This is a genomic window from Pseudoalteromonas sp. CO348 (assembly GCF_004208845.1).
Classification (GTDB): Bacteria; Pseudomonadota; Gammaproteobacteria; order Enterobacterales; family Alteromonadaceae; genus Pseudoalteromonas; species Pseudoalteromonas maricaloris.
Map to the genome: position 1 here is coordinate 1 of NZ_SGPI01000010.1, position 57671 is coordinate 57671.

The 57671-nt window shown below is 43.4% G+C and carries 48 protein-coding genes, 5 tRNA genes and 1 other RNA gene (1 of these 54 running past the window's edge); 29 read left to right on the top strand and 25 right to left on the bottom strand.

What is annotated here, in order from left to right:
* Positions 1-380 precede the first annotated feature (380 nt).
* Positions 381-746, top strand: a complete 366-nt coding sequence (locus tag EXT48_RS02655) for a hypothetical protein (RefSeq protein ID WP_130163504.1) — start codon at positions 381-383, stop codon at positions 744-746.
* Positions 747-975: 229 nt separating this feature from the next.
* Here EXT48_RS02655 and yghU read toward each other — a convergent pair whose 3' ends face one another.
* From yghU to EXT48_RS02670, 3 genes are all read right to left on the bottom strand, one after another.
* Positions 976-1848, bottom strand: coding sequence for a glutathione-dependent disulfide-bond oxidoreductase (gene yghU, locus EXT48_RS02660; RefSeq protein WP_130163505.1), 873 nt, complete (start codon positions 1846-1848; stop codon positions 976-978).
* Positions 1849-2056: 208 nt separating this feature from the next.
* Positions 2057-3895, bottom strand: coding sequence for a S8 family serine peptidase (locus tag EXT48_RS02665; RefSeq protein ID WP_130163506.1), 1839 nt, complete (start codon positions 3893-3895; stop codon positions 2057-2059).
* Positions 3896-4136: 241 nt separating this feature from the next.
* A complete protein-coding gene (locus tag EXT48_RS02670; RefSeq protein ID WP_130163507.1) occupies positions 4137-5315 on the bottom strand; it encodes a multidrug effflux MFS transporter in 1179 nt (392 codons plus the stop codon).
* A 163-nt stretch (positions 5316-5478) separates the two neighbouring features.
* On the opposite strand from EXT48_RS02670, the gene EXT48_RS02675 reads away from it, so the two are divergent.
* A complete protein-coding gene (locus EXT48_RS02675) occupies positions 5479-5949 on the top strand; it encodes a hotdog fold domain-containing protein (RefSeq protein ID WP_130163508.1) in 471 nt (156 codons plus the stop codon).
* On the opposite strand, the gene EXT48_RS02680 is transcribed toward EXT48_RS02675, so the two are convergent.
* From EXT48_RS02680 to EXT48_RS02705, 6 genes are all read right to left on the bottom strand, one after another.
* Positions 5946-6341, bottom strand: coding sequence for a polymer-forming cytoskeletal protein (locus EXT48_RS02680; RefSeq protein ID WP_130163509.1), 396 nt, complete (start codon positions 6339-6341; stop codon positions 5946-5948). The two genes, EXT48_RS02675 and EXT48_RS02680, sit on opposite strands and share 4 nt — an antisense overlap.
* Before the next feature lie 37 nt (positions 6342-6378).
* Positions 6379-7461 (bottom strand): M23 family metallopeptidase, encoded by a 1083-nt coding sequence (locus tag EXT48_RS02685; RefSeq protein ID WP_130163510.1) that lies wholly within the window; start codon positions 7459-7461, stop codon positions 6379-6381.
* A gap of 142 nt (positions 7462-7603) precedes the next feature.
* On the bottom strand, positions 7604-8917 hold the full coding sequence (gene fahA / locus EXT48_RS02690) for a fumarylacetoacetase (RefSeq protein ID WP_130163511.1): 1314 nt from the start codon (positions 8915-8917) through the stop codon (positions 7604-7606).
* A 132-nt stretch (positions 8918-9049) separates the two neighbouring features.
* Positions 9050-10096 (bottom strand): 4-hydroxyphenylpyruvate dioxygenase, encoded by a 1047-nt coding sequence (gene hppD / locus EXT48_RS02695; RefSeq protein ID WP_069023073.1) that lies wholly within the window; start codon positions 10094-10096, stop codon positions 9050-9052.
* Between the two features lie 419 nt (positions 10097-10515).
* Positions 10516-11952, bottom strand: a complete 1437-nt coding sequence (locus EXT48_RS02700; RefSeq protein ID WP_017216449.1) for a peptide MFS transporter — start codon at positions 11950-11952, stop codon at positions 10516-10518.
* Between the two features lie 577 nt (positions 11953-12529).
* Positions 12530-15412, bottom strand: coding sequence for an ATP-binding protein (locus tag EXT48_RS02705; RefSeq protein WP_130163512.1), 2883 nt, complete (start codon positions 15410-15412; stop codon positions 12530-12532).
* Between the two features lie 266 nt (positions 15413-15678).
* Between EXT48_RS02705 and EXT48_RS02710 the strand changes: the two genes are divergently transcribed.
* From EXT48_RS02710 to EXT48_RS02740, 7 genes are all read left to right on the top strand, one after another.
* The gene (locus tag EXT48_RS02710; RefSeq protein WP_039493830.1) at positions 15679-16215 is read left to right on the top strand and encodes a serine hydrolase domain-containing protein; all 537 of its coding nucleotides are present in this window, start codon (positions 15679-15681) and stop codon (positions 16213-16215) included.
* 90 nt (positions 16216-16305) lie between these two features.
* Complete coding sequence (locus EXT48_RS02715; RefSeq protein ID WP_130163513.1) at positions 16306-17202, top strand: serine hydrolase; 897 nt, start codon at positions 16306-16308, stop codon at positions 17200-17202.
* A gap of 306 nt (positions 17203-17508) precedes the next feature.
* Positions 17509-17584 (top strand) — tRNA-Phe (locus EXT48_RS02720).
* 63 nt (positions 17585-17647) lie between these two features.
* A tRNA-Thr gene (locus EXT48_RS02725) sits at positions 17648-17723 on the top strand.
* Positions 17724-17796: 73 nt separating this feature from the next.
* Positions 17797-17872 (top strand) — tRNA-Phe (locus EXT48_RS02730).
* Between the two features lie 12 nt (positions 17873-17884).
* Positions 17885-17960: transfer RNA gene (locus tag EXT48_RS02735), tRNA-Thr, on the top strand.
* A gap of 141 nt (positions 17961-18101) precedes the next feature.
* A tRNA-Phe gene (locus EXT48_RS02740) sits at positions 18102-18177 on the top strand.
* A gap of 107 nt (positions 18178-18284) precedes the next feature.
* Here the strand turns inward: EXT48_RS02740 and EXT48_RS02745 are convergent.
* Both EXT48_RS02745 and cysZ read right to left on the bottom strand, forming a co-directional pair.
* Positions 18285-19502 (bottom strand): glycerophosphodiester phosphodiesterase family protein, encoded by a 1218-nt coding sequence (locus EXT48_RS02745; RefSeq protein ID WP_130163514.1) that lies wholly within the window; start codon positions 19500-19502, stop codon positions 18285-18287.
* A gap of 78 nt (positions 19503-19580) precedes the next feature.
* Positions 19581-20306 carry a sulfate transporter CysZ gene (gene cysZ, locus EXT48_RS02750; protein ID WP_039493825.1) on the bottom strand — a complete coding sequence of 242 codons (726 nt, stop codon included), beginning with the start codon at positions 20304-20306 and terminating at the stop codon, positions 19581-19583.
* Positions 20307-20723: 417 nt separating this feature from the next.
* On the opposite strand from cysZ, the gene EXT48_RS02760 reads away from it, so the two are divergent.
* Complete coding sequence (locus tag EXT48_RS02760; protein ID WP_130163516.1) at positions 20724-20999, top strand: hypothetical protein; 276 nt, start codon at positions 20724-20726, stop codon at positions 20997-20999.
* A 47-nt stretch (positions 21000-21046) separates the two neighbouring features.
* Complete coding sequence (locus tag EXT48_RS02765) at positions 21047-21640, top strand: CBS domain-containing protein (RefSeq protein WP_045987717.1); 594 nt, start codon at positions 21047-21049, stop codon at positions 21638-21640.
* 203 nt (positions 21641-21843) lie between these two features.
* Here EXT48_RS02765 and trmL read toward each other — a convergent pair whose 3' ends face one another.
* Positions 21844-22308 (bottom strand): tRNA (uridine(34)/cytosine(34)/5-carboxymethylaminomethyluridine(34)-2'-O)-methyltransferase TrmL, encoded by a 465-nt coding sequence (gene trmL / locus EXT48_RS02770; protein WP_017216443.1) that lies wholly within the window; start codon positions 22306-22308, stop codon positions 21844-21846.
* A 323-nt stretch (positions 22309-22631) separates the two neighbouring features.
* Between trmL and EXT48_RS02775 the strand changes: the two genes are divergently transcribed.
* Positions 22632-23477, top strand: a complete 846-nt coding sequence (locus EXT48_RS02775; protein WP_082086207.1) for a cation diffusion facilitator family transporter — start codon at positions 22632-22634, stop codon at positions 23475-23477.
* Here EXT48_RS02775 and EXT48_RS02780 read toward each other — a convergent pair.
* The 3 genes from EXT48_RS02780 to EXT48_RS02790 are packed head-to-tail and all read right to left on the bottom strand — an operon-like array spanning position 23429 to position 26445.
* Positions 23429-24391: an alpha/beta fold hydrolase gene (locus EXT48_RS02780; RefSeq protein WP_130163517.1), complete on the bottom strand. Its 963-nt coding sequence runs from the start codon at positions 24389-24391 to the stop codon at positions 23429-23431. The genes EXT48_RS02775 and EXT48_RS02780 overlap by 49 nt on opposite strands.
* Before the next feature lie 2 nt (positions 24392-24393).
* Positions 24394-25755, bottom strand: coding sequence for an ATP-binding protein (locus tag EXT48_RS02785; RefSeq protein WP_130163518.1), 1362 nt, complete (start codon positions 25753-25755; stop codon positions 24394-24396).
* Between the two features lie 3 nt (positions 25756-25758).
* Positions 25759-26445: a response regulator gene (locus EXT48_RS02790; protein ID WP_130163519.1), complete on the bottom strand. Its 687-nt coding sequence runs from the start codon at positions 26443-26445 to the stop codon at positions 25759-25761.
* Between the two features lie 207 nt (positions 26446-26652).
* Here EXT48_RS02790 and EXT48_RS02795 point away from each other — a divergent pair, with 207 nt between their 5' ends.
* On the top strand, positions 26653-27114 hold the full coding sequence (locus EXT48_RS02795) for a Spy/CpxP family protein refolding chaperone (protein WP_130163520.1): 462 nt from the start codon (positions 26653-26655) through the stop codon (positions 27112-27114).
* Between the two features lie 371 nt (positions 27115-27485).
* Positions 27486-27794 carry a helix-turn-helix transcriptional regulator gene (locus tag EXT48_RS02800; RefSeq protein ID WP_017216438.1) on the top strand — a complete coding sequence of 103 codons (309 nt, stop codon included), beginning with the start codon at positions 27486-27488 and terminating at the stop codon, positions 27792-27794.
* Between the two features lie 82 nt (positions 27795-27876).
* On the opposite strand, the gene yacG is transcribed toward EXT48_RS02800, so the two are convergent.
* Positions 27877-28119, bottom strand: a complete 243-nt coding sequence (gene yacG, locus EXT48_RS02805; RefSeq protein WP_026000869.1) for a DNA gyrase inhibitor YacG — start codon at positions 28117-28119, stop codon at positions 27877-27879.
* Between the two features lie 157 nt (positions 28120-28276).
* On the opposite strand from yacG, the gene EXT48_RS02810 reads away from it, so the two are divergent.
* A complete protein-coding gene (locus EXT48_RS02810) occupies positions 28277-30607 on the top strand; it encodes an ATP-binding protein (RefSeq protein ID WP_130163521.1) in 2331 nt (776 codons plus the stop codon).
* Positions 30608-30686: 79 nt separating this feature from the next.
* Positions 30687-31136, top strand: coding sequence for a response regulator (locus tag EXT48_RS02815; RefSeq protein WP_130163522.1), 450 nt, complete (start codon positions 30687-30689; stop codon positions 31134-31136).
* 46 nt (positions 31137-31182) lie between these two features.
* On the opposite strand, the gene EXT48_RS02820 is transcribed toward EXT48_RS02815, so the two are convergent.
* The 4 genes from EXT48_RS02820 to rapA form a co-directional block, all read right to left on the bottom strand.
* Positions 31183-32541, bottom strand: a complete 1359-nt coding sequence (locus tag EXT48_RS02820; RefSeq protein WP_130163523.1) for an L-cystine transporter — start codon at positions 32539-32541, stop codon at positions 31183-31185.
* A gap of 392 nt (positions 32542-32933) precedes the next feature.
* A non-coding RNA gene (ssrS, locus tag EXT48_RS02825) (6S RNA) lies at positions 32934-33116 on the bottom strand.
* A 197-nt stretch (positions 33117-33313) separates the two neighbouring features.
* A complete protein-coding gene (gene rluA / locus EXT48_RS02830) occupies positions 33314-33967 on the bottom strand; it encodes a bifunctional tRNA pseudouridine(32) synthase/23S rRNA pseudouridine(746) synthase RluA (protein ID WP_175401308.1) in 654 nt (217 codons plus the stop codon).
* 103 nt (positions 33968-34070) lie between these two features.
* Positions 34071-36968, bottom strand: coding sequence for an RNA polymerase-associated protein RapA (gene rapA / locus EXT48_RS02835; protein ID WP_130163524.1), 2898 nt, complete (start codon positions 36966-36968; stop codon positions 34071-34073).
* Here rapA and EXT48_RS02840 point away from each other — a divergent pair.
* The 5 genes from EXT48_RS02840 to EXT48_RS02860 all read left to right on the top strand — a co-directional run bounded on the left by EXT48_RS02840 (position 36967) and on the right by EXT48_RS02860 (position 43869).
* Positions 36967-37173, top strand: coding sequence for a hypothetical protein (locus tag EXT48_RS02840; protein ID WP_039493807.1), 207 nt, complete (start codon positions 36967-36969; stop codon positions 37171-37173). The two genes, rapA and EXT48_RS02840, sit on opposite strands and share 2 nt — an antisense overlap.
* Before the next feature lie 89 nt (positions 37174-37262).
* Positions 37263-38663 carry a PhoH family protein gene (locus EXT48_RS02845; protein WP_010372335.1) on the top strand — a complete coding sequence of 467 codons (1401 nt, stop codon included), beginning with the start codon at positions 37263-37265 and terminating at the stop codon, positions 38661-38663.
* Positions 38664-38785: 122 nt separating this feature from the next.
* On the top strand, positions 38786-42427 hold the full coding sequence (locus EXT48_RS02850) for a response regulator (protein ID WP_239356925.1): 3642 nt from the start codon (positions 38786-38788) through the stop codon (positions 42425-42427).
* Positions 42428-42436: 9 nt separating this feature from the next.
* A complete protein-coding gene (locus tag EXT48_RS02855) occupies positions 42437-43339 on the top strand; it encodes a diguanylate cyclase (protein WP_039493801.1) in 903 nt (300 codons plus the stop codon).
* Between the two features lie 191 nt (positions 43340-43530).
* Entirely contained in the window at positions 43531-43869 is a 339-nt protein-coding gene (locus EXT48_RS02860; protein WP_130163526.1) for a hypothetical protein, read from the top strand.
* A gap of 132 nt (positions 43870-44001) precedes the next feature.
* Here EXT48_RS02860 and EXT48_RS02865 read toward each other — a convergent pair whose 3' ends face one another.
* Both EXT48_RS02865 and EXT48_RS02870 read right to left on the bottom strand, forming a co-directional pair.
* On the bottom strand, positions 44002-44382 hold the full coding sequence (locus tag EXT48_RS02865) for a DUF3192 domain-containing protein (RefSeq protein ID WP_130163527.1): 381 nt from the start codon (positions 44380-44382) through the stop codon (positions 44002-44004).
* A 197-nt stretch (positions 44383-44579) separates the two neighbouring features.
* Positions 44580-45527 (bottom strand): D-2-hydroxyacid dehydrogenase, encoded by a 948-nt coding sequence (locus EXT48_RS02870; RefSeq protein WP_130163528.1) that lies wholly within the window; start codon positions 45525-45527, stop codon positions 44580-44582.
* 91 nt (positions 45528-45618) lie between these two features.
* Between EXT48_RS02870 and zntR the strand changes: the two genes are divergently transcribed.
* The 3 genes from zntR (at position 45619) to EXT48_RS02885 (ending at position 48555) form a co-directional block, all read left to right on the top strand.
* Positions 45619-46026 carry a Zn(2+)-responsive transcriptional regulator gene (gene zntR, locus EXT48_RS02875; RefSeq protein ID WP_010606066.1) on the top strand — a complete coding sequence of 136 codons (408 nt, stop codon included), beginning with the start codon at positions 45619-45621 and terminating at the stop codon, positions 46024-46026.
* Positions 46019-47293, top strand: a complete 1275-nt coding sequence (locus EXT48_RS02880) for an SO_0444 family Cu/Zn efflux transporter (protein ID WP_130163529.1) — start codon at positions 46019-46021, stop codon at positions 47291-47293. The genes zntR and EXT48_RS02880 overlap by 8 nt, the downstream gene beginning before the upstream one ends.
* A gap of 167 nt (positions 47294-47460) precedes the next feature.
* On the top strand, positions 47461-48555 hold the full coding sequence (locus tag EXT48_RS02885; protein ID WP_039493796.1) for a 1-acyl-sn-glycerol-3-phosphate acyltransferase: 1095 nt from the start codon (positions 47461-47463) through the stop codon (positions 48553-48555).
* Between the two features lie 51 nt (positions 48556-48606).
* Here the strand turns inward: EXT48_RS02885 and EXT48_RS02890 are convergent, their stop codons facing one another.
* The gene (locus EXT48_RS02890; RefSeq protein ID WP_130163530.1) at positions 48607-49149 is read right to left on the bottom strand and encodes a GNAT family N-acetyltransferase; all 543 of its coding nucleotides are present in this window, start codon (positions 49147-49149) and stop codon (positions 48607-48609) included.
* Between the two features lie 137 nt (positions 49150-49286).
* Here EXT48_RS02890 and EXT48_RS02895 point away from each other — a divergent pair, with 137 nt between their 5' ends.
* Positions 49287-49952, top strand: a complete 666-nt coding sequence (locus EXT48_RS02895; protein WP_069023039.1) for a tRNA-uridine aminocarboxypropyltransferase — start codon at positions 49287-49289, stop codon at positions 49950-49952.
* Between the two features lie 385 nt (positions 49953-50337).
* Here the strand turns inward: EXT48_RS02895 and EXT48_RS23680 are convergent, their stop codons facing one another.
* The gene (locus tag EXT48_RS23680) at positions 50338-50514 is read right to left on the bottom strand and encodes a hypothetical protein (protein ID WP_165383789.1); all 177 of its coding nucleotides are present in this window, start codon (positions 50512-50514) and stop codon (positions 50338-50340) included.
* Between the two features lie 828 nt (positions 50515-51342).
* On the opposite strand from EXT48_RS23680, the gene EXT48_RS02900 reads away from it, so the two are divergent.
* From EXT48_RS02900 to EXT48_RS02915, 4 genes are read left to right on the top strand one after another with little or no spacing between them, the layout of a single operon-like run.
* Positions 51343-52296, top strand: coding sequence for a Fe(3+) ABC transporter substrate-binding protein (locus EXT48_RS02900; protein ID WP_239357698.1), 954 nt, complete (start codon positions 51343-51345; stop codon positions 52294-52296).
* Complete coding sequence (locus tag EXT48_RS02905; protein WP_130163532.1) at positions 52296-53927, top strand: iron ABC transporter permease; 1632 nt, start codon at positions 52296-52298, stop codon at positions 53925-53927. Before EXT48_RS02900 ends, EXT48_RS02905 begins: the two co-directional genes overlap by 1 nt.
* Positions 53927-54958 (top strand): ABC transporter ATP-binding protein, encoded by a 1032-nt coding sequence (locus EXT48_RS02910; protein WP_130163533.1) that lies wholly within the window; start codon positions 53927-53929, stop codon positions 54956-54958. Before EXT48_RS02905 ends, EXT48_RS02910 begins: the two co-directional genes overlap by 1 nt.
* 30 nt (positions 54959-54988) lie before the next feature.
* Entirely contained in the window at positions 54989-55903 is a 915-nt protein-coding gene (locus EXT48_RS02915; protein ID WP_130163534.1) for a Dyp-type peroxidase, read from the top strand.
* A gap of 74 nt (positions 55904-55977) precedes the next feature.
* On the opposite strand, the gene EXT48_RS02920 is transcribed toward EXT48_RS02915, so the two are convergent.
* Positions 55978-57671: the final stretch of a DNA repair ATPase gene (locus tag EXT48_RS02920; RefSeq protein WP_130163535.1), read on the bottom strand. The gene runs 3805 nt beyond the window's last position; 1694 of the gene's 5499 nt are visible here — the last part of the coding sequence; the start codon falls outside the window, past its right edge; it ends in the stop codon at positions 55978-55980.

Consider the following 57671-nt stretch of genomic DNA (forward strand, 5'->3'; position numbering starts at 1 on the left):
TGAGCTTTCTCCTTTGGGTTTCGTCGCCTAGAAGTTTAGCTGTTCGCTAAACTTCGGGGAGAAGGTTCAATAAGTATCAAGTTGCTTAAACGGACAAAAAACAGTTGGCTTTTGCTCGTTCCTCGCTATTTTAGCCAACAATTTTATTGCCGGTTAAGCGAGGCGTTAATTCAAAAAGAATTTAGGTGAAATTTCCAGAATTAGAAACATCTCGGTTAATTCTTAATAAGCTATCAAGAGATAACAGTCTTGCTTTGTTAGCTATTTTTCCGACGAAAACGTTGTTAAGTTTTACGATATTGAAGCATATAAAACTGAACATCAATCATTGGCGCTGATAGACTATTTTCAATAGTCGTTTTGCCGAAAGTAGGTAATCAATGACACGCATGCTGATAATCTATCTATTTGTCTCGTGGGGTTGTACTGGTTTAGCTTGGATCAACGGGGCTATTCTTTTATGGGATGGTTTTGATAATGCAGAGTATCGGGTTATTACTTTCGCGGTCGCACTGCTTTTTGGCTTGATCGGTGGCACTGTTTTTGGGGTGGAAAGAAGCCTGCGTAGAATCTACCGATGTTCCTACAATACTTCAGAGGAGCAGGCGAGGTCAAAATCTTCCTGTGCTTGGACATTACTCTATGTATGTCTTATTTTCGGAACGCTTCTTATAGGTGTGATAATGGGAAGCGGTTTAGTCGCGATCGTCGGAAGATTACAAAGTGGATTTCATATCTTTGGGTAAACACTAATGCAGATGTGTTCGACGCTCTAATAAGAAAGTGCTGACTAAAGTGCTACAAACCCGTTGAAGAATACCACCAAAGCGTTTTACGCTTCTAGCAAAATGCTAACACCATTCCTTTCTGACAAACAGACAATCGGGTTTGATTAAATCTGATTAATCAAACCCGATAGATAAAGCTAACCCTTGTTAAACTAAGAATTAAACCAAGAGTTAAACCAAGGTAAGGTTATGGCGCTAATTTGTCTTGGGTGCTGGTATCAAAGTCGCTGGCATCGTGTCTTTCATGAAGCTGCTCATGAGGTTCTCCCCATGTTTTATTTACCATTTTTCCGCGTTTGACCGCTTCTCTTGAAGCGATGAGTCCAGCCCAGCGGATCACGTGTTCATAGCCATTGACGTCTAAAAACTCTGCCGCATCATATAGGTGTCCTTGGGCTAGCACGCCATACCACGGCCAGATTGCCATATCTGCGATAGTGTATTCATCACCACAAATATATTCTCTTGTGGCTAGGTGTTGATTTAGTAAGTCCAGTTGGCGCTTCACTTCCATCGTGTAGCGGTTGATTGGATATTCGTAGTGCTCGGGTGCGTAGGCATAGAAGTGACCAAATCCACCACCAAGTAGTGGTGCAGCCCCCATTTGCCAAAATAACCAGTTGAGGCACTCGGTGCGTTTTGTGGGATCTTGAGGAATGAACTTTTGGAACTTTTCAGCTAAATAAAGCAAAATTGAGCCAGATTCAAAGATTTTGGTAGGTTCCTTGGTGCTGGTATCTAATAACGCGGGGATCTTAGAATTTGGATTAAGTGCAACAAACCCTGAGCTAAATTGCTCACCTTCCATGATATTAATTAAAAAGGCATCATATTCTGCTTCTTTTACCCCGGCTGCTAAAAGCTCTTCTAGCAAGATAGTCACTTTCACGCCGTTTGGGGTCGCGAGGGAGTAGAGTTGTAACGGGTGTTTGCCTTGCGGTAGGGATTTTTCGAATCGTGCGCCTGCAGTAGGGCGGTTGATATTTGCGAATTTACTACCATCGCCACTTTGCCATGGCCACTGCCAAACTTTAGGTGGGGTATAACCCGATGTACTCATTTCATGAACTCCTTCTGTGACTGTCCAAATCCATTATAGAGTGTAGAAGTGAAATGGAAATGAACAAATCTTTGTGGATACAGGCTTACTCGTTGTGTCCAGATCTTAAGAGAGGGATATGAATAAGCTATCAACAAAAGATGGGGGGAGTAGTAGAATAAAAAATGCCGATCAAAAGACCGGCATTCTTGAATTGGTTGGTTGGGAGTTAAAACACAACAGTTTGTGTTGCTGAACAGGCCGCAGTGCTACCTTGTTCGCACACTTGGTAGCCGTATGTACCGCCGCCTTTAACACTGATGCTGTCTGTATGACTATTATCATTGCTAGTTGTGACAATTTTACTACCGTTACGATAAATATCGACTTGTGACGTGCTTGCACCGTTCCAGCTTAAGTCAACATAACTGTTACCTTTTTGCTTATAACCCGAAGCTGAAAGCTCAACGCTTGTCGTGTTATCACCGTCACCTGAACCTGTACCACCGCCAGCACAACCGTTAGCGGTTAAGTAAGCGCTCGCATCTGCTGCTTTAACGATACCGTAACCAAAGTACACGTCTTTACCTGCAGCGCCAGCATCTGCTGCGGTTGCTTTTAATGCACTACGGATTTCTTCACCAGTACACTCTGGGTGGTTAGACCATACCAGTGCTGCAAGACCTGCAACAGCAGGAGTTGCCATTGACGTGCCGCTCATTAAGCCATAATCACTCGTACCAATGCTGATGTTCGCGTTTGTAGCTGCCATCAACGCAGTGCGATCTTCAAATGCAGCGCCAACCGCTGGGATTGATGTGCTGTTAGTATCACCTAAAGTGCCGTATAGCATGCCAGCTTCATTATTTACGATAATCGCACCGATACCACCAGATGCTTCACAGTTTGCTACTTTATCGTGGAATGAAATATTACCACGGTCAATTAAGCACACCTTACCGTTTGCAGCGCCATCAGTTGCTTCAGCGGTGCCCATAAAGTAAAGCGAGCCTGAAGCGTTACCACTGTTTTCCATTGCTGAACTTGCAAACGCCGCACCGTCAGCTGTCATGCTTGAAGAAGTCGCCATGTCTGCTGGGTAAGTTGAAAGTGTATCAACACCGCCTGCAGTTACCTCTACACAAATATGCTCGTCGTTAGTCGCGCGTTTTCCACGGCCAGAAGTACAGCTTGGATACTGAGAAAAGTCTGCAATTTGATTATCTGCATCGTTTGCACCGATCATCATTACTGAAGGATAGCCTGCAGGATATGAACGAACATTGTTGCCATCGTTACCAGCTGCCGCAACCACTAAGCCACCAGCATTACGGAAGTTTTCAAATGCGTTTGATTCTGTATTGTTTGAGCCACCGCCGCCCAAACTCATATTGATGATGTTTGCACCTGCTTGTGAGCATAGGTTTGCTGCGTGAGCAAGATCAGAAGAGTAGCCCCAGCCTTCTGCGTTAAATACTTTAATAATGTGCATTGGCACGCCAGGTGCCATGCCGATAACACCAATATTATTGTCAGCAGCACCGATAGTACCGGCTACGTGCGTGCCGTGTGGACCACCATTTTCATACCAATTACCTGTGCCGCTGTCATTATCACCGGTGATATTACCCCAAATGAAATCAGGGTTTGATTGGTCAAGACCTGAGTCAATCACACATACTTTCATGCCTGCATTCGCATCGAAAGTAAGTTGATCAGCTTGTGATTGGTACACAGCATAAGGCGTAACCTGTTGCTGCATTGGGTTACCTGCGTCGTCGTTATAAATCCCCAGTGGGTAACGCTTTTGGTCTGCTTCAACGAGTTTGATGTGTGGGTTGTTTAATAAGCCTTTTACTTGACTAAGATCTTTGCCAGTAAAAGTTGCAGCGAAGAAGCCATCGCCATCAACGTGCAGCTCAGCGCCAAGCTTTTTAGCAAGTGCTTTTACGACGCCTTTTTTCGAATTATCGACCTGAATGATGTATCGATCGTCAGATGCCTGTGCTTGTGCCATAGCGCAAGCGCCAGCGATGATTAGTGCCCCAGTTAACTTGTTTAATTTCATTGTTATTTTCTCAGTTACATTGCGTGAATATTGTTGTTAATAAAAACTAACAACTTCTTAACGGTGGTTAGCATATAACCAATAACAAGAACTCGTAAAGAGTAAATTATGCAGATTTGTGGAATTAATAAGAATATTTAATTACTTTAATATAATGTATGGTTATGACAGGACGTCTAACCATACATCATAGTTATTAATAAAGGAACTGTACTGATAATTGCTATTATATCAATTCTAATTAAGCAGCACTGTGAAGCTGATGACGGTGCTTTGTAGCCAGTAATAGCAGGAAAGGTAGTGCGAGTAGTAAGTGCAACGCGAGTTGAATAGGGGCATCCAATGCTAGTGGTTGTGTCATGGTTGCAAGCACCCCTGCGCCACTCATCTGTAGTACCCCAATCAACGCTGAAGCCGTCCCAGCTTGTTTCGCAAACCCAGATAACGCTTTACCAGCCGCTGCTCCAATCGTAAATGCAAAGCCGACTGATGCCATATACATAGGCAGTACAAAATGCGCTATTTCAGTTTGTGGCAAAGCCAGTAATAACAGGCCGCTAAAGCTAAAAACGGCAAGGCCAAAGGTGAGTGACTTCTGGCTATTGCGCTTGATGAAGTGGGGAGCAATAAAACTTGCGACAATACTCAGCGCCGCATTGCCAGTAAACCAAAACGTGAAGTCGGAAACACTGCCGCCCATTTTTGCCATGATCCACCCCGGAGCCGAAATCACAAATACCAGCATTGCAGCCATACCAAGCATCGCTAAGGCGGCATTGTAAATGAAAGTCGTACTACTGAGCATCGGCTTAAAACGTCTCAAATCTAGGATATGACCGCTGTAATGTGTATCTTCGGGGCGAGTCTCTTTATAGATAAGAGAAACCAAGATGAGGCCAACAACGGCAAAGCCAAACAAAAAGCTAAAATTACTTTGCCAGCCAAATTTGACGGTGAGCCATGCACCTAAAATAGGCGCTAATGCTGGGATAAAACATACAATACCGTTGAGGTAAGTGATCATTTGGCCACTGCCTTTGTGTCCAAAGCTATCACGGACAATAGCAAAAGCGCTGACGAAAGTGGCGCAAGCGCCCAGGCCTTGTAACACTCGAGCTACCATCATAAGTGGCCAAGTGGAGACTGTGCTTGCCATCACGGCGCCAAGCGCAAACAACACGATTCCAACCAGTGCGACTGGCTTACGGCCATATTTATCCGCAAGCGGACCTGCAATCAATTGTCCAAGACCCACAGCTAACATATAAATACTCACAGTTTGCTGAATTTGGCTTTCTGATACTTGAAGGCTGGACTGCATGTCCACAAACGCAGGTAGATAGAGATCGATACCTAAAGGGCAAAAGATAACAAGTAAAGCGAGAATAAAAATCAGTGCTTTTGAATTTGATTGGGTCATGGCGTCTCCTTTTGGCCGTTATTGTATTGTGGAGAATGAGAAAAGACAGGACAAAGCGCCGATTTAGCAAATTTTTAAGATATTTTATTCGCTGATAATTGTAGACGGTTGATTAACTGGTCAGATGTGTTAATTTTAAGCAAAATCATTTTAGAAAAATCTTATGTCTGCACCACTTTTAAAAATTTATAAAAGGATGAGTTGGTTGCCATTTGGTAAATGGATGTTCAGTAAGGCGGTATGTCGTAAGGCACCTTACTTTGGCACCATTAAGCCTAAAATCACACAATTGAAGCCCGGCGTTTGTAGGGCCACAATTCGTAACCGTAAAGCCATTCATAACCACATAGGTACGGTTCACGCTATTGCTCAGTGTAATCTTGCGGAGTTGTGTGCAGGAGTCATGACAGACGCAACCATCAACCATAAAACCCATCGCTGGATCCCAAAGGGGATGTCAGTGCAATATTTAGCGAAAGCTGAGACCGATCTGCATGCTGTGGCGCAAATAGAATATCCGCGAACATGGCAAGATAAAGAAGAGCTAGTTGTACCGGTGGAAGTTTTTAATACTGCGGGAGAGAAAGTATTTCACGCCGACATTAACATGTATATCAGCGCGAAAAGATCTTAATTGTTTATGATTTGATCGTCAGTAGAGTCAATTGCCGTGACGTTATTGGCCCGCTCGTTACGGTGCGTCAGTTTACCATCGACATGCGCACCGGCTTCAATCGTTAAGGTCTCGTGTTCGATATTGCCAAATACTTGAGCGCTAGGAAGCAGCGTAACTTGTTTGGCCTGAATATCACCTTCGACCTTACCTAATATCGTCAGTTCATTGGCTTGGATATTACCTTGTACTAAACCTTTATTGCCGATGATTAGTTTTTCGATGTCGAGGTTACCATGGACGGTACCATCTAATTGCAGTTCACCTTCGCAGACAATATCGCCCGTGACTTTAGTGCTTTGAGCAATAATGGCCGGGACGTCGTTTCGTTGGTTTTTAAAAGAGTTAAACACGAGTGCCTCGCTACCGCAGCGCAATTGCAATTATATGTTACTTATTGAATGCGCGAGCGATTTTAATTGGGTTTAGGTGTTTTTTACCTTGAATCACTTCATAGTGCAAGTGCGTCGCTGTACTTCTTCCTGTGCTACCCATTAATGCAATTACATCACCTTTATTGATTTGTTGACCCGCTTTTACTTTGATGGTGTGAAGATGACCATAGCGTGTGGTGATATCGTTGGCGTGCTCAATTTCGATAAAGTTGCCATAGCCGCCATTTTTCCCCGCTCGTTTAACGGTGCCAGAAGCTGGAGCTACGATCTGTGTCTTGTGCCAACCTGCGAGATCGATACCTTTATGATAGGCACGGCGACCAGTGATCGGGTCTTTACGAAAACCAAAAGCACTGGAGACATAATATTTTTCCTGAGCGACAGGCAATGTATCTGGCAGTTGACCAATCATCGTCGCTAACTGCGCATAAACAGCGTATTGGTCAATGGCATTAATAAAGCTGGCTTCTACCAATTCTAAGTCGGCTTGGAAGTAGGGACCACCTTGTGCTTCTGAGAAGTCAGATGATAATTGTAACCCTGCACTGTCGATGGATTCTTGCATCGCTGCAATTTCAGCGCTGAACGATTGCCCAAGTTGTTCGCTGAGCTGTCGTTGCTGGATGAGTAGGTGACTGGCTTGGGGAGCAAATTCGGTTGTGGTACTTGGTTGTGAGCTGTTAAGGTCTGTCGGTGTTTCTTCTAGCTCGCCTTCCACTACGTTGTCGTCAGTTGTTTGAGTCGAATCAACCAATGATTCAAGCACACTGTGCTGCTGTGACAGTTGGTCAAGCATGCCTTTTTGCTGTGCTAATTGTGCTTGAAGCTGTGATTTTTCTTTTTGCCACTTGGCTTGCAGCTGCGCTAAGTTTTGTTGCTCTTTAGTGAGCTGGTCACCGTTTTCTTGTAATTTGAGTGAGGCATTGGCTATCCAAATAGCGACAGCAAGCAAAATCAAAATCGAGCAAGCTTGAACCCAAGATGGCAGTTTCAGCATCTTGACAGTTGCGTCTTGACGAACAATTAATTGAGTCGGCTTAAACAGCTTTAGATATAGGCGCTTGAGTACTTGCAACATTCAACCTCGGATTTAAATCAGCGCTACACTCTAACAATTTTTAGTCAAATTTCCAGTTTTTAGAACTAAAAAAAGGCATGAAATCATCATGCCTTTGATTTAAAAGTAAATAAAATTGCGATTAACGCACGAATAATTGCGATTATTTTGCTGGAAGTATAGTGCCTTCAACACAGCCAAAACCAATACGGTTGTAGCCTTGGGCTTCACACCAACCGCGCATAATTACTTTATCGCCATCTTCTAGGAACTTACGCTCTTCTCCGTTTGCAAGCGTGATAGTTTCTTTACCGCCGCGTGATAGTTCGAGTAATGAACCCGCTTCTACATGCTCAGGGCCTGATTGCGTGCCTGAACCTAGCATATCACCCGGTAAGAAGTTACAGCCATTCACAGTGTGGTGTGTAACCATTTGCGCAACCGTCCAATAGCTGTGCTTGAAGCTGGATTCAGACAGTTTGCTTGGTTTAGCGCCTTCGCTACGCATTTTTTCAGTCTCTAGTAAGACATCCATGCGAATATCAATAGCACCAGACTCGCGGTTTTGCGTTGATTCTAAGTATTCTAGCGGTTGTGGATCGTTTTCATCACGGTGCCATTGAGTACGGTATGGTGCAAGTGCTTCGGTGGTTACAACCCAAGGAGAAACTGTTGAAGCAAAGTTTTTCGCAAGGAATGGACCTAATGGTTGATATTCCCAAGCTTGCAAGTCACGTGCAGACCAGTCATTGAATAAACAAAAACCAAAAACGTGATCTTCAGCGTCTTTAATTGCGATAGAGTCGCCAAGTTCATTACCTTTACCTAGGTAAATACCTAGCTCTAATTCGTAGTCTAGACGCTTACAAGGACCGAATGACGGCGTATCTGCATCTGGTGCTTTGGTCTGGCCTTTAGGGCGAGGGAACGTTTGACCTGAAACACCAATAGACGATGCACGGCCATGATAACCGATTGGTACCCACTTGTAGTTTGGTAGCAGTGGGTTATCAGGACGGAACAGGCTACCTACCGCTGTTGCATGGTAGATTGAGGTATAAAAGTCGGTGTAATCGCCAATGTGACAAGGCAAAGCATATTCCACGTCATCTTGTGCAACCAATGCGCCTTCAAGGCTTGATTGCAGCTCAGAACCTTCACGTAATGCGCGAGACAGGGCAAGTCGAAGTGCTGACCAGTACTGCTGGCCCATACCCATAAATTCATTTAATGCTGGGGCATTTGCAGCTTCGGCGGCCTCAGCTGCGTCGCCTGTAAATAGGTTAGCGTCAACAACAGCGCCAAGGTCTAGTACTTGATCGCCAATCGCAACACCGCCGCGAAACTCTTCATTACTGTTCTTACGACGAAATACTGCAAAAGGTAAGTTTTGAATAGGGAAATCAGTTCCAGTCGCATTCGCACTAGCTACCCAACTTGTTAATTGGATGTCGTGTGTTTCATTAATTTGAGACATTGCCTTTCCTTTAATTTTGGCTTTCAACTTGAGTTATGGTCAAAAGTGAAAAACTCAAGTCGTAATAGCAATTTGATAAACCACAAAAAGCAGCTATCGCTAGCTGCTTTTTTATTAATTTGATATGTGTGTTTAGATTACACCACGGCGCTCTTGGTCGCGCTCAATCGACTCGAATAACGCTTGGAAGTTACCTTCACCAAAGCCGCCATCATCAACACGTTGGATCATTTCGATGAAGATTGGGCCAAACAGGTTTTTAGTGAAGATCTGCAGTAGGTAGCAGTCTTCGCTTTGGCTATCTACTAGGATTTGGTGCTGTCTGATCTTTTCTTTATCTTCTTTAACCCAAGGCACACGGTCAAAGATAGTGTCGTAGTAGTGATCTACGATATCTAAGGTGGCAATGGTGCTCTTGTCTAGTTTATCTAGTGAACTAACCAAGTCGTCAGTCAAAAATGCTAAATGCTGTACACCTGGACCATTGTACTCATCTAAGTACTCATCGATCTGGTTGTTGTTGTCGTCTTTGCCTTCGTTGATTGGAATAGAGAAAGTGCCACATGGTGACTTAAGTGCATAAGAAAGCAGCGCCGTTTTTTGACCTTTGATGTCAAAGTAACGAACTTCAGTAAAGCCAAATACGTCTTTATAGAAGTTAGCCCAAGTTTCCATCGTCCCTTTGTAAACATTGTTCGTTAGGTGGTCGATGCGCTTAAAGCCTTTGTCTTCAACAACTTTTTGCTCTTCTAGGTCAACGAAGTCTTGCTCGAAGATTGACCCTTTATCGCCAAAGTTTTCGATGAAATAGATAAGGCTATCGCCGATACCGTAAATCGCTGGGTATGGTAAGTCTTTGTGTGTTGAGTCAGTCGCAGGTTTTGCACCACGCTCAACCGCAGTATCAAACGCCTTTTGCGCATTTTCTACACGCCAGCCCATAGAGCAAATTGCCGGGCCGTGGCTTTTAGCAAACTGTGCTGAGAAGCCTTCACGCTCGTTATTCAACAGGAAGTGAATATCGTGCTGGTTGTAGTAAACGATATCTTTGTCTTTAAATTTCTTTAGTTTTGAGAATCCAAAGTCAGTGAATACTTTATCCATGTAATCAGCGTCTGGTGTTGCATATTCTGTAAACTCGATGCCGACTAGGCCTAGTGGATTATTTACTTCACTCATTGTTTTACTCCCGTATTAAGCACTGGGTGACTTGTTAGTATTTATGACTGGATGATTAATCAAATTACTGCAAAGGGGAAGTTAGAGGCAGTAAATAGCAGTAGGAGACTTTGTAAATTTAGTTGCACAATTGCCATGTAAAAGACACAAAATTGACACAGGCGTGACGATAATTATTTTTGCTTAAATTTTGACTAAAAACAGCAAGGTGCTTTGCGGGGTATTTTGTAACTTTATTTTTATATTGCTATGATTTTATTTGGTTTTTATGTTTTTAGTTGATGGACTATATGAGAGAGGGGATTTTTATCACACGACTACATTGAGAGGGGAAATGGCGCTAAGTGTATTTAAATCTTTACGTATGGCTATTGTGGGAGAGGTAAACCACGCTAAATTAGCGTGGTTTACAGCAAATATTATTGCTTCTCAGCGGATACTTCTAGCTCTTCCGCAAGGTAATGTTCTTGCGTATGAGGTTCGTGCTTGCCCTCAGCGCCGTGCATCCAATCTACAAGCTTGTTGCTTAATAGATACATTAACACAGCAGATAGCAAGGCAACGCCGCCTAAACCAATGAAGATGCTCATCGCGTTTTCCATTGCTTCTTGGCCTTCACCGATGAAAGAGCCAACAAGGCCAGCAAGCTTGTTTGCAACAGCTGTACATAGGAACCAAATACCCATTAGCAGTGATGCTAAGCGCAGCGGCGCCAGTTTACTTACCATAGAAAGACCGATCGGTGATAAACATAGCTCACCAAGGGTGTGGAACATGTAGAACAATACTAACCAAATCATGCTGATCTGAAGTGTGCCACCGGCTTCACCACCTTCTGTTGCAAGCGCAAGCATCATGGTTAAGAAACCAAGTGCTAAGAACACTAGACCAATTGCAAACTTTACTGGAGAGTTCGGTTCTTTGTTATCTAGCTTTAACCAGATCATCGCTACTAATGGCGCAAATACAATGATGAAGATAGAGTTAAGCGACTGGAACCAAGAAGCCGGGATCTCAAAGCCCATAAACATACGGTTGGTATAGTCGTTTGCGAATAGGTTCATCAAACCACCAGCCTGTTCGAAACCCATCCAGAAGATAATTGAGAAAACACTCATGGTGAAAATAACACGGATACGATCTTTTTCTTTCTTCGTAAGCGGTTCTTTAGTCTGTGAGTCAGACATCTGTTGAGAAAGTTTAGCAGAAGGTACTTTACCGATATCGCCAAGGTATTTCTGGCTTAAGATAAGCTGCATAACCACAGAAATGATCATACCAATACCTGCTGCGATAAAGCCTGCCTGCCAGTTCACGACCGCTGCTACATAACCCGCAACAAGTGGACCTAATGCACCACCTAAGTTGATACCCATATAGAAGATAGTGAATGCACCGTCACGGCGCTTGTCACCTTCTTGGTATAAATCGCCAACCATCGTTGAGATATTTGGCTTGAATAAACCATTACCTAAACAAAGCAATGCCAAGCCAAGGTAGAAGACGTTTACTTCTTGTCCTGCCACAACGCTGTGAGGAATACCCATAATAAAATGGCCAGCAGCCATTAAAATACCGCCAATAATGATGGCTTTGCGCTGACCTAATACGTTATCTGCAAGCCAACCACCAAATAGTGGGGTGAGATAAACGGCCATCGTAAATGTGCCGTAAAGACTTAGTGCGTCGGCATTACTCCAACCGAAGCCACCATTTTGAACTTGTGCTACAAGATAAAGAACTAAGATGGCACGCATACCGTAGTAGCCAAAGCGCTCCCACATTTCGGTACCAAATAATAAGAAGAGGCCTTTAGGGTGACCCAGAAATTCTCCGGCCTTCGGAACTGAATTCATATGTACTTCCTAATCTAATCAATGTGTTGTATCTGGTCATTTTTATAAAGGATGCATTATTGCATCTAATGTTTTTCAATCAACACTGAATAATGAGCCATGTACTTAGCGTGCAACGTTTGAAGCGACGTGCGGTAAATAGAACACTTTTCAATGCAGATTGGCATTGCTCATCGAGTCACCGAGTAAAAATCTTAATCAGATATTTGCTTGTATGAACTCAGGCATGCCTGTACTTTTTTTTGAACGGGTGACCAGTACCTATTTCAACTAGCGTTTGTTGTATGTAACGACTAACTAATTTAAAAAAGTGCGTCAGTATACTCAGTGAGAATTAATAGGGGAAGTGTTTGGAGTCAGAAAGCGCATAAAATGCGGTCAGTGATTCAGGGAAGGATCATGCTTTTAGATGGCGGTTATATCTAAACGAATGGCGTGAGCATTAATATCGCTGATATTTACCACTCATTGCAGGTGTAGGAGCAGGTTGACCCTGCGATCCATTTATCTTTACCTTGCTGAAAAAACGCCTGCCCTAGTGGTGACAGGATTTGTGGGGGCTGCGACCCCCACATCATTAGGCTTCTTGACTCAAATATTGTTGGATAAACTCGGTTGCGGCTAAAAAGTCCTGCTCCAATTTATCACGCATCTGGATCAGCTGATCGGTGGTAAGCGTGCCTTCCTTACATAAAGTCTCAAACTCTATGGCTGTTTCAGCTACTTTTTCGGCACCGATAGTTTTAGAAATGGACTTAAGCTGATGACAAGCTTCAATGATTTCTTCTTGGCTCATCGTGATCACCGCACCATTTACATCACGTGTTAACTGGCTACTTTGCTCTAAGTACATTCGAAAAAAGCGATTTCGTTTCGCTTCATCATGATTTACATACTTGTTGAGCATGTCCATATTGATAGCGGGAGCTGGTTCGCTGGCCTCAGCTTCAATAGCTTTAGGCTCTGCAACCATAACTTCATCAACCTCAGGCTCTAGCTCTGTTTCTTGCTCTGATCCCGGCTGTACTTGGCTAGCGGCTGCGGGTACAGCAGCTGATGGCTCAGCACTTGGTTTCGGTTGCTGTGCTTTTGGTAGGCTTTCTATACACTTATTAAGTGTTGCCTCTAATACATTTAACTCTACTGGTTTGGTGATATAGTCATTCATACCACCAGCCTCACAACGTTCTCTTTCACCTTTGAGCGCATTGGCTGTCACGGCAATGATGTATGGTTGTTCAATGGTATCTGTTGCGGTTTCTACATAGTCTCTAATATGTTTGACCATGTCGTAGCCCGACATCTTCGGCATATGTAAATCGGTCAGTACGATTGGAAAGTGCTCTTTTTTCCAAAGCTCTAGGCCTTCCTCACCATTTTCCGCAACCTCGACACCATAGCCTAACAGGTGTAATTGGTCGGTCAGCACTTGCTGATTTAATACATTATCTTCAACTAACAACACCAGTTTGTTAGTTGCTCTTGCTTCATCAACGCTTAAAAAGTCGTTGATAGTGCGTGATGGTTTAATTTCCTTTGGTTTATGCAAACCGGCAGCAACCAAGATAGCCGTCATAAAGCTAGACTTACATAACGGTGATGCATTGAGATAGAAAATATTTTTGTGATTAAGGGCGGCTTCGTCCATTTTACTTAGGACAACAACTTGCTGTTCGTTTTTCTCAAGCGAGTAAACGACGGTTCTTAGCTCTTCATTGACCTTGTCCATGCCGTCTAAACCATCTAGCACCCAAATAAGTTTATCTTCGTGCTGGTGTTCGGTTATTTCGCTTTCATCGATAGCAATCACACTCGCGCCCATGAATGAAAGGTAGCGATTTAAAATAGTGCGTCTTTCATTATTTGGGGTGAGTAGGGCAACAGTGCGGCCGTTTAACAATTGCTTATTTGCGTAATTAACTTTGCCATCCACACTAAATGGCAATTCCACGACAAACTCGCTTCCCATGCCAATATCCGAGTTAACATGGATACTACCTAGCATGAGTTCGATTAAACTTTTACAAATAGAAAGGCCAAGTCCTGTACCGCCAAATTCTCGGGTGATAGAGCCCTCAGCTTGAATAAACGGATTAAAAATTTCTCTCAACTGAGCTTTTGTCATGCCTTTACCATTGTCAGTGACGGTAAAGCGTAAGGTGTAATGCTCCGAGGTGTTTTGTGCAACTTCAACGGAGATTTTTACATAACCTTGGGTTGAGTCATCTGTAGTCGTGAATTTAATAGCATTACTGCACAGGTTATAAAGTACTTGCCTAACGCGCACGGTGTCACCAACTAAATTCGTTGGAATGTCAGGAGCAATAAACAGTTGTAAGTCTAACTTACGTTTTTTCGCTACTGATGAAAGCACACGTGCGACTTCCTCTGTGGTTTCAGCCACCGAGAAAGCACTATTGTCTATGCGTAATTTACCAGCCTCAATCTTAGAAAAGTCGAGAATATCATCGAGAATACCAAGTAAAGAGAAAGCCGAGTCGCGAATAATCGTGGTGAGGCGATGTTGAGCACCGTCAAGATCGGTTTGACGCAGTAAATCAATAGTACCAATGACGCCGTTCATTGGCGTGCGGATCTCATGGCTCATGGTGGCTAAGAAAGTGGTTTTAGCATCACTAGCACGCTCCGCATTTAAAATCGCTTTTTCTAGCGCCAGCGTGCGGGCTTGAACTTCAGTTTCGAGACTTTCTTGAAGCTGTTTTAACTCATTTTGCGTTGCTTGATCGGATTCTATGGATGATTGCACTTGCTTTAACAGCGCATTTATCGCTTCAGCAACCTCAGCCAGACCGCCACTATAATAAGTACCCACCGTCGACTTGTAGTTTTTATCCGTCGTTAGATGATTGATTTCTGAGATAAGCTCTTCAGTATCGTTACTTGATGCGCCAGAAAGCCGACGAGCCGCAATCACAACAATCATCAAGGCGCTAATAATAGCTGAAGCGAGCAGTATATAGGCAATGAATGGATCGCCTGATGATGTAGTTGCAACGGGTGGTGTATAAGTCAAAATGAGTTCACCAACGTTTTGCTCATCTAGTCGCAGTGGCATGTGGTAAACCTGCATTGTGTCTCTGTTATAGGACTCTTCGCGATTCAGTGCAATGATTTGCTCACCTGCACTTTGTTGAAATACCAAGTTTGGTTGCCCCATACCCGTATTGACGTACAAATAGCCGCCCAAATGTTCGTTAGATGCTAATAATGCGGATACAATCTGTTTGGCACTGTCAAAACCGTGTTGTGTGACCACCTTAGCAAGGGGAGTTGCAACTGTTGTTGCTTGTTGTTGTAGGTTTACGGTTGGTGCGGCAGGGACGTCAGCTTGCTTTGGCAGTAGGTAAGCACCTGCGGCGCTACATAGTCCAACAGTCAGTATTGCGATAAATAAAAAAAGTATCCGTCCATTTGCATTGGTATTCGCGCTATTTGGCATGCTTAATCCCGAAAGAATTATTTATACTTATTAGTTGTAGCAATCCTACCACCTTCGGCAAGTTTTTACCTCTCGTTTTTCAATCAATAGTGGCAATACACTGAGATCACCTGATTGTTTTAAATCTTAAAATAATCAGGTTGTTATCTCGATAATTGTAACTACGCCTGCGATGTGTAAAGCATTAAACTTTAATAAAAATTAAATTTTACGTAACGTTTTTATAAAGTAGTATTCGTTCAACCTAATACTTATAAGGATATCTCATGTTCCTACGTCAAAGTCGGCTGGCGTTTGGTTGGCTTATTACACTGCTGGGCTGCGCCTTACTAACTGGCTGTAATAACAGTGACAATTCTATTGTTATTGAAAAGAGTGCTAGCGAAGACATAGCCGTCACTCCGCCGCGCTATGGCAAGGTGGGAGACGGGCTACTCAACGAACAACTGGAAGCAATCCGAGCTGAGTTTGCTATGCCCGCACTTGGCGGGTTTATCGTTTATGGGGATGAGTTGATTGAGCTTGATGTAGCTGGTGTGCGAGTGAGTACAGGGCAAGCTCTGGTCACCAAACTTGATAAGTGGTCGATTGGTTCGTTCAGTAAATCCATGACAGCAACCGTCGCTGCTCGCTTGGTTGAGCAGGGGTTAATTCGATTTGACAGTCGGGTGAGTGATGTTTTTCCTGAGTTAATCGGAAAAATTAACCCTGAATTTGAGTCTGTTACACTAGGGCCTGTTGATCTTTCAAGTTTGTTTTTGCAGCAGTTTGATTGGTATTTATACAAGGCAGAGCCGGCGTAGCATAGTTATTCTATGTGAGTCAGGCGATAAAGACTTTATGCTCCTGCAAAGTCACCTTACCCCACATCCTTGTGGGGCAACACAGAAGAAATGCCAATCAAGCGCTGCCCTTTGGGTTCACCTGAGTGCGCTTTGTTCATTGTTGCTCAACTTTTGCCTAGATTACTAGGCGGCAAGTCGAGCGTCGCGACCAAAACACACTCAGAAGAACAAAAATCAAACAGCAAAGGTCAACAGGCCCTAACTGCACTGCTTTCGATGACTTCGGGCTTAAAGCGTGATCTTGACTCCATGTATTCTGGTAAGTGGCATTTAGATCAACGTGGCATGGTCGAGCAAAGATATGCCTGGACTCAAGAGGTGTTAACGACGCAACCAGAAGTGACTCACGGAACCTATTTATATAGCAATGCAGGTTATGTTGTTGCAGGCCATATGTTGGAGCGTGTGACGGGGCAATCATGGGAAGCGTTAGTGAAGCAAGAAGTATTCATTCCTCTTGGAATGGAAAATATTGGATTTGGGCCTGCTAGCTATGGAGATCCAGAAGGACAGCCGAGTGGGCATCAGATGCGAGAAGGGCAGTGGCATCCAATAACACCGGCCGACAGGGTCGATCTACCAAACGTTGTTGGACCTGCTGGGTTAGTCAGTGCGACCTTGACCGATTTGTCATACTATTTACGTGCTTATCTCGCGGGTGCCAGAGGTGATGATAATTTGATTGGTGCTGATTCATATACGCGACTGCTCACACCGGTTAGCCCAGAATATGGCTTAGGCTGGATCCTTACTCCAAACGACAATAGCTTTCATCACAATGGCTTTACTGGGACCTTCTATTTAGACAACTTAGTGTTGCCAGAAAAGAACATAGCGATATTAGCGGTAACAAATGGCGATACAAGTAATGCAAAACAAGCGGTAGAAAAAGCGATACAGGTCATGCAACAAAGATTTGAAGCTCAACATAAAGACAATCTCTAAACAGGATTGATAAACCTTGTTGCCGAGCTTCGCTATAGGGATGAGATAGAATATGTATCTCCATTCTATTTTATTCCTTTAAGCACATATTTCTCTTAAGTGACGCCTTTTTCTTTGTTGTTGGCCTGGAGCGGTTTGCGTTATTCATAGATATAAGTCGATAAATACAGTAAAACATGGCTAGTCGGGTGTTTTTTCATCGAAAAAGCGGTATTTTAACCGCTTTGTCTGAAAACTGTGCAAACGATAAATGTATTTAAAAAAAGGGTTGACTTAGAACCGCAAAACCCGTTTAATACGCCGCACGCCCAGATAGCTCAGTCGGTAGAGCAGAGGATTGAAAATCCTCGTGTCGGTGGTTCGATTCCGCCTCTGGGCACCAGATTAAAATCATTGCATTAGCAATGTGGTGCATGCAGAAACTGCATGGTACACGAATTAGTGTGCCGACTTAGCTCAGTTGGTAGAGCAACTGACTTGTAATCAGTAGGTCATCCGTTCGACTCGGATAGTCGGCACCATTTAATTTAGGCGTCAGCCAATAATTTCTAGTTTGCTTAGTAAGAAGAGTTTCCTAGACATTAAAAAAGATTTGCCCAGATAGCTCAGTCGGTAGAGCAGAGGATTGAAAATCCTCGTGTCGGTGGTTCGATTCCGCCTCTGGGCACCAATAATTTAGTGTGCCGACTTAGCTCAGTTGGTAGAGCAACTGACTTGTAATCAGTAGGTCATCCGTTCGACTCGGATAGTCGGCACCACTTTATTTAGGCGTTAGCCTGTGTTTTCTAGATAGCTTAGTTATTTAGATACTGAAAAATTTGCCCAGATAGCTCAGTCGGTAGAGCCGTTTGGAGTTTTATTGAAAATCCTTTTAAGGATTTAGATACTAGAAAAAATTTGCCCAGATAGCTCAGTCGGTAGAGCAGAGGATTGAAAATCCTCGTGTCGGTGGTTCGATTCCGCCTCTGGGCACCATCCTTTAAAAAGCCTCGCAATTGCGAGGCTTTTTGCTTTCTGGCATTTGCAAACCATAACTTAGTGCGGGATTCTACCTACACTAAGCTACAACTCTTATTAGCCTATCACTCAATTCCCATGCAGCTGGCGTAAAAGCTGGTAGTCGCAGGCCAGTCACTAAATACAGCAACTACGCCAACCTGTTTTGCCAATATGTCCAATACCCTAAGTATATCGCCATCATGCTTAACTGCGTTTTTCACGGATTGATAATACCAACCGCTGCCGCTCGCTAAAGGGCCTGAGCGCTCTAGCGACCAAGCAACTATCTTTAATCCTGCGCGTTTAGCGGCTAGGGCGTACTGCGATGGAATGATATCGCCGTTTTTATCTTCGCTAATGAGCATCCAAATTGGTGGGGCGATAATTTTTACCTTATTTTTGGCTAAGTCTTCCATTGACGGTTGCCAAGTACTTGGTTTGTTAATATCAAAATGTTCGCCAGCTTCTCTACCATCAAGAAATATGGCATGGTTTGCAAACTCTGGTGCATGCTTTATCCAGTACTGAATATCTTGGTACGAAAAGGATTGTGGAAAAACTTGAGATGGGGGGACATTGTGCTCTATATATTCGCCCAACATTTTTTGCGCGAGCTGGTTTTGGCTTAACCCATTAAATGGCATTGTCACTTCTGGTGTTTTTAACTCAGGAGTCATATTTACACCCAGCTGCTTGAATAAAGCAATGCTTTCACTGTGGGTCATTAAGGTTCCAGAACTGGCATAAAGATCTGTACGCCAATTGGGAGTGCCTTTAACAAACTCTGCTACTGTGGTTGCTTGAGTATTCACACCATCCATTTTTCCTTTTAGTTGCTTGAATTCTGCTAAGGTAATGTCTGAGGTGCAGCATTGAGCAGACGCAAGTTTACCGGAGTCTGGATCCGCTGGGCTGAAGGGTTGTCTACACTTCCTAGCAAGCTTAGGCTGTAACAAGATATCGGTTGTTGCATGAAGGTCACATTGCGCATGGCGGCAAACGAGAGTCTTGTCTTTCGTAAAAGTAACATCACATTCGAGCGTGCCTGCTCCCATTTTTGCGGCGGCTATATATGATTCTTTGGTGTGCTCAGGGTATAAAAGTGGCGCACCGCGATGTCCTATGGAAAAATGTGTGCGCTTGATTGGTTTATCTAAACAGCTTGCAAGCTTTTCTTTAAGCTCACCATCTGGAAGTTGCGAGACTAAAAATTGAGGCCGTGTACCGACATCAAACTGTTTTGTTGCCTGGCACCCCGTTAAAAATACCGTTAACCAGATAAGGCCTAATGTTAGGCGCATAGCGACTCCGCTGAATACTTGCAAAAAAGTAAGTAAAGCATGAGTTTTTGACAGCTAGATGTCAGTCATACGAGCGTCTTAGCGATATTGCTGACGATAGTTCTCTACCCACAATTTAGTGGCGCCACAAACGGCAACGGGCATCACGATGAGGTTAACAAATGGGATTGAGGTCAGTACAAACACCGCAAAGCCAAAGCCATAAGACAGCCCTTGTTTACTCTTCAAATCGTCTTTCATTTGCTTGAAATGAATTTTATGGTTATCAAACGGATAATCATTATATTGCACGCTGTACATCCAACACGTAAACATAATCCATAAAATTTGCCCAACGATAGGCAGTATCCAAAGTAAGATGAAAAAGCCAAATGCACGTGGAAGGTAATAACAGAGTTTGGTCCATTCTCTACCCAACATTCGCGGCACATCTTTTATGGTATCAATTAGCTTATCATCATTGATGTGTTGGTTGGTTAGGTAAAGTTCCACTTTTTCGGAGAGTAAGCCATTGAAAGGCGCAGCAATAAAGTTGGTTATCACCGTGAAAATCATACTATAACTGAAAAGTATCACTAAGATAGCAATTGGCCACATTAGCCATTCCAGCCAACTGAGCCAATCTGGTAATAATCCGTTGAGATAAGTAAATCCTTGAGTCAGCCAGTCATAAAGAAAAAAGAGTGATGCACCAAATAGCAGTACATTGATTGTTAAAGGAATAAATACAAAACGTTTTAATCCTTTTTGGGTGATTAAAGAAAAACCAGCAATAAAGTACTCGATACCGCGTGATAGTTGCACTGTACACCTCGTGTTGTAATACCAACTTGTCTTAATACTTGCTCAATTTGAAGGAGCAAGTCTGACGCTAACTGCGTTAAAAATGTCTCATTTAGAACAAATAAATAGCAAAATTTTTGCCTGGTTATCGGCAAGATTTTCTCACCTCAAAAAGACCACTTAATTAAGCAAATTGGTATGGTTTAATTCTTTTGATTTAAGGCACATACCAAAAATGTTGGCGTTAGTATAACGCTAAACGACGCGCTACAAATAGGAGATTAGTAACAATTCATCTCAGCTCACACAGTGCCTGAGTGTGCGTATGAAAATTAACCTTAGTATATTTAGATGCTTAGTAAATAGATTAGAAATAATACTTGTAAACGCAAGAAACTGCCCATACACTCAAAGTAAGGCAGTAGAAGTGAGAATACTATGCGGTTAGTTCGTTGGATGATTACATTTTGTATGTTGAGTCTGTTGACAGTGTCAACGGCCGATGCTGCTAAATGTGATACCACGCTTTCAATCGCGCCTATCGTTGTCGACCTAGACAATTCTAACTCCAGCCCTGACTTAGATGATTGCGTTGTATCAACAACTCATCGTTTCGTGGTTGCTAGTAGCTTTGTCATAGCGCAATCACAACCCACCTATTCTTATTCAAACTCAGTATGCGAGTCTATTAGAGCACCACCTGTCGCAAATTAATTTAGTCCTTTTCCGTGCTTAATTAATTTTAAAGATAGAGGTGATCTATGAACACTTACACAGTATTGAAAACTCAACCTGTTGCAAATTATGAACTTGCTGAAAATAACTTCCCAGCTTGTAACACTGACAACCTAGAGCAAGCACCAGCACATTGCCTAATGCACAATTTACATTTGGCACCAATGCAACATATTGATGAAAACAGTAGCATAGATGAAGCTACATTAGTACTAGACAAAACACACCGCAGAGCAAGCTTTGTCGTTGATAGCAAAGAAAAGCTTGTTGGTATGATCTCTAATGCAAGAATTGGTAGTCGCTACGTGTTGAGCATTGCAGAAAGACGTGGCTGTACAAGACGTGATTTAAACGTCAATGATGTCATGATCCCACTAACAGATCTTCGTCAAATCACCTTAAAACAAACTAGCCAAACAGTGGTTGGCAATGTGCTAAAAACAATGGAAGAAGGTGGCTTTGAGTTTTTACTTGTTATTGATGAAGTGACTCAGCATCCAGTTGGTTATTTTGACCTGATCGATATGATGAAGGCTTGTGGACGTGCAGTAAATTCAATGAAACCGGCAAATAAATTCAGTGACATTGTTGGTACGATATTGCACCACGCAGAAATTTAAAAGAATCCCTATAGTTAATGTAAATTAAAGTTAGCAAGGCGTCGTAAGGCGCCTTTTTTGTGTCTCAAGTTCGCTCCTATGCAGTAGAGGATAGGAGCTATTTTTAGATATACCAATTAGTGTTCTAAATGAGAAATTTTTAACGTAGTTAGCGTCAGATTTGCTCCTTCAAATTGAGCAAGTATTGAGGTTAATTGGTATTATTACTTTGCGCCAGCAAATCCAAGTTGTCGCCAAGACTCATAAACAAAAACGGAAACAGCATTAGATAGGTTCATACTGCGGCTATCTGGGCGCATTGGAATGCGGACTCGTTGCGGCTCAGGCAGTGAAAAAATAATGTCTTCTGGCAAACCTCGAGTTTCAGGGCCAAACAGTAGACAGTCACCAGCTTCATAGGCAACTTCATGATGATACTTGGTACCTTTTGTTGTACAAGCAAATACTCGCTTTGGGTTTCGTTTGGCTAAGTATGCTTCAAAGTTTGGGTGGCGCTCTACTTCGCTAAACTCATGATAATCAAGGCCTGCACGTCTTACCCGTTTATCATCCCATTCAAATCCTAGCGGCTCTATCAGGTGTAGTGAATATCCTGTATTGGCACACAAACGAATAATATTGCCTGTATTAGGCGGGATCTCGGGTTGGTATAAAACGATATCTAACATGATAGGCCTCAATTAAATTTTGCCCGGCAGTATAGCTGATACTTGTCGACATTTATATGTGCTGCGCTTGATAGAGTGAAAGGTATTACCCAGTTTTTAAAGTACGACTGTTGTGAAAAACTATACAACCGTAATCTGTTTTTCATTTCAAAGCATTACCCTGTAATATAGTAGCATCGCGATGCCGTGGCATTTTGCGAGTGGTTTGACGACTAATCATTTCAGTTAGCCAAACGTCAGATTAAATAATATGAAAAAATGAGGTGCCAGTGGATCGCAGCTATGAATTTTGGGTTAGGTTTTCGAGTGTCTTTACCATCATAATGGTGGGATTGATGATCGCAGCTAAGTGTTGGGCTTGGCTGTCTTCAGGTAGTGCCGCTATGCTCGGCTCTTTAACTGATTCACTGCTTGATATTAGCGCCTCTTTAATGAATTTCTTTGTACTGAGCTACGCACTGCGTCCTGCGGATGATGATCATCGATTTGGTCATGGAAAAGCAGAAGCATTAGCTGGGCTTGGACAAGCGGCTTTTATCGCGGGTTCTGCGAGTTTATTGGCTTTTCATGGTGTAGAGCGCATTATCAATCCTACCCACATTCCACATTCATTGTTTGGTGTGTGGGTGAGTTTATTTGCGATAGTTTGTACTTTGTTGGTGGTTGCGGTGCAGTATCAAGTCGTTAAACGCACGCAGTCCATCGCCATTAAGGCCGACTCGTTACATTATAAGGGCGATATTTTATTAAACCTTGCGGTGCTTCTAGCGGTATTGCTTAACTTTTATGGTGTAGGTTACGCCGATCCGATTTTTGGTATTTTGGTGGCGATGTATTTACTTTATAACAGTTGGGACATTGCCAAGGAAAGTGCTGCGCACTTAATGGATAAAGAGCTGCCAGACGAAGAAAAAGCACAGATCATACTTATTGCGTCGAGTCATGAGGACGTTTACGGAGTACATGATTTGCGTACCAGGCAAGGTGGCAAAATCAAATTTATTCAACTGCATCTAGAGCTTGATGACGATATGCCGCTGATGCGAGCGCATCAAGTTGCGGATGAGGTGGTTGCTAGCATTAAAGAAGAGTTTGATTGTGAGATGGATGTACTTATCCATCAAGACCCAGTTTCTTTAGCGCTAAGTAGCTCGGCTGTAAACGCATAAAAATCATCTAACACGGCTTTGCGGGTATTATCTTGCTCGCAAAGTAGTTCATGTTTCCCGATAAACTCTGTAACTGTCACATTGTCTCTGTGCGCGGCAAAGTGTACTTGTGCCTGATTATCAACAATGCTGTCTTCACTGGCTGTCGCGATACGGATTGGCAGATCTAGCTTAATATCTTGAAACGAGCGGCATTTATGTAGTGCCGTGTATAACCAAGCAAAGCTGACACCACCGAGTTGTAGCTCGGGAAATTGATCGTACAAACCTCTAAATAGCGCATATCTGATTGGGCAATCAGTAAGGTCATTATCTTGAAAAGGTTTGTTGTGGTAGTGCACCTGTCCCAGTGCATAATGCTTACCTAGCCCAAATAAACAAGCTGCGCCTGCCAGTCCCTCGGCAAACCAAGCCGGGTAGGGAGTCGTATTGATCCCAAGCATCGGGGCTGATAAATAGACTCCCTCTATGTTGTGAGGCGCAAATAATGTTAAATAATCGCAGGTAATGGCACCACCCATTGAATGCGCCAATATAAAAAGTGGCAAGGTATTTTGCTGGGCAACGATTTGATCCATAAAGCAGTGCAGTGTTGCTGCATAATCTTCAAAGCGCCTAACATAGCCGATTTGCTTATCTTTAAGTAATCGCGGCGAGTAGCCTTGTCCTGGATGGTCATAGGTAAATACCGCTATGTTGTTTTGCGCAAACTCCCACAGCAATTCTCTGTATTTATGAGCAGATTCAATACGACCATTAACCAATACCAGGCTGAAGGTTGCCTTTTTTGGAATGTGGTAGGCGTAAAATAGCCTACCATGAGGGGTATCAAAAAAGCCTTTTTGGCAGCCTTGCCAGTGCTTATCAATTTCCGGAAGGTGTGATTCAAGTTGCTGACTTTGGCTATAAAACATGGCTACCTGTGTAATGGAATTCGAATGCTGACTTGCAAACCAATATTATTACTAAATTCGATATTGGCGTCATGTACTTTTAACGCATGCTGCGCAATGGCAAGACCCAGTCCAAACCCGCCCATTTGATTTTTGCTTGGCGTACGTGCGCTGGACACTCTGAAAAAAGGAATACAAAGCTTGTCGAGCATGTCTTCACTTACGCCTTTACCATCATCACTGATAGTGCATAGCAACAGATCACCATCACTCTCAATATCGACATTAATACGGTTAGTCGCATACTTTATCGCGTTACGAATAATGTTTTCGAATGCGCGGTTAAGTAGCATTGGATCACCATAAAGAGTTGCCTCGGGTAGTGCTGTGACGACAAGGTCCTTCCCTAATTGTTGTGCCTCAAACAGTGCATCTTCCAATATCGGGTCGAGCAGTTCATTGAGCTTAATTATCTGCTTATCGATTGGTACTTGATCCGCTTCGAGCTTAGATAAATGCAAAATATCGCTGAGCATATTTTCAACTAACTGAGCTTCACGCTCAATGCGCTCGATATAACTTTGGCTTTGCGCTGTGGCATGACCGGCAGCGAGGCCTGTGGCCATTTGTAAGCGGGTGAGCGGTGAGCGTAGTTCATGGGATATATCAGCAAGCAAGCGCTTTTGGTTGTTAACCAAAGACTCTAACTTATCAGCCATTAAGTTAAAATCATGACCCAATTGACCGAGCTCATCCTGGCGCTTGGTGTTTATATCGGCTCTGCTCGACAGCTCCCCACGAGAAAGTTTTGCAGCGGCTTTTTGTAGCTCTTTAATTGGCGACAATAGATCTCGAGTAAACCAAAAACACAGTAATAAGCTTGCGCCGAGCACGACCGCGATTTTTACCCAAAGCGGCAGAGTTCTTAATTTGATGAGCGCACTTGGAGTATGGTTTTCAAAAATTAAATAAAGACGATAGCTTTCACCTTGAAGTGTAAGCTCTAGAGGGCCAAAAGCCTTGTACTCTGGGGTAAAAATAGCGGCCGGTTTGGCATCTTCGGTAAAACTGAGTAAATCTAAATTCAGCGTTTTTATATTGGGATCGGCGGCAACGCTTTTTTCGGCATCGCGGTGGCTCAAGTAGATATTTCTCGCCTTTCTTTTACGCAGTTTGGCGACCTTATTCAGCTCAAAATTAGGACGCTCGCTTGCGCGTATTAACGCTTGCTCTAATTGTTTTAGATTTTGCAGCATGGGTTTTGAGATGCGGTGAGTTTCTACAACATCAGGTTGTAGCATGCTGATCCCAAGCAACAACAACATAGTGGCAATGATAGTGAGCCAAAACCAGGCAAAAACCTTAACAAGTAAGTACCGCTTCATTCATTATGCCTTTAGAAATATATAGCCAGCGCCGCGGATCGTTTTGATATAAGTGTGTTCACTTAATGCGGCAATTTTCTTGCGAACGTTAGAGACATGCATATCGATAGAGCGATCATAAGGCACAAGTGGCCGGCCTAGTACTTGTCGTGAAATAGTCTGCTTGTCGACCACTTCTCCTGCGGTTCTGACCAGCAAGAGTAGCACCTCGTATTCTGTGCCCGTCAGTGACAGCACCTCGCCATTAACAGTAGCACTTCTTGAAGCTACATCTAAACGCAGCTGGTGGATAGTAAAGGTATCATCCGGGCTGTGTTGCTTATAATGATCGACGCGACGCGTAATGGCTTTAACGCGCGCGAGTAGCTCGCGGTGGTTAAACGGTTTTGGAATATAATCGTCAGCACCTAGCTCCAAACCAAAGATGCGGTCAAAGTCATCACCTTTTGCCGTTAGCATAATAACGGGTGTCATCTTCTGGACACGTAACGCCTTTAGTACTTCAAAACCATCCATTTCGGGAAGCATTACGTCTAATAATATCAGGTCGAAATTTTGCTTTAATGCCAGCTGTAGACCTTCTGTTCCTGTGTGGGCCATCGCCGCTTCAAAGCCTTCTGCAGTAAAGTATTCTTTTAACAGGCTGCAAAGTTCTTGGTCGTCATCAATAAGTAAAATGGAATGTTTCATTGTCATACTTAGTCCAGCATTGTTGATTGGCGTTGGCCTGAATAGTTCGGCTCTAGCATATTACACCTTACTTCAACGCCTTATGTAAATTGCCTTTGCTTTTTTTTGCAAAGCACTGACAAAACTTTACCTCTGTCTGACGTTCCTTTTCTTTGTGCTTGCTAAATTTGGAAGTGACAAAGCAATGGCGAACAAGGAGCCAATACCATGAAATTACTATCTACTTTAGCATTAGTTACAGCACTTGGCGTATCGACTTTCAGCTTCACTGCAAACGCGGGCCCGATGGGCGGGCAGCTTGAGCACTCAGCAAGGTTGCTACTATCAGATAAAGGCCAGAAGTTATTAGAGTTGACAGACGCGCAGCAAGGCCAACTAAAGACAATTTATACGGATTACAAAACTGCCAAAAAAGCGCTAAAAGAAAGCGGGAAAGAAGCACATTCAGCTTATCGTGAAGAAATGAAAGCACTTATGGCAGCGCCAACCTTTGATAAGGTTCAAGCGCAACTTTTACTGGAAAAAGGCCAAGATAAAAAGCAAGCGTGGGCGCTACTTTCAATGGAAACTCGCCACAAAGTATTCCATGTATTGAATGAAGAGCAGCGCGATAAGCTCCAAGCACTTAAATCACGTCGTAGTCACAAAGGCCATAAAAAAGCAGATTAAGTCTCAATGTTTCTCTCCAACTTAGCCCTGACCTTTCCGGTAAGGGCTTTATCATTTCTTGCCAATCACTTTTGAATAATGAGAGCTGGTACTCCAAATTGACAAAGAGTACTGGCCAATTGCGATTAATGTACAAAATATTACAACTGTTTGTACTGGTTTAAGTTACATGTTGATAACATGTTTGCGTTGTGATATTTTTCGATTAAGAGTACATCTTGCAAGTCTGCGGACAACTCTTTGAAATAGTGTTGAATTGAAAAATTCTTAATTTACGCGCACAAACTTTCCAATAACTTTTGTTTTCTTCAGAGTAACTAAGGGTATTCTTTGTTGTTGGCTGTTTGTTACTAGGTATCACTGAGGGAGACATGCAGACACCTGAAGAATACGAGGTGACACTTAGGATCCGAGAACTGCTAAAAGAACTCAAAAAGCGCAAAGGCTATACTAAAAAAACCATTAGCCAAAAGCTCGGAATAGGTCTCACCACACTAGACGACTATCTTAACGGAACAAGCTCATTTCGCTTAGGTACCTTAATTAAATTGTCGGAAATTTGCCGGATCCAATTAAGTGATATTTTGGAAGGGGCGGGGCATATAGCTAAAACCTATCAAAATGAGGTGAGAAACACAGAGCAAAAGACGGAACAAGATCAAACGGAAATAGAGCGCTAGCATAAGCTGCCGAGTTTGAATTGTTTGTCTTGCCAAACAAGTTGTAACGAGAGGGAAAGGCCGAGGAAATCGGCCTACAGGTTTATTCTTTAAAAAAGCTGTCGTCGTTTTTTGCCAGCATCGCTTCTATATCTTCAATCAAACTTTCCGCATCTTGAGGCGTGAGCTCACCGCTTTTCATCGGCGTTGAAATCGTATTTGATTCGTCAGACCAATCACCTAAATCAATTAATTGACAGCGTTTTGAGCAAAACGGGCGAAATGGGCTTTTATCAGACCATTCAACAGCCTGTTGGCAGGTTGGACACTTTACTGTAGTTGTCATCATACACTTACTTTTTACTTCCTAATTGCATAAGTCTAATCGCATTTAATTGCTTTGTGAACCGAGTGCTTGTCGACTTCGAGCAGCTTGCATACAAGGTAGGGATCCATGATAGGATGAGATTGCGAGGTAAACTAAGGAAAAAGGTGTACAAAAGGTGGAGAAGTTCGAAGCAACATTAGACAACTGTCATAAAGAGCCAATTCATATTCCAGGTTCAATTCAGCCGCATGGCTATTTATTGCTATTCGACACCAACACATTAACACTACGCTATTTTAGCGAAAACTTTGCTGTGCTTGTAGGACTTGAGCCTAGTGCTTTGGTCAATACTCATGCAGAAACGATTTTTGCGTCTCCATTTTCTGAGTTGCTTGCCAGCAACTGTAACTCCTCTGATATCCATCGTTTGAATCCGATGACAGCCAGCATAAAAACCAAGGACTCAACATGCGTTGAATTCTCTGTAGTCGCTAGTCAAAACGAAGCTGGGCTCATATTAGAACTTGAGCAAAACACGGCGCATGGCGTTGAAATCAATCATTCAATGCAACACCTTATGAAGCATTCGTTGTCTAGTATGGTAGATTCTCAGTCGTTACAGGCTTCGTACGAGATGGCCGTGGAAGAAATTAGAGAGTTAACGCGGTTTGACAGAGTGATGCTGTATAAATTTGACCATGAATATAATGGTGAGGTGGTTGCAGAAGCTAAGCGCAGTGGACTTAACTCCTTTTTACATCAGCATTTTCCCGAGTCTGATATTCCAAAACAAGCAAGAGCACTTTATCTAAGAAATCCGATCCGCTTGCTTGCCGATGTTGATGGTGAAAATTCACCGCTTTATCCGCAAGACAGGGCGATTGATTTAAGCGCCTGTATTTTACGTAGTGTATCACCTATTCATTGCCAGTATTTACGCAATATGGGCGTTCAGGCAACCATGTCTATCAGTATTATTGTTGCTGGTAAATTATGGGGATTGATTGCCTGCCACCACTACGAAAAGCACATAGTCCCATTTAACACTCGTGAAGTCGCCCAGTATATGGGGTTGATGTTGTCTTATCTGATCTCTCTCAAAACCTCATCCTTAGAAGCAATGGCAGAAGCTAATGCACTGACATTGAGCTCCTCCGTCACAGAGCGCATGGCAAAAGAAATCTTTTTTGTTGATGGACTACGTTACGAGTCCGCGGCACTACAAGAGATGATGAAAGCTACAGGTGTCGCGTGGCGCGTTGAGAATGATTTGGAGTGCTACGGGCAAACTCCCGCAAAGGCGGATATTGAGAATATTTACCGTTGGCTTGCAGAGCATCAACTTGGGGATGACTCCATTTTTTATTGCCATAACTTAGGTGAGCTTAACGAAGCATTTAAAGCCTTTGCGAAAACCGCGAGTGGGGTGCTATTGATGCCACTTTCAGCGGATGCTAATCACTTCATCATGTGGTTTAGAAAGGAAGTTATTCAAACCAAAAATTGGGGAGGGAAGCCTGAGAAATCCATTGAGTTTTTGGATGATGGTAGCCACCGTTTAATGCCGCGCAGTTCGTTTAAGTTGTGGGTCGAGAATGTGAAGTGCAAATCTCACCCTTGGACGGAAGCCGAAGTAAGTTGTGCATTGAAGTTTCGTAATACCTTGGTTAATTATGTACTAGCTAAATCTGAGCGATATAAAAAGCTTAACGCAATTCTAGAGCAAAAAGTTACCAAGCGTACCGAAGCGTTGGAAAATGAGATCACTTCGCGTCGTACTGCAGAGCAATTACTGACGATAGCACTTGAGAAAGCACATGAGTCGAATCAAGAGCTGGAGCGTTTTGCATTTTTAGCGTCCCATGATCTGCAAGAGCCGCTCAGAAAAATCCAAATGTTCGGCGATCGGATCCAGTGTTCAGCTGAGGGACTAAATGATAGACATGCCTCTTATCTTAAGCGCATGATGGATTCTGCTGAGCGAATGCAAAAGTTGATCAAAGGATTACTAAGCTTTTCACGAATTGATCGTAAAGGTGAGTCATTTAAATCATTTGATGGCGATAATGCGTTAGCTGAAACCTTACTGGATCTTGAGTTAGTGATTAAAGAGTCAAATGCACAAGTGGATACCACAGGGCTTGGTGATGTATTTGGAGATCGCAGGCAGTTGCAACGCGTGCTGCTAAACTTAATCAATAATGGGATTAAATTTAGTGCGCCTGAAAGAGCACCACGAGTCTCGATTAGCAGCGAACGTAAAGCAAATGAACTAATTGTTGCCGTTAAGGATAACGGGATTGGTTTTGATCCCGAATTTAGTGAGCAGATCTTCAATCTTTTTGAAAGATTACATGGTCGTAGCGCATATGCCGGTACTGGACTTGGACTTGCTATTTGTAAAAAAATCGTCGAAAGACATCATGGTCGCATATGGGTCGAAACGGAAGTGGGACAAGGTTCTACTTTCTATTTTAGCTTGCCGATTTCAGCGCAAGTGATTTAACTTAGCTGTAGAGCCATTGATGCGGTTCTGATATCAGCATACAAACTCGAGGTTTAATGCGAGTTTAAGGAGAGTGTGTATGGTTCATCATCATGATTTAATTAAACAGCTTCACTCTGTAAACTATATCTTGGTTGCAGATGATGATTCCGACGACCAAGAATTAATCCGTGATGCATTTGAAGATAACGGCGTGATGGAGACTAAGCTACAATTTGTCAGTGACGGCGTTGAGTTGATTGAAAAACTTAATAGCACCGAGCTATTACCTAGCCTTATTATTCTTGACTTAAATATGCCACGAAAAAGCGGTAAAGATGTATTGGCTGAGATGCGTGGGGCTGCAAACCTTAAGCATATTCCGGTTATTATGTTCAGTACATCGGACTCTGAGCTAGATATAAAGCAGTGTTACTTGCTTGGGGCGAATTCTTATATGACCAAACCTTCTCAATATCATGAGCTGGTGGATTCAATGAAGTCCTTGCTGACTTTTTGGCTTGGTACTGCAAAGCTCGTGATTGATTAGAAGTGAAGGGCCAGAATAACTAGCTAGCCCTCAAGCTGTCATAGCACTATATTGCTTCGTTAGTATGCTTTTGCTTTAACAAGCGACTTGTCACTGTACCTGCGGTCATTGAGCCCGATACATTGAGTGCCGTTCTTGCCATATCAATTAATGGCTCAATAGAAATAAGCAGCGCTGCAATTGTCACTGGTAGTCCCATCGCAGGCAGTACTACCAAAGCTGCGAAAGTGGCACCACCTCCAACACCCGCAATACCAAACGAGCTAATTGCAACCATAGCTACTAAAGAGACAATAAAATCGAGTGCGAACGGGTCAATTCCTACCGTTGGCGCAACCATTACTGCAAGCATTGCAGGATAAATACCAGCGCAGCCATTTTGTCCGATTGTCGCACCAAACGATGCAGAAAGGTTTGCAATCGCAGGAGGAACATTAAGCTTGTGGATCTGCGCTTCAACATTCAATGGGATGGTTGCCGCAGAGCTTCTTGAGGTGAAAGCAAAAGTTAAAACAGGCCAAATTTTTTGGAAGAAATGCTTTGGGTTTTCACCAACCAAAGTAACTAACAAACCATGCACCAAAAACATCAGTAAAATGGCAACGTAAGAGGCAATAATAAAACCGAGTAAGCTAATAATGTCAGCCATGCTTGATGTGGCGATCACTTTGGCCATCAAGCCAGCCACACCATAAGGCGTAAGGGCGATGATCATACGTACCAATCTCAACACAACAGCCTGTGCGCCTTCAACTGCATTTTTTATCGGACTACTTAAATCTGACTCTTCCATGATGGCTCTACGAGCAGCAATACCAGTTAACACACCAAAAATCACCACGGCGATAATCGAGGTTGAGCGCTCGCCAGTTAAGTCAGCAAACGGATTGGTTGGTACAAAGCTAAGCAGCATTTGTGGAATGGTTAAATCGGCAACGGTTGTTGCACGTTCTTCTAGTACTGCTATTCTGGCCGTTTCGCGCGCACCTTCAACTAAGCCTTGAGCGCTTAACCCAAATGCTTGAGTGATAAAAATACCAATGAGCGCTGCAATGGCCGTGGTAAACACTAATATAGCGATAGTGACAAACGAGATCTTTCCAAGAGAGCCTTGATTATCTAATTTTACGACCGCTGCGATCATAGAAACCAAGACCAATGGCATAATCACCATTTTGAGAAGATTGACATAGCCGCTACCAACAATCGCAACCCAATCTAGTACAGTCTGTTTGGTGGTTAAGTCACCTGAGAAAACAAACTGCAGCGCGAGTCCAAATAGGCTGCCCGCAACTAAGCCTAATAATACCGTTCGTGACAGGGTTTCGGAGCGCTGTTGAAAGCGGTAAAGACCGAAAAGTATGGCAATAAAAACTGCCAGCGCGGCGATAACAGCAAAAGACATCAGAATACCTTTCGAAATATATGAAAATAACGCGCTACTATAGAGGTTTTGTTGATTGGGCTAAAATATTCTTTGACTATGGAATAGAACAAAAGGTTATCAATAAAAATGAAAGTTTTTAATGGTCTTTCCAATCATATAAAGATGTTTTGTAGTGAGTTGGTACTAACTCCTATTAATTAAAAACACCGAGATATGCGCATAGCGTGTAATGCTCTTCCGTAGCAGCGAGTTTATCTCGCGACTCTTTTCGAGCATTTATCTCGCAATTTCTTTTGCGTTGCGACGTTAACCGTGTAGCTGTTTTTAGTATGGAGTTGAACATGTGATTTATTAAGTATACGTAAAAGCGAGTTAGCTTTGAGGCGATGACATGTGTCAAGTGGGAAAGGTTGTTCCCCGGCTTCGCGGATGCCGATGTCAGCCCTTGAACCCTGAGGTTCAAGGCGGAGAGCAACAGCCTACCGTAGGCTTCTCGGTACATGCCGAGCATGCTCAATAGTAAACAAACTGCTATCCTAAACGAAATTTATCGGCTCAGGGACTTAATCAGCTGTCCTACGAGCTAGGGAACAATTACAGTATATAAAACATCTGCCGATCACGAAACCATAGTAATGCAATTTATGTGTTAACCGCGTGCTTTTTACCCGCTTTGTTTAGTGACTAAGCAAACGTTAATCTGAGCGTTAGCTGGCAACGCTAAATTTGCTTAATTTTTCGAAGGCCACAGTTTCTAAACCGTTTCTAACTAACAGAGTAAACAGGTTACTTAGAAAGGAATCGGTGCGGTAAAGGTCATCATCTCAGCAGTTGTTGGATGTGAAATTTTCAGCATCTCTGCATGCAACTGTAGACGTGAAGCCGCCGCTAACGCCTCTCCCGTAGCGTATAGTCTATCACCTAGGATAACGTGTCCAAGCGAAAGCATATGTACTCTGAGTTGATGAGAGCGTCCTGTGATGGGGGTTAGCTTTACGCGTGTTGCTTGTGCTTCATATTCCATAACTTCAAAATGCGTTAATGAAGGTTTTCCGGTCTCATGACAAACCATTTGCTTAGGGCGGTTAGGCCAATCACACACCAGCGGTAAATCAACAGAACCCGTTTGCTGTTGTAATTTGCCATGAACCCGGGCGATGTAGTGTTTGTGGGTTAACCTGTCTTGAAATTGAATACTGAGATGGCGATGCGCTGCTTTATTCATCGCAAGGCACAGTACGCCGGATGTTGCCATATCAAGGCGATGCACAATTCTTGCCGTAGGGTAGACAAAATTCACTCTGGCGATAGCGCTGTCCCAATGCTTTGGATCTTTACCTGGTACGGTGAGTAACCCGCTTGGTTTATTGATCACCAGCATATCTTCATCTTGGTACAAAATATCAAGATAGGGAGAAAGGGGGGGAGCGTAATTTAGTAACACCAGCTGCCTCAGCATGAACAGAACGAAGCCGCGTATTATATATGAGTTGCTAAGTGAGCGGTAGCGAGAAAGAGAGCCGAGGCTCTCTTTCGGTACGGGAGGTTTACTGGTTGGCAACCACAATTAAACGAATCGCATCCAACTTAAGCTGCGCTTTTTCAATGTGTGTGCTCAGCTCAGCTCTTTGTTTATCAAATACTTGAACTTCTTCGTCACGGATGTTCGGATTGATAGCCTTAAGTGCTTGCAAACGACCTTGCTCATCACCTAATTGCTTTTGCATTTTATCCATCGCGTTGGCTTGAATGCTTTCAAGTTGAGCTTGTGCAATATCGCCAGCTTGAGTAATAAGCGGGTGAATAGCACTTTGTAGCGCATTAACTAGCTTACTGCCGGTTTGTCTGCCAACGGCAGAAAGCTGTTGATTGAATGCATCAAACGCCACGTTTTGGGCTAAGTCATTGCCACCTTTATCCATTAGGACGCGAATTGGCGTTGGCGGTAAAAAGCGGCCCACTTGAAGAGACTTAGGTGCAGAAGCTTCTGCAACGAAGATCATTTCAACAAAGAAAGTACCGACAGGTAACTTGTTGTTTTTAAGCAGTGCCACTGATGCACAACCAAAGTCATCGTTACAGATCATATCCATTACGCCGCTGACCATAGGGTGATCCCAGCTGATGAAATGCGCGTCTTCTTGTGACAGTGAGGTGTTACGGTCAAAAGTCACTGTGATGCCATCATCTTTCAAACAAGGGAAAGAAGGGTTAAGCATGTGCTCGGTAGGTTTGAGAATAATCGTATTCTCGCCTTTGTCTTCTTGGTTAACACCAAAAGTATCAAACACATTAATCATAAACGCAGGCAAAATGACGTCGTTATCAAGTGCTTCAAGTTCAGCAACGATATTATCTGTTTTACCTTGACCACTTGAGTGAAGCTCAAGTAGGCGGTCTCGACCTTGCTCCATTTTTGTGCGCAGCTGTGCGTTTTCTTTTGCGGCTTGCTCCAATAGAGGATCTAATTCGTCTTCGTCACAGTTGTGTTCAGCGATCAGCGCTAACAAATCATCAGAAAAAGACTTATACAGCATTTGCCCCGTAGTGCTGGTGGTTTCGAATGCATCTAAGCCCTCGTGATACCAACGTAGTAATACTTCTTGTGCGGTACTTTCAAAGTACGGCACGTGAATATTGATGTCGTGCTTTTGACCAATGCGGTCAAGACGACCAATACGTTGCTCAAGTAAGTCAGGGTTAAGCGGTAAGTCAAATAGCACCAAGTGATGTGAGAACTGGAAGTTACGACCTTCAGAGCCAATTTCAGAGCAGAGTAATACTTGTGCGCTATCATATTCATCAGCAAAAAACGCTGCCGCGCGGTCGCGCTCAATGATAGACATGCCTTCGTGGAACACCGCCGCTTTAATCGCTTCGCGCTCACGTAATACTTGTTCAAGGCTAATTGCGGTTTCCGCTTTGGCACAAATAAGCAGTACTTTTTCGTGCTTTAACTCTTTTAATTTAGCAATCAACCACTCAACGCGCGGGTCAAACTGCGCCCAGCTGCTTCCTTCACCTTCGAACTCTTGGAAGATTTTTTCAGGGAACAAAGCACGCATCGCGTTAAATTCAGGACTTTGAATACCACCAATGTTGCCCATTACCGACATTGCTGTTTTGTATTGCTTTGGTAAAGGTACTGGGTATTGATGTAACAAACGACTTGGGTAGCCATCAATGCCACTGCGGCTATTTCTAAATAGAATACGGCCAGTACCATGACGGTCTAGTAACATAGACAAGATTTCAGCTTTGGCGTCGCTATCGCCACTTTGTGCCTTTGCAAGTAGCTCAGAAATATCGGTTTCTTTTAGCAGTGTACAAAGTGTTTGCTCTTCTTTTGCGTCTAACTTTTTGTCTTGCAGTAAGTTGTTCGCGGCTTCTGCGACTTCTTTATAATGACTTTCTTCTTCAACAAACACGTCGTAGTCGTAGAAGCGGTCTGGATCGAGTAGCTGTAAACGCGCAAAGTGACTGCGGTGACCCAGTTGGTCAGGCGTTGCAGTCAACAAGATAAGCCCAGGAATGTCCTGAGAAAGCTCAGCAATACGTTGATATTCAGTGCTTGGCTTTTCCTTTGTGACCGTCAGGTGGTGTGCTTCATCAACAATCAGTAGATCCCAATCAGCGAGTGTGGCTTGTTCAAACCAGCGGCGCTTTTTAGTAATAAACTCTAGGCTAACCAGTACCAGTTGCTCTGTTTCGAATACATTTGGTGCATCTGCATAAGCTTCGCTACAACGCTCTTCATCAAAAATCGAAAAGTGCAGGTTAAAGCGGCGTAGCATCTCTACCAGCCATTGGTGTTGTAAGTTCTCTGGAACCACGATCAACACACGGTTGGCACGACCAGAGAGAATTTGCTGGTGTAAAATCATGCCCGCTTCAATGGTTTTACCTAGGCCTACTTCATCAGACAGAAGTACGCGAGGTGCAAAGCGCTTACCGACTTCATCGGCAATATAAAGCTGGTGCGGAATAAGGCTAGCACGCTGACCTATCAACCCTTTAAGGTGAGATTGTTCTTTATCAAACTGATGTTGCCAAGTTTGATAACGCAGTGTGTAGCGATCAAAACGGTCGATTTGGCCTGCAAATAGACGATCTTGAGGTTTATTGAACTTGAGGAAGTGATCAAGAAAGGTCTCTTTGAATGAAGTCTCTTCTTCATTATCAACTCGAGTACCATGATAGCAAAATAGTCCATTTTGCTCTTCCACGCTGTCAACACGTAGTTCCCACTCTTCAACATGGCGGATCACATCGCCTGGGTTGAATACAACTCGAGTTACAGGTGCTTCCTGTACTGAGTAAACACGGTTTTCTCCGCTAGCGGGAAATAAAATAGTCACTTGACGCCCCTCAAGTGCCACTATTGTACCCAATCCCAAATCTGATTCCGTATCACTGATCCAGCGCTGACCTAAGGAAAAATTCATGGTTATCTCGTCTATGCAGAAAAAAGGCGGCTATGTTACCTATTCATGTCGGTTTGTTCAATACACAACAGTGACTCAGGCCTTTATTTATCAAGTGCTGGCGCTTTTTCTATCTAGTTGGCATGGCAATCGCCAACTAGTTGTTTTTTATCAATATGCAAGTTGGATTTTCTACTGTCATAAAAGCGACTTTTGTGACAAATAGACTAAACTTGAACTATACCCAAAACATAATCGGTCACTATGTTGTGTATTGGGTATAGCATAATAATCTGTAAACAACAGGAATGCGCTATGGTAAAACAAGACAAAGACCATAAAGTGTACGTGCTCGACACCAACGTACTTCTCCATGAACCGCTCGCTTACCTTTCCTTCCAAGAACACGATGTTGTTATTCCTATGACTGTCCTTGAAGAACTCGATCACATTAAAGATCGAAAGAGTGACGTGAGCCGAGACGCAAGAGTTGCCATTCGTGGGTTAGATGATGTGCTTCGCGATGCAACACCAGAGCAAATGCTAGAGGGGGTAGCGCTACCAACATTGAGGATTGAAAGTCACCGAACGCCCAGTTCGGGTAAATTGATTATTGTAAACGATCACCTGTTTCCTGATTCCATCTCCGGGTTACCCGGCAACGAAAATGACCACCGCATTATTAATTGTGCGGTACATTTGCAAACTCAGTACAGCGACAAAAAAGTGGTGCTGGTTACCAAAGACATCAACATGCGACTAAAAGCGAAAGGCGCTGGACTCAAGTATGTTGAAGACTATCGTACCGATCAACTGATTGACGACATTGCGCTGTTAACCAGTGGCTTTAAAAAGGTTGAAGGCGATTTTTGGCAAAATGTTGGTGAGTGTCAAACGCAGCAGGAAGGACGATACACGGTTCATGATGTGCCAAAATCACTCGTACCTGATGTGTTCTGTAATGAGTATCTGATAGACGATACTAATCACTTCGCGGCTCGGGTTGTGGGTTACGACTCTGAACACATTCGATTAAAAGACTTAGGCGTTGAACGTTTGATGCACCGTCAAGCATGGGGAGTGAAACCGAAAAATATCAACCAAGGTATGGCGCTGGATGCATTACTTGATACTGACATTGAACTGGTGATACTAACTGGGCCAGCAGGGTGCGGAAAAACCTTATTGGCGCTTGCCAGTGCGCTTGAAATGATCATCGAAAAAGGGATTTACGATAAGGTAATTGTGACGCGAAATACGCCTGAAATTGCGGAGAGCATCGGCTTTTTACCGGGTACGGAAGAAGAGAAAATGGCCCCTTGGCTTGCGGCCATCACAGATACCTTAGAAGTGCTCCACAAACACGATGAAAGCCCCGTGACTAGCCGTAACTACATTATGGAAAAGGCGAACATTCAGTTCAAATCGGTGAATTTTATGCGTGGCCGAAGCATTCAAAATGCGGTCGTTATTTTAGATGAGAGCCAAAACTTAACGGCATCACAGTTAAAAACCATCATCACTCGCTGCGGTGAAGGGACTAAATTGATTTGTACGGGAAACCTCGCCCAAATTGATAGTAATTATCTCACCCCTGTGACATCAGGGTTAACCTATATTGTCGAGCGCTTTAAAGACTTTGAAGGTAGCGCTACCATTAACTTAAACGGTGTAGTACGAAGCCGCTTGGCAAGTTTTGCTGAAGAAAATTTATAACTTGCCTTGAGCCGACTGGCTCGTTACTCTTTTGCTAACACTGTGTGCAAACGGGAACGAGCCAGTAAATGGATGCGACAAAAGAATTTTTACCACTAAAAAGTTACCGAAAGGGAATTTTAGTGGCGGTAATAATACCCATCCTACTTGTCCTCGTCTTAGCTTACCATCTCTATCAAATTAAACTCGAACGCCAGTACAAAGTGCGTTTTGGCCAGTATGAATATGTTTCTCAGCAGCTGAAACAAGAGTTTTATGCTGCACATGTCGTTCTTGATAGCATCGCCGTTAACCTAGCGCAGCCCATTTCTTTTCAAAAGCCACCAGAGTGGTTAGAAGATATAGAGCAACACCCTGAACATTATTATCATGCGTTACCAAACAATGGTGGAGAGATTGTTGGTCGTGGGCAAGTCAGTGAAGCGCTTTTTGCCACTAAACGATGGCAAACCGTACTGTCGCTTAATACCGCTTTTGATGCCGCGCTCGCGTTGCAGGGTGGATTGTATGCGGTCGCATACATAGAAGATGACGGCTTTGCGTATGTTAAGCGTCGAGAAGCCTCAAGCAGCCATTTTATCACGCGGCTAGTTCAAGGTAAGTTCGAACCCGACTTTAGCTTGGGCAATATAGTCGTTGGCCCACCCGTGAAGTTTTTCGATAGACAAATGTTTGCGCTCGGTAAGAAACTATCAACGGTGGATAACGCTCATGTATTGATGATCTATGATAGCGATATTATTGATAGGTGGTTGTTAAACATCGGCTCCTTAGACGGTACGATGGAATTTAAAAACCAAAGTGATGAGATTATCGCGGGGGAACGCTATGATCACGACCACGATGGGCTTGTAAACTCATCAGCACCTTGGCAGTACGGACTGCACTTTATTGCAAAACCCGCCAAAGAGCCTATTAGTTTAAACTATCATGAAAGCTATGAGCAGTTTGCCGCTCCGCTACAGCGGGAGATCTTGCTCGAACTTGCACTATTACTGTTTTTTATTCTTTTTACCTTTGTGACTATTGTATGGTTAAGCGGACAAATATTTGTCCGACCTCTAAAGCATTTTGTGAATTATCTATCTTTGCAAGAGCATACACCACAAGCCACTTTAAACTATCCTATTCCCTCAGAATGGCAACCTTGGTTTATACAAATCAAACAGGTGGTGGAGCAAAAATCGCGCTTAATGCATGCCCTTAAGCAACATAATCAAGAACTAGACGACGAAATTAAGCGTAAACAACAGGCATTAAAGCAAAGCTTTGAGGCAAAAGAGCGTCAAGCTGCTTTGCTAAATGCAGTGCTTGACTCTGTGCCCGATATTATCTATTTCAAAAATATAGACGGTTCATTCATAGGCTGTAATCGCGCGTTTGAAGAGTTTATGGGGGTTGATAAGTCGGATTTAGTTGCGAAAACACAACCTGAAGTGACATCTGGATTAACCATTTTACTTGAGCAAGAAGCGGCGATGGAGCGCTCGCAAGAACAAGTGGCAACTAATTTTGTCCTTGGGGCAAATACCTACTTTTTGACTATTACGCCATTGAAATCGGAAACAGGAAAGCTCATCGGTTGTTTGGGGGTTGCGAGAGATATTACTGCCGCACAAGAGGCATATAATGCCCTAAGAGACTCTGAAGAAAACTTTAGGGCAGCGACTGAGTTTGCACCTAATGGCGTTATTTTGGCTGCGATCAGCGGTAAAATTTTGGAGATGAACAAGGCTGCCAAACGTTACTTATCACTTGATAAGAATACCGGAGAAAAGCAGCTGGAACGCTTGTTTGATGAACAAAACTGGCAAGAGCTGAAGCCTGTCTTGGCTGGGCTATTAAAAGAGCAAAAGAAAGTCGTTGAGCACATGATTTCACAGTCGGGTAAGCACCGCTGGTTACAATTGAGTATTTCTTTAGTTTGGGATAAAAATAAGCGCCCTAAGTATTACGTGATCCATATTCAAAATATCACTGGTCTGCTGTTAGCGAAGCAAGATGCTGAGCGCGCAACGCTTGCCAAAAGCCGCTTTATCGCGAATATCAGCCATGAAATTAGAACGCCAATTAATGCCATATTAGGTCTGGCGGATATGATCAAAAGTGAGGCGCTGACTCGAGTTCAGAGTAAAAAATTGCAGCAGCTTTCTGGGGCTGCAAACGAGCTGCTTACCATGCTCAACAGTATTTTAGAGTTTGCCAAAGTAGAAAGTCATCAAGGCACAATTCAATACGAGACATTTCAAACCTGCCATGTATTTACCACTATAGAATCACTGATTAAGCCTTTATGTATACAAAAAGGCTTGGAGTTTGAGTTACAGGTCGACCCTCAAGTTTGGCCTTACCTTTACAGTGATGAAGATAAAGTAAAGCAAATCTTAGTAAACCTACTTGGTAACGCCGTAAAGTATACCAACCATGGTAAGGTGGGTCTGAAAGTAACGTTAACTAATGATAGAGCTGCAAAACAAACCATAAAGTTTGCTGTTTGGGACACTGGCGTTGGGATCAAATCGCAAGAAATTGAACACCTTTTTGATGCATTTACCCAAGGTGATGAAAGCTTCACACGTCGTCACGAAGGCATTGGTTTGGGGCTTGCGATTGTGAAGCAAGAAGTTGCACTCTTAGGTGGCGATATTGCGGTTAACTCAACCCCGAACGAAGGAAGCTGCTTTTTCTTCGAATTGGTGCTAGATAAAGGCGCTTGTCCAGTTGTGGATAGTCACAAAGAAGTCTACTGTCTCATCACCGAAGCACATAGCTTACCAAGCTATTTTTCAGGTCTTGCGGAACCTTTATCTGTTGAGCGATTGCACGGGATGCATGCTCAGCTCGACAAGTCTATTGTTGTTATTCCACCAGAAGCAGCGCTTGACCCCGCTTATGCGCTACCTGGAAATACCGCATTACTACTGCATTGTGAAGGGGAGTTTCCTGAGCAAAGTAACCATATTGCGCTTAATCAAAGTGTGTTTTACCAATCAGCTTATACTTGGCTTGCTGAATTTGCCCATATGACGCAAACCGTCGACAACGTGTGTATGCAGGTTGCCGGTGCACTTTGCTTGGTGGTCGACGATAACAACTTAAATTTAGATATTACTGAAAATATGTTGAAGCAGAATGGTATTTCTACCGTAGGGCTCCAAAGCGCCGAACATATTGAGGAAGTTTGCCGCTCACTGCAACCCGATATCATCCTGATGGATATCCATATGCCAAATATTGATGGCTATCAAGCGACCAAGCAGATCAGAGCCGTGTGGTCTGAAACTGAGCTTCCCGTTATCGCCTTGACCGCCAATGCAAGCAAAGAAGAGCGGGCGAAAGCCACAGCCGTTGGCATGAATGATTATTTGGTAAAACCAATTAATAGCACACAGGCGTGCAAGGCATTGGCAAGTAATATTTTCCAGTCGGATAAAACAGAAGAAGCCTTTTTTGATTATGAGTTTGCTTTATCACAAATGATGCAAAATGAAACGTTTTTGCAAACAATGTTAGATAAATTTGCTAAACTTTGCCATGATTACCTAGAACAGGTTGCTGAAATAGAGCAAGGTTCAGCATTATTCGAGTTAGCACACGGAATTAAGGGCGCTGCTGCAGGTCTGGGCTTTAAGCGACTAGCGAAAGTTGCAAAAGACCTTGAAACGCAAAGCAAAACGATCACAACAATAACAAATCGCACTGACTTGGATGTGTTAACAAATGCACTTTCACAGGTGGTGTGCTTTATCGAGCTAAAAAGGTAGCGTCATAAGATGCAGCAAGCTGAGCACATTTTTATTATTGATGATGACCCAATAAATAAGATGGTCCTAAGCAATACATTAGGTGACGGCCATCGGTTATCCCATAGCACTGACACTAAATTATGTATTGATGAACTAAAAGCAAGTAAACCAGACCTTATTATTTTAGATGTGTTAATGGCTGACGGCGCTGGATTTTCTGTTTTAGAGTGCCTAAAAAAGGATGCGAGCACTTACGGTATTCCCGTTGTCGTGATCTCTGGTAGTGTGAGCTTTAAAGATGAAGCGCGAGGTTTGGAGTTAGGGGCTGTGGATTATATTACTAAACCCTTTAACCCTTTGATTGTAAAAGCCAGAATCAAAAACCATTTAGCAATAAAAAAGAAAAATGACCTGCTAGAAAAGCTAGCCTCTATCGATGGTTTAACGGAGTTGCCCAATCGTAGATATCTAGATGAAGCGATGAAATCAGCATTAGAAAGCGCAAAAGCTGATGGCAGTGCGTTTACCGTTATGCTGGTTGAGGTGGACTATTTTAAAACGTTTAATGAGCATTATGGCTACATGCACGGTGATGATTGTTTATTTAAGGTCGCCAAAGCGCTAGAAGAAGGCGCTACCCGACGTTCTTTATTTATTGGCCGTTTTGATGGTACTCGTTTTGCGTTGGTACTAACTCAGCATAATATCGACGTAATTAATGAGATAGCAGAAGCGCTGCACGACTCGGTTAATGCGTTAAAAATCCCCCATATTGCTTCACCGATATGTGCGCATGTGAGCGTTAGCATTGGTGCAGTTCATATTGAAAATCACTGTAGTAGTGAGCTTAGTGAGCTGATAAAAATGGCCGATAGCGCCCTTGCCGTTGCCCAAAAGCAGCAAAGCACGGTATTTATTAAAGCGCTATAAATATCTAAAGCCATATACAGGAGCGAAAGCATATTCGCATTCAGACCATAAGTGCACTGCATAAAGCTTGGCTATGCTCATGCTTTATAGATCTTTAACCGAGTATGTTGTGCCTTTTGGTGTGGTGTTAGGTTTATTCTATGGATATACGGCGTAAAATAATTTGGGTGGACTGTATCGCGGCTATATCCGTGGGATTAATCGTATTGCTTTTCCACTCAATGATTGGTGCGATCTATCATATACCTGAACAAACCATTATCTTTATCGCATTATCAAATCTGTTGTATGGCGCGTACTCTTTTAGCCTTGCCATTCAAAAAGCGAAGAACATAAAACATTTGCAGCTTTTAGTGTTCGGCAATCTTTTTTGGGCGCTAGTCTGCGCTGGAGTGGTTGTTCAGTATTTTAACGTTGCAAGTCTAATTGGTGTTGCTTTTATTGTTTGTGAAGCTATGTTTGTCATCATGCTTGCCTATTTCGAATGGAAGTATAGGTATGAGCTGGTATCAGAGGACAGTTCAGCTTAATAGGCTGGGTTATTAAAGTTTGGCTCTGTTTTGTTTTTAACTTATTAAGATGACAAGAAAATAAGGAGTTGGCCACACACAACTGTGCGTCAGTTTACTCTGATTATTCACCATCCTTGGTGCGATAAAGTCTTACTGAATTTGCTTTAATGCGTTGTCGCCAAAGCCAACCAGTTGGTTATTTTTGAATACCAATGGCGTGCACTCATCTTTTGTTACTTTGCCGTCTGAGTGTTTACTGTTGGTTGCATAGTACAGCACTTGATAGTTATCGCCGTCTTTTGACACCAACTCGCTAAAATCAGGGGTTGCAAACATGTCTTTTACTGATGAGTAAGACGCGCCCATTTCAAGGTTGGCAATCTTGTCACGATTTTTACGCTGTTTATGTTCCCAGTTAGACGAGTTGTATTCAGAAGCCCAACTGTGCTCTACTTCACCGTCGGATACAGCAACGATACAGCCTGATAATAGAGTAGAGCTAAGCGCAGCCACTAACATTAATTTTTTCATTGTTGTTTTCCTTTTTAATTTTGTTGCTGAGCAAATAATGCAAACAGCCATTTGTTTTTGCTTGAATTATCACAAGAGTTGCAAACTCTTTGCCAACTAATAAAGTTTATAAATATCAGTTTGTTGCTGGTTTTTAATCAGTTTATAGTTGATGGTTTTCACTAACATTTAGTGATATCACTCACTAAAACAATAATCTAGACCACTCGGTTTCTCGTTGTCCCAGCCACAAAACTTTCAATATTAATGGCAATTTCGCCGACTAAACGTTCGATGGCCTCTTTACTTGCCCATGCCGTATGCGGTGTTAAAAGCAAGTTTTCCCCTTGGTATTGAACGAGAGGATTGCTTGCTTGCGCCGGCTCTTGAGTGAGGACATCCACAGCAGCACCAGCTATTTGTTTGTTAGTTAGTGCATCGACCAGCGCATGCTCATTGACTATTCCGCCTCTTGCGGTGTTGATAATATAGGCATGATTTGGAAGTAGGGCGAACTCAGCACTTGAAATCAGGTTTTCTGTTTCAGCGGTAAGCGGGCAGTGAATCGATACAATATCCGCAATCTGCAGTGCTTCTTCAAAAGCCATTCGTCCTGATCTAACCTCAGTTACGCCCCTACGTTCGGCAACAATTACCTGAGCTCCAAATGCTTGTGCGACTTTTGCAACGGCTTCTCCTAACGTTCCATGGCCTACGATCACAAAGTTTTTGCCTGCAATTTCGTTGATGCTGTAATCCAAACGACAAAACATGTCACTTTGTTGCCAAAGCCCTGCATGGCAGTCTTGCTGATAACGATGAATATTTGTCATTAAGTTACCAAGCATAGTAAAGGTGTGCTGCACTACAGAAGGGGTGGAGTAACCAGCCACATTGGCTATCGCAATTTGATGGGCTTTTGCAGCTGCTAAGTCGATGTTGTTGACGCCTGTGGCCGCAACACAAATCAATTGTAATTGTGGTAACGCCGCGATTGCTTGTTCAGTTAACTGTACTTTATTGGTGATGATGACTGCTGCATCTTTACAGCGTGTGATGATGTCCTCACTGGGTGTGGTGTCGTAAGACGTTAATGTGCCTAGTTTGGCAATGGGAGAAAGATCGGTTCCTGCAAGGGTTTTAGCGTCTAATACCACGATTTGCATTATTTTTATCCTTTTCTTGACTTTGGAGTTAACTCTAAGGTTTATACTTGTGATGTCGACTAGGATAATCTTCAGGACTTGGGAGTGTAAAGTGGTAAAGATTGGTGAGCTGGCAAAGCGGCTTAACGTATCAACTGACACGTTAAGGTATTATGAAGCAAACGATCTCCTACACCCTTGCACAAGGAGCGAGGGCGGGTATCGGTTGTTTGATGAGCAAAGTGAAAAACAAATGCGCTTTATTCTTCGCGCGAAGGAAGTGGGGTTCAGCCTCAAAGAAGTGCAAGACTTGCTGAAGATAAAGTTTGAAAAGCATCAGCACAGTTGTGAAGAAGTGAAAACGCTGACTATCACTAAACGGGATTTAGTGAGAGCGCGGATCGCTGAGTTACAAAAATTTGAACAATCGTTATCGACGCTAGCAGAGCAATGCTGCGGCGGTAAGGAAGCGGCAGTGAGCTGCTCGATTTTAACGGCCTTGGAGGCTATCGATGAATGAACTGATAGTAAATTTTTGGCAGCTATTTTTAGTATCTGCACCGTGGTTACTGCTTGGTCTAATATTGGCCGGGCTACTTAATGTATTTATTCCAAAAGATTTGTTGCAAAAGCATTTAGGGAAAGAAGGTTTTTGGACGACGATAAAGGCAGCGCTGATTGGGGCGCCTATGCCGCTTTGCTCTTGCGGCGTTATTCCTGCTGCGGTGGGACTGAGAAGAGCAGGGGGCTCGAAAAGTGCGACAACCGCATTTTTAGTCTCAACGCCTGAAACTGGAGTGGATTCTATCTCGGTTTCTTATGTGCTACTTGGTCCTTTTATGGCGGTGATTAGGCCAATTGCGGCTGTGGTTAGCGCAATTGCGGCTGGGTTGCTCGTTGGTAGTGAGAAAGATGATAAGCCTGTGGCGCTAAAGCACCTAAATACCTCAGAAGAACCAAGCGCGACTAGCGGTTGTTGTGACGCTAATCATCACTCAGAGCCAAAGCCTGCTGAAAAGCATCACAGCCATGATAGCTGTTGCGCCAGTACTAAAGTGGAAACCGTAAAAGTAAGCTCAAGCTGCTGTGCGCCTGCAGGCCCGCAATTAGCAATGGCAGGGGCGAATATGTCTTGTTGTGATACTACGGAGCCTACCGTAACCAGTTGTTGCGATTCTGCATCAGCCACGACAAATTGTTGTGAGCCTGCTCCTGTACCTGAAAACCAAGGGATTTTTGGTAAAATTGTAGAAGCTGTTAAGTTCAGCTGTAATCAATTACTGTCTGACACTGCAGTTTGGCTTCTTATCGGTTTATTCTTTGCAGCGTTAGTGCAAACCTTTGTGCCTGAGTCTTTCTTATCTCAGTGGGGCGACGGTATTATCGCCATGCTAGTGGTTATCCTTATCAGTATCCCAATGTATATTTGCGCCACTGCGTCAACTCCAATCGCTGCGGGTTTATTACTGGCAGGTGTGTCACCCGGTGCGGTATTGGTATTTATGCTCGCAGGTCCTGCAACTAACATCGCCACAATTGGGGTAGTTGGTAAAGAGTTAGGGCGTCGAGCCGTGTTTGCCTACCTAGGCGGCGTCATTGGGGTTGCACTTATCTTTGGCTATTTAACTGATTACTTAGTTAATACTTACGGTTTTGTGGTAACGCCAATGATAGGTGAAGAACACGAAGTGCTACCACATTGGTTAACAGTATCAATGGGCGCATTATTAGCAGCACTGTTACTAAGATTAGCTATACTCAAATTAGGTAAAGTTGTTAGAAGATAAACTATTGTGGTACTTTTTACCGTATTACAATTGCATGACGCTTAAGCATGTATTGTTCCAACTTGGTATATTGCCTTGGTGGTCAGACATGAAATGCTTAGCGTCTGTTTATTTGACACGATAGAATGCGTTCCAGTATTCGTTAATCCGACAATTTGAGAAGTAGAGTGGATAAATACGCTGACATTAGACCGTATAATGATGATGAAGTAGTGCCAGCATTGGCACGTCTACTAGGTGATGATCAATTTATTGATGTGATCGCCAAATATAACCTGCCAGCTTGGTTGAATGCTTGGCCAGCAATTGCACGCCCACTAGTAAGAATGAAACTAAAAAAGAAGTGGGGAGATTTTTGTACGATTGAACAAGTACAAGATGAAGTGGCGTACTATCTGCAAATTTTAATCAATAAAACGACGTCTAAAGTAACTTATTCTGGCCTTGAAACATTAGACTCGAATACCTCGTATTTATTTATTTCAAACCACCGTGACATCGTATTAGACCCTGCACTTGTTAACTGGGGTTTGCATCAGCAAGATATGCGTACGGTACGTATCGCTATTGGTGATAACTTACTGCAAGTACCTTATATCACTGAGCTTATGCGTCTTAATAAGAGTTTTATTGTAAAACGTTCGGCAAAGGCGCCGAAAGAAATGCTAAAAGCATTAACCCAGCTTTCAGCCTATATTTCTGATTCATTAAGTGAAGGTAACTCCATTTGGATTGCGCAAAAAGAGGGGCGTGCAAAGGATGGGGTGGATCAAACCGATCCGGCACTGTTAAAAATGCTACAGCTCAATGGTCGCAAACAGAAGCTAGATTTTTCAGATTATGTAAAGCAGCTCAGAATAGTGCCCGTTGCCATCTCCTATCAATATGAGCCATGCGCGGTTGCTAAGGCTAAAGAGCTATACCATAAAAAGCAGTTTGGCCAATATGTGAAAGCACAAGGTGAAGACATTGCCAGCATTGTCGAGGGCTTTAGTTCAGATAAAGGCCATGTGCATATCGCATTTGGCGACCCTATCACTGCGGATGTTGAAAACCCAGATGAGCTGGCGAATGTCATTGATAAACAGATTTTAGATTTATACTATCTGCATTCAACCAATCACCTAGCAGCAGGCGATGATGCGCAAGTTAGTCCAGAAGATAAAGAGGACTTTATCTCTAAACTAGAGTCTGTACCGGAAGAGCTGAAGCAATTGGTGTTGAGCATGTATGCTGAACCACTGCGTCGCAAAGGCATTTAATAGTAGTGAGCATGCGCAACCGTGGTGTTAAGTGGTTGCGCTTTTGTTCGGTTAATTAAGAACTTTATGATAATAAACGACTTCCATATCTCCTAAAATATCTTTGTGAAGCCCTTTTTTCACATAACTCATCCCAAGTTTTTTCATAATATTGATGGAGCCAAGGTTCTCTTCTTCAGCGATAGCGCTCAAGTGCGTCAAGGTAGGATTTGCTGCTATTAGGTCTGGAATAAGATGTTGTGCGGCCTCTGTTGCAAACCCTTTGCCCCAAGAAGCTTGTTTAAAACGCCAACCGAGTTCTAAATCCTGATCGTTTCTTTGTTCTGAAAAGAAGTTAGCAGGGCGAACCAAAATCCAACCAATAAATGCCTTGTTTGGCAGCTCGAAACAGCCCCAAAGCCCCCAACCTTTGATCTCGTCCGTATACTCGGTTAAACGTGGAATATATACGGCTTTTACTTCTTCAAGTGAGTTAGTCTGACCGCCTGTGATGTATTTCATTACTTCAGGGTCGCTATCAAGATCGGCGAGCAGCTGTGCATCTTGTGGGGTGAGTAGGCGATAACTCAGCCTTGCAGAATCCTTTACTTGCATTTTTTACTCCTAATGAAACCCAATAAAACTTTAGAGTACAAAAGCTTATGTCATGAGTAAAGATGTTGCATAAGTTTGCGTAGACGCCAGCCGAGCGCTTTACTAAAATACGCCGGCATTTTTAGATGGGGAACAGAGTGAATAATTCAGTACTAGCGCTTAGACAGCGTCAAATCGCTGCGGCTCAACGCGAATATAAGGCAAGGGGATCAAAGCTTGCGCGTTGTGAATGCTGCTTATTAGCCACGACTCTATGTATTTGTGATAAAGTCGAAGTGGCCAAAGCAGACTGTGCTGTGTGTTTGCTTATGTATCATAATGAAAGCTTTAAGCCCTCTAACACCGGACGCTTGATTGCCGATGTGATCCCAGATAATCATGCCTTTCGTTGGGACAGAACTGAGCCTGACGCTGCGTTATTAGCGCTTCTTTCGGATGAGCAGTATGCACCAATAGTTGTTTTCCCAGAGCAGGGCGTGGAGCCTGAACGGGTAATTACTAAGGTGGCCCGCACTGAAAATAAAACACCACTATTTATCTTTTTGGATGGCACATGGCGTGAAGCTAAGAAAATGTTCAGAAAGAGCCCCTACCTAGATAATTTACCTGTATTATCCATCGCCCCTGAAAAGCTCTCGGATTACAAGCTACGAGTCGCGCCGCATGAACATCAGCTTGGTACGGCAGAAGTTGCGTGTGTATTGTTTGCCGAATGCGGCGAGCAGGATGCGGCAGATAAATTAACCGCGCATTTTATCGATTTCAGAGATGCCTACTTAAAAGGTAAGCGCAGCAAACTGTAGGCTTAGCCTTAACTGTAGGTCGAGGTGTACCTCGACAAAAACAGTATTGTTCACGCGGTACAGCGAGCAAGATGTTGGTAGGTCGAAATTTATCTCGACAAAAAGCTGAATTGTTTACGCTGTACGGCCAACAAGATGATGGTAGGTTGAAATTTATTTCGACAAAAAACTGAGTTGTTTACGAAATACGGCAAGCAAGATGCCGGTAGGTCGAAATTTATTTCGACAAAAAGCTGAATTGTTTACGAAATACGGCAAGCAAGATGCTGGTAGGTCGAGATTTATCTCGACAAAAAACCATTGTTTACGCAGCACAGCAAGCAAGATGTTGGTAGGTCGAGATTTATCTCGACAATACAAACATCTCGACAACACAAACGCAATCTCACGCGATAGATAGGAACAAAATAAGAAGCGCGCGACCCATTGCTGAGTCGCGCTTACGGAATCTTCTAAATGCATCCTGCAAAGTTGAGTAGTTCAACGTCCTGAATCTTTCCTCTTCCATGGCATCGCTTGGTGTTCTCGTTTTGCGAATAAAGGCATCTAGCCCTGTGTCCATTTTCCTTTTACACGTCCGCTGTCTTATCCATTGCCATCCACTTGCTAAGAACAAGCCCTTGTTCTAATTGTCCCTATTTGCTACTTTCCAAAATAGCAGTGCCAATCATCACCTTGTTTTACCTTGGCACTTGGTAGCCTGAACGTGTTGCTTCAAGCTAGGTGTTGCGCTGTTAATTGCAACAATTGGCATCTCCTAAGCCACATTTTACCAGTACATCCGATGTACCTTCCTTCCTCATCCTTAACCACCTGCATATCCAATGCAGTAACGTTATCCCTCAACGTTTAGCCTCTCCCCTGAAGCAATCCTTAGATTCATCATGAATCTTAAATCCCTGTCCTTTAATGTAATCACACCATGTGACATACAATCTCGCTCGCTTTTCCCTATTTCCTTTAAGTGGGTGCTTATCCATTAGCAAGTCCTGCCCTGAGCGTATCCTGTGTATCCTTTATCTCTCTTCCTGAGATGTTGTTAAGTATAAGCAGACTAAAAAAAATCGGGAGCAGTGAAATTCAATCTTTTTTTCGTCTTTTTCTAGTAATAATAAATAACTTTATATTTTTTAATTGGTTACTTTAATTCCGAGTGTTATTTCAACACGTCTTTACTCAATTTCTGGTAGCTAAGTGAGATATATCTCACAGGTAATTCTCCCGTTTTCTACAACGCTAATTTTATCTTGAGCGTAGTTTCAAATATTCAGGGTGTAAAACGGCACAATTACAGGTAGAATTAGTTGATAATAATTATTGTTTACCTAATGGAGTCTTTATGAAAAAAGCACTTGTTACTATACTGGCAACGCTTACTTGCCTACCAGCAATGGCTGCAGAGGAAGTTAATATCTACTCGTTTAGACAACCTTTTCTGATCCAACCTATTTTGGATGACTTCACCAAGCAAACCGGTATCAAGACCAATGTGGTTTTTGCAAAAAAAGGCTTAATCGAGCGTGTTAAGCGTGAAGGCAAGCATAGCCGTGCTGATCTTGTACTCACTTCAAACTTCAGTGCGCTAATTCAACTTGAAGACGAAAACCTAACACAAGCAATTAACAGCGAAACCGTCACTAATAATATCCCAGCGAACTTCAGAGATCCTGAAGGTCAGTGGGTTGCGCTTACTAAGCGTGTGCGCAATGTATATTCCGCAAAAGACCGTGTCGGCAAGTTAGATGCGCTTACGTATGAAGCACTAGCGGATGAACAATACCGAGGTAAAATATGTACGCGCTCAGGTAAACATCCCTATAACCTTGGTTTAGTGGCGTCTATGATTGCCCATCATGGTGAAGCAAAAACCAAAGAATGGCTTGAAGGCGTGAAGAAAAACTTAGCTCGTAAGCCTCAAGGTAACGACCGTGCACAAGTCAAAGCAGTAAAGGAAGGACTGTGTGATTTGGCCATCGGAAACAGCTATTACTTCGGTAAGATGATGGAAGATGAGAAACAAAAAGCTTGGGCTGAAGCGGTGTATATTAACTTCCCAAATCAACAAGATCGTGGTTCACACATTAACGTTTCTGGTGTTGTCTTGACCAAGCACGCTAAAAATACTGAAAATGCCTTGAAACTCATTGAGTTTATGACCGACAATAAGGCGCAAAATATGTATGCGTCGATGAATATGGAATACCCGGTTAAACCTGGCGTCGAGTTATCGAAACTTGTGGCATCTTGGGGTGAGTTTAAGGAAGACAGCCTACCATTGTCAGAGATCAGTAAATACCGTCCGTTAGCGCTTAAGCTAATCGATGAGGTAAAATTTGACCTTTAATGCAATTATCATTTTCACTGTCTAAATGGCAGAGTTTCGCGTGGCTGATAGGGCTTAGCCTATCAGTCCCGCTGATATTTTTAATCTTTGAGTCGCTACAACCTGACTCCGAAGTCTTTGCTCATCTTTGGGATACCGTTTTGTGGGATTATGTCCGCAATACGATTTTGCTGATTGTGGGTGTATCTATCCTTTGCGCTTTGATCGCGCTACCACTTGGCTGGCTAACCGCGTATTGTGAATTTCCTGGACGGCGCTTTTTCGAGTGGTCGTTGATGCTACCCCTAGCGATGCCAACCTATTTGATTGCTTACGTGTATACCGATTTGTTGGATTATGCCGGGCCTGTACAAATAGCGCTGCGAGAGTGGTTTGGTTGGCAATCTCCAGATGATTATTGGTTCTTTGATATTCGCACTTTGTCAGGTGCTATCGTGATGATTGCACTGGTGCTTTATCCTTATTTGTTTTTGATTTTTAGAACGGCGCTAAGAGAGCAGTCGTTTAAGCTGGTGCAAGCCAGCCAATTAATGGGCAAGTCGCCTTCACAGAGCTTCTTTAAGGTAAGTTTACCTTTGTCGCGAGGGGCGATTGTGGCTGGGCTGGCACTGATCGCCATGGAAAGCATGGCAGATTTTGCAACCGTACATTATTTTGCCGTGAGTACACTAACCACCGCCGTTTACGATACTTGGTTGGGTTATTATTCACTGACTGCTGCGGCTAAAATTTCAGGCATTATGCTTCTGTTTTTATTTTTAGCCCTAACACTGGAGCGAGTGAGCCGCCCAACTCAGGTAGTGCATGAGCGCCAATCGAGTGTTAACAGTACCACGCTTTATCATCTAAAAGGCGCGCAGGCTTGGCTCGCTAGCGCTTTTTGTTGGCTTATTCTTATTGCGGCTTTTATCGTGCCTACATGGGTGCTTGCAGATTACGCCATCGACTATTTTGAACAAGCTTGGAATGACGACTTTTTCTTGTATGCGTGGCAAAGTTTAAAAATAGCGTTTTGGGTGAGCGTGGTATTAATTATCATGAGCATGCTGGTGGTGTTTAACCAGCGAGTTAGCAGTGGTAAACGCGTCACGCTTCCGGGCAAGCTTGCAAGTACCGGATATGCGCTACCGGGCACCGTACTGGCAATTGCAGTACTTATTCCACTCACTTTATTAGACGACAAGCTAAATACTTGGCTTGAAGGTACTTCATTTGAGCCAGGCTTGCTGTTCAGTGGGACGATTTTTGCATTGGTTTTTGCTTACGTAGTACGATTTTATGCAATTGCGCAAGGCGCGGTCGAATCGAGTTATCAGCGGATCAGCCCAAGTCTAGATATGGCGAGTTTTTCGTTGGGTCGCAATCGTTTCAAAACCATGTTATCAATACATTTGCCATTGCTGCGTCGCGGCATTTTAACCGCAGCGCTGCTGGTTTTTATTGAGTGTATGAAAGAACTTCCAGCGGCATTGTTATTACGACCCTTTAATTATGAAACACTGGCAACACACGTTTTCCAATATGTGAGCGATGAGCAGCTGGAGCTGGCTTCTGTCTCTGCGTTATTTATTGTGTTGGTTGGTTTAATTCCGCTTTATGTTGTAAACCGTTCTATGGAGCAGCGAAGTTAATGCATAGTTTAGTGCTTGAAAATCTCTCTTATCGCTATGACGGTGAAGCCGTTGTGGATAGCCTAAATCTGACCGTAGAACAAAACGAGATTGTTTGTTTGCTTGGTGCCAGTGGCTGCGGTAAAACTACCACGCTGAAGGCGATAGCGGGCTTGATTGAACCATTTCAAGGCGCGGTGAGTATTTTAGGCAAAGCCATGAATGGTAATGGCACTTTCGTACCTCCACAAAAACGCAATATTGGCATGATGTTTCAAGACTATGCGCTATTCCCACACCTCACTGTGGCGAAAAATGTCGCGTTTGGTTTAACCTCGAAAAGCAAGCGTGAACGTCAAGACCGAGTGGCTGAAATGCTCCATTTGGTGCAGCTGCAAGACTATAGCGACCGCTTTCCACACGAGCTTTCAGGTGGCCAGCAACAACGTGTCGCAATTGCGCGAGCACTGGCGTACAAGCCAAATCTGTTGCTGCTTGATGAGCCGTTTTCAAATATAGATGCCCAAGTGCGGTTTCAGTTAATTAACGATATTCGCCGTATAATCAAAGACCAGCAAGTTTCCGCGATTTTTGTTAGTCACTCGAAAGAAGAAGCTTTTGCTTTTGCCGATCGGTTGGCAATTATGGATAAAGGGAAGATCGCACAAGTGGGCGAGCCGAGAACGCTATTCCAACGACCAAAGAGCAAAATGGTTGCCGAGTTTTTGGGTCAGGGAATTTATATTCCTGCACAGCGAGTGAATGGCGCTTCGGTAGAAACCCAATTTGGTGCCGTAAAATCACTCGTTGAGCTCGGTAATATCGACGCGAAGGGCGAAATGTATGTGAGACCGCAGCACATCACGTTAGAAAACGCCGAGCTTGGCTGCGTTAAAATACTCAATCAGCGCTTTATGGGAACAGAGTACATTTACCGTGTTGCATTAGAGGGACAAGAGCTCGAAATACCGCATCCAGCGCATGAACCGCTCGACTTAAATCAACCAATCTCTTTAAAAATTAAAGCACATGCTGTAAATTTCTTTTCTTAATAGCAAATGAATAAACGCAGGGAGTAGAGCATGGCGCTTGCCCAATCAGGTGTGTGTGCTGAAGCCAATTTGCACGGCTTACACTTGTTCTTCAATGTGCTTGAAGGGCAAGACGAGGCGCTAAGAGCGACGCTCGCCAATTGTGGACGCTTGCAAGAGGAGTTAGAAGATAGATTCTCTGAATCTATGCTGTCGAGCTTTGTCGCGGTAGGTGCGCAATACTGGCCGCACATTTATCCTGAGTTTATTCCTCAAGAGCTGAAAAGCTTTCCACATATTGTTGAGGCTGAGCACACAGTGCATACTCAGCCTTTTGACTTGCTTTACGTGATCCGCTCCGACCGAGAAGACGTTAATCATATCTTTGCTCAAAGTGTGCTACATATGCTAAATGGCCTAGTCGAAATGGTGGCACATGTACGCGCATTTCGTTTCTTAGATGGTCGTGATTTTAATGGCTTTATTTATGGCGCAGACACCCCTAGAGGGCGCAACAAACGGGAAGTTGCACTTGTGCACAACCCGAATGCAGCCGACCACCTTGGTAGTTATATTCACGTACAGCGGGTGAAGTTTGATTTACTGCGCTGGCAGGCGTTGCCGCTCTCTGAGCAAGAGCAATTGATGGGGCGTACACGTCTAGACAATGACCTAATTGAAGATTGCGACCCCTGTAATCATGCGGCATTAACCGAATTGAAAGACCTAAATGGTAATGCGCTACTGCTTAACCAAAGCATGCCATTTGGTGATGTATTTGAACAAGGAAGCTTGTCGCTAAGTTGCAGTGCCAAGGGCGATGCTTTTGAGCAGGTACTTAGAAGCCGATTGGGTGAAGGGGATGAATACGACCCCATATTGGATTATTCCAGTGCCGATATGGGTTCCGCGTTTTTTGCACCCTCACTAGAGTTTTTGGCGGTGATGGCAAAAATGCCAGAGTAAGTTATCTGCCACTTTACATCTCCAAAGCCCATCCATGCATGGGCTTTGACTTGTTTCGCAAGCGTTTGTTGCCGTTACAACATATACGGATTTTTCGCAGGTGATCCGTTACTAACTACAGGTCTTGATTGAATATCCTCTAGCTTGTGTAAAATGTCTTTTAGCTGTTGCTGCTGGACTTGTTCAGCACTTGAGTTTGCCAAGGTATTTGTCAGCAAAGTGGTGACGGCTTCAAGCGCTTTTGCACTGCTATCATCAATGTGATTGTCGACTTGAATATGCGGTTGTGCCACCGCTTCTAAGCGCTCAGACAGGTTTTCAAATAGCGTATTTTGCTGCTGACCTTGTTGACCTAATGCTTGTTGTATTTGCGCTTGGGTGCTGAGCAAGTCATTGAGTTTGCCAAGGTTAGTGAGTAGCTGCTCATTGTTCGCTGTGTGTTTGATAGTGTTTTGCAGCCCCGCAATTTCCTCTGCGACTTGTTGCTGTGAAGCTATCAATTGCTTTAGCGGTGTAGCGTAAGGTTGCTGCGTTAAGGCCTCACGTAGCTCAGTTAACTGCGTGGCAAACTCTTGCTCGTTAAGCACTTGAGCCAATTGTTGCAACAGCGCACTGTAGTCAAAGCTAAGCTGCTCTTTATCGAGTTTAGCGGCGATTTGCGAAAGGGATTTATTGACAAAGCTTAGTTGTTCAACTGCCAGCTGCGCTGGGCTTCCCTCATCGCTATTGCGGTGCAGGCGGGCATATTCGGCCTTGATGTCATGCCAGCGCGTTGCTTCTTCAGCCGTTAAGGTACCGCGTAATTCAGCCAGTTTCAGTAAGTTTTCTTCGCTGCCTTTGCTAAGTGTTTGTGCTTCTCCGCGATAGTGATCTTGAATTAGATTTTCAAGTTCACTGTCATTCATGGCAGCAACCACCTTTTCAGCCATCTTATTCATGTTACGGTAACTGCCTTGTAGCTTAAACGGCGGCTCGGTTCGATAGTTATCATCTTGCGCTGCTGAGGCAATGTATTGGGCATTTACTTTGAGCACGGTGTTGCGAATGGTGAGCAGCTTTTTCAGTACGCTGACAATTTCATTCACTTGCGCTTGAGAGTAATTAAATTCCAATTCATTGATGGAGATGCTTTCTCCGTCGGCAATGCGCACTAGCCTGTATAAGTCTTCCATACCACGATTGGCAAGGGGCCCAAGCACTGCATTGGAAGTGAGCGTATTTTCAATAAAGCTCATGGCAAATTCTTGTTCGCAGCCACTGAGAGTGTCACCGAGGTTGTAAATATCCGCACGGTTGGCAAGCATATCTGGGATCTTAAAGGATTCACCGGACTCGGTGTAGGGGTTTCCTGCCATCACAACGGCAAATTTTTTGCCTCTCAGATCATAGGTTTTGCTGCGGCCATTCCACACCCCGTCTATGCGTCTTGAACCGTCACATAAAGAGATGAACTTTTGTAAAAATTCGGGGTTGGTGTGCTGAATATCGTCAAGGTACAGCATCACATTATTGCCCATCTCAAAGCTTTGGTTGATCTTCTCAATTTCTTTTGCGGCAGTCGCGTTGATGGCTTGAGCTGGATCTAAAGAAACTTGGTCGTGACCAATGGATGGGCAGTTGACCTTAACAAAGGTGAGTCCTAAGCGGTTGGCCACATACTCTATTAACGTGGTTTTACCATAGCCCGGTGGAGAGATAAGCAGCAACATGCCCATTAAATCGGTGCGTTTATTGTTTCCTGCTGCCCCTATTTGTTTTGCTAAGTTAT

Excerpts from the sequence above, each read along its gene's own strand:
- EXT48_RS02655 (WP_130163504.1), top strand. The coding sequence starts at position 381 with ATGACACGCATGCTGATAATCTATCTATTTGTCTCGTGGGGTTGTACT.
- yghU (WP_130163505.1), bottom strand. The coding sequence starts at position 1,848 with ATGAGTACATCGGGTTATACCCCACCTAAAGTTTGGCAGTGGCCATGG.
- EXT48_RS02665 (WP_130163506.1), bottom strand. The coding sequence starts at position 3,895 with ATGAAATTAAACAAGTTAACTGGGGCACTAATCATCGCTGGCGCTTGC.
- EXT48_RS02670 (WP_130163507.1), bottom strand. The coding sequence starts at position 5,315 with ATGACCCAATCAAATTCAAAAGCACTGATTTTTATTCTCGCTTTACTT.
- EXT48_RS02675 (WP_130163508.1), top strand. The coding sequence starts at position 5,479 with ATGTCTGCACCACTTTTAAAAATTTATAAAAGGATGAGTTGGTTGCCA.
- EXT48_RS02685 (WP_130163510.1), bottom strand. The coding sequence starts at position 7,461 with ATGTTGCAAGTACTCAAGCGCCTATATCTAAAGCTGTTTAAGCCGACT.
- fahA (WP_130163511.1), bottom strand. The coding sequence starts at position 8,917 with ATGTCTCAAATTAATGAAACACACGACATCCAATTAACAAGTTGGGTA.
- hppD (WP_069023073.1), bottom strand. The coding sequence starts at position 10,096 with ATGAGTGAAGTAAATAATCCACTAGGCCTAGTCGGCATCGAGTTTACA.
- EXT48_RS02700 (WP_017216449.1), bottom strand. The coding sequence starts at position 11,952 with ATGAATTCAGTTCCGAAGGCCGGAGAATTTCTGGGTCACCCTAAAGGC.
- EXT48_RS02705 (WP_130163512.1), bottom strand. The coding sequence starts at position 15,412 with ATGCCAAATAGCGCGAATACCAATGCAAATGGACGGATACTTTTTTTA.
- EXT48_RS02710 (WP_039493830.1), top strand. The coding sequence starts at position 15,679 with ATGTTCCTACGTCAAAGTCGGCTGGCGTTTGGTTGGCTTATTACACTG.
- EXT48_RS02715 (WP_130163513.1), top strand. The coding sequence starts at position 16,306 with ATGCCAATCAAGCGCTGCCCTTTGGGTTCACCTGAGTGCGCTTTGTTC.
- EXT48_RS02745 (WP_130163514.1), bottom strand. The coding sequence starts at position 19,502 with ATGCGCCTAACATTAGGCCTTATCTGGTTAACGGTATTTTTAACGGGG.
- EXT48_RS02760 (WP_130163516.1), top strand. The coding sequence starts at position 20,724 with ATGCGGTTAGTTCGTTGGATGATTACATTTTGTATGTTGAGTCTGTTG.
- EXT48_RS02765 (WP_045987717.1), top strand. The coding sequence starts at position 21,047 with ATGAACACTTACACAGTATTGAAAACTCAACCTGTTGCAAATTATGAA.
- trmL (WP_017216443.1), bottom strand. The coding sequence starts at position 22,308 with ATGTTAGATATCGTTTTATACCAACCCGAGATCCCGCCTAATACAGGC.
- EXT48_RS02775 (WP_082086207.1), top strand. The coding sequence starts at position 22,632 with ATGGTGGGATTGATGATCGCAGCTAAGTGTTGGGCTTGGCTGTCTTCA.
- EXT48_RS02780 (WP_130163517.1), bottom strand. The coding sequence starts at position 24,391 with ATGTTTTATAGCCAAAGTCAGCAACTTGAATCACACCTTCCGGAAATT.
- EXT48_RS02785 (WP_130163518.1), bottom strand. The coding sequence starts at position 25,755 with ATGAAGCGGTACTTACTTGTTAAGGTTTTTGCCTGGTTTTGGCTCACT.
- EXT48_RS02790 (WP_130163519.1), bottom strand. The coding sequence starts at position 26,445 with ATGAAACATTCCATTTTACTTATTGATGACGACCAAGAACTTTGCAGC.
- EXT48_RS02795 (WP_130163520.1), top strand. The coding sequence starts at position 26,653 with ATGAAATTACTATCTACTTTAGCATTAGTTACAGCACTTGGCGTATCG.
- EXT48_RS02800 (WP_017216438.1), top strand. The coding sequence starts at position 27,486 with ATGCAGACACCTGAAGAATACGAGGTGACACTTAGGATCCGAGAACTG.
- yacG (WP_026000869.1), bottom strand. The coding sequence starts at position 28,119 with ATGACAACTACAGTAAAGTGTCCAACCTGCCAACAGGCTGTTGAATGG.
- EXT48_RS02815 (WP_130163522.1), top strand. The coding sequence starts at position 30,687 with ATGGTTCATCATCATGATTTAATTAAACAGCTTCACTCTGTAAACTAT.
- EXT48_RS02820 (WP_130163523.1), bottom strand. The coding sequence starts at position 32,541 with ATGTCTTTTGCTGTTATCGCCGCGCTGGCAGTTTTTATTGCCATACTT.
- EXT48_RS02840 (WP_039493807.1), top strand. The coding sequence starts at position 36,967 with ATGGTTATCTCGTCTATGCAGAAAAAAGGCGGCTATGTTACCTATTCA.
- rapA (WP_130163524.1), bottom strand. The coding sequence starts at position 36,968 with ATGAATTTTTCCTTAGGTCAGCGCTGGATCAGTGATACGGAATCAGAT.
- EXT48_RS02845 (WP_010372335.1), top strand. The coding sequence starts at position 37,263 with ATGGTAAAACAAGACAAAGACCATAAAGTGTACGTGCTCGACACCAAC.
- EXT48_RS02855 (WP_039493801.1), top strand. The coding sequence starts at position 42,437 with ATGCAGCAAGCTGAGCACATTTTTATTATTGATGATGACCCAATAAAT.
- EXT48_RS02865 (WP_130163527.1), bottom strand. The coding sequence starts at position 44,382 with ATGAAAAAATTAATGTTAGTGGCTGCGCTTAGCTCTACTCTATTATCA.
- EXT48_RS02870 (WP_130163528.1), bottom strand. The coding sequence starts at position 45,527 with ATGCAAATCGTGGTATTAGACGCTAAAACCCTTGCAGGAACCGATCTT.
- EXT48_RS02880 (WP_130163529.1), top strand. The coding sequence starts at position 46,019 with ATGAATGAACTGATAGTAAATTTTTGGCAGCTATTTTTAGTATCTGCA.
- EXT48_RS02890 (WP_130163530.1), bottom strand. The coding sequence starts at position 49,149 with ATGCAAGTAAAGGATTCTGCAAGGCTGAGTTATCGCCTACTCACCCCA.
- EXT48_RS23680 (WP_165383789.1), bottom strand. The coding sequence starts at position 50,514 with ATGGACACAGGGCTAGATGCCTTTATTCGCAAAACGAGAACACCAAGC.
- EXT48_RS02900 (WP_239357698.1), top strand. The coding sequence starts at position 51,343 with ATGGCTGCAGAGGAAGTTAATATCTACTCGTTTAGACAACCTTTTCTG.
- EXT48_RS02905 (WP_130163532.1), top strand. The coding sequence starts at position 52,296 with ATGCAATTATCATTTTCACTGTCTAAATGGCAGAGTTTCGCGTGGCTG.
- EXT48_RS02910 (WP_130163533.1), top strand. The coding sequence starts at position 53,927 with ATGCATAGTTTAGTGCTTGAAAATCTCTCTTATCGCTATGACGGTGAA.
- EXT48_RS02915 (WP_130163534.1), top strand. The coding sequence starts at position 54,989 with ATGGCGCTTGCCCAATCAGGTGTGTGTGCTGAAGCCAATTTGCACGGC.